Below are 43,958 nucleotides of genomic sequence, written 5' to 3'. Positions count from 1 at the left end.
CTGGGCCATCACCCCCACCACCACATAACGCAGGAGGGGCTGTCCCCAACCGGGACAGCCCCTCCACCAACAAGATCTTCAGGAGCCTTCTAGACGCCGCAGTGGGCGTTGGGGTCGACCTCCTCGCCATCAGCCCGACGATGGGGTCGGTTCGGGTCGTACAACAACTTGACGGGCTCCGGGATCAGCTCAGCCGACATGCCACCTACCGCCCTGTTTGTGAGCATCTGGCACGATTCGATGATGCACGCCGCACGCGGGCGCTGCTGCTCGCCGACATCATGCCGCAGCGAAGGGGAGGAACCGGCGTTGAGGACACGGCCCACACCTGACGACCCGGAAGCATGGAACGCCTATCTAGCCGAGGGCAACGCCAAGCAAGCCCGCAAGCGAGTTGCAGTTGATCTGATCATCCGCGACCAGGTGGGCCGCGTACTGGTGGTCAACCCCACCTACAAACCAGACTGGGACCTGCCGGGCGGCATGGTCGAAGCCAACGAACCCCCCGAGAAAGCCGCCCGGCGAGAGGTGCGCGAAGAACTAGGACTACAGCTCACGCCGGGCCGGCTACTGGTGATTGAGTGGGTTCCGCCTCACGGCCCTTGGGATGATCAGCTTGCCTTCATTCTCGATGGCGGAGAGCTATCCGTAGAGCAGTCGGCCGGACTCAGACCACACGACGATGAGCTAGCTGAACTAGCCATGCTGGCCCCCGGGGACGCCCGCCCACTCCTCCGTCCTCGTTTGCACGCCCGCTTCGACGCCGCGCTCGCGGCGTTGGCCGATGGCCGGGCTCGCTACCTGAGTGATGGACGCCCAATCTTCTGAATGGCCGAGGTCGCCCCGAGCCCCGCCGGCTCCTACCGGCACTCCCGGCACAACTGCCCCAGGGTCTGAACATGCCTGCCGCATAGCCCATCGCGCCCGAGGCACTCGTGCGCATGCGGCCGGACCGGGCCTGAGATGTCAGCGGGCACAGCTGACTGGAATGCCGGTGCGTGCGGGGTCTTCGACAGTCGAGCAGAGAGAATCGCTGCGACGCTCTTCGTGACCTTCTCTGGGAGCGGTGCGGAGAGGATCCTCAGTAGTTCCTCCGATGCCCACCCGCCTGCGAGCAGTCCCTCCGCGCCGGGTCGGCGACCCGGGCAGGGTCGTAGGCCGCGGAGGGCAGGCGGGTGAGCGCGGCCGCAATGCTCTGACAGGTGGTGTTTTCCAGGAAACCGGGGACCCGCACAGCGGCGGTGGTCCCGGCTACGAGGTCGGCGAGGTGACGTTCGGTGAACGCCGACGCCGAGGTGGCAACGAACAGCGGGTCCAGCAGGCTCTGATTGGGCATACTCGTCCTCCATGAGACCGTCATGACGGCCTGTCAGTCCGTTACAGCGTAAGTTACGCTGTCACTTATGGCGAAGCAATCCGTTACCAGTGATCAACTCAACGCGACCACCATCGCCCGCGCCGCCATCGAGATGATCGACGCGGGCGGTCCCGACGCCCTGAACTTTCGAGCCCTCGGCGAGAAGCTGGGCGTCTCCCACACCACCGTCCACCGGCGGTCCGGGGAGTCCGTCGACGGACTCCTCGACATCTGCATGAACCACCTCGCCGGGCAGCTTCCCGAACCCCAGCCTGACGCCGCCTGGTCCGAACTGGCCGAACATTCGTTCACGGCCCTGTACGAACTGCTGTCCGCCCATCCCGGCCTTGTCGCACTGCGCGGGTCCCGGCCTTGGATGGGCAGGCAGCTGCTTGCCCGTCTGACCGAACCCGTCCTGGCCGCCGGCGAGCGCGCCGGGATGACGCCCTCCAACTCCACCGCCGCCTACCGCAGGCTCTACCTGTACACCCTCGGCTGCGCGGCCTTCGTGGACCACGCCAACGCCACGGCCACCCGGCAACGCACCCGCGAAGGGCTGGCGGCGCTGTCGCCCGAGGAGTTCCCTTTCCTCACCGGACACACAGACGCCGTACTCGACGTGGTTACGGACCACGCCGTCTTCCACAGCGGACTACAGCAGTTGATCGCCATGGTCGCCCTCGACCTCATCCCGCTGCGCTGAGCCAGGACCGAGAGAGCGAAGCCGACACCTGAGCGATGAGAAGGGTTGGTTGGAAATCGGCCGTCCATCCCGAGTGGGCGGCCGGTGCCCGTCCCACCCCCATGTCGGTGCTCCTTGGGCCAGCAGAATGGGGGTCCTCGACCTCAGTCAGAAGAGTCGGCGGCAATCCGCCGCAACATGACCTCCACGGGGTTGGCCTTGAACTCCTCGAAGGCCGTCACCAGTTCCACAAGGCGGCCAACCTCGACACTCGACTTCTCCGCCTACGGCTTGGCCGCGCAGCGGTGGGGTCGAAGTTGGAAGGCGACTTCCGGTTCTCCGCCTCGTGCGCCAGCCCCAGTCAGAACCGCACGACTGGTCTACAGGTATCTCCCAACTCTGAATTCATCAAGCCGATTTGCTTCATTCACGATGGATGCAGCACGCCGCCGACCGGACGGAGGCGCCCGTGAGCCAGCGACGCACTACCCGACCCCCCAGATCCGGCTCCCGCCCCCGGGGTCGCCGGGGGCGGGAGTTTCAGGCCCGCCCTGGTTGTCCGCGTGACCATCCAGCGCGGGCCAGGGCGGGGGTTCCGGCCGGCGGAGGTCAGGTCTCCGCCGGCCGGTGATGAAGGGGACGGCCGCTCCCCGCCAGAAGGGGGGTGACTGGCGGGGAGCGGTGTGGCTCGACGAGGGCCCGGCACCAACACGCCCTCGGAGCCGACCGGCAGGGGAGGTCCGCCTGCCGGTACTCACCCGTCCGCGGCCGTCTTTCGCGGACGGGCGTTGAACCCCGTCGCCGCAGAGGATGAGCACTCACGCTGCGACGACGGGAGCCTGTCAGTCCGGCGGGTCCGGTTCCCACCCGCACCACACGCCGGCCGGGGTGACCACCGTCCACTCGCGCCCGCCACCCTGCTCGCGCTGCGACCGGGCGGCCGGCGCGGCCTTCAGCCCCATACGCACTCGGATCGCGGCCAGTTCCTCAGGAATACGTCGAAGGTCGCACTGAGCGGCGGAGATGCCCGCCAAGACGCCCGTTCCGGCGACCAGTTCGACGGTCACGAGAGCGGCCGGCGGTGCGGGTTGCACCCGGATCCGGGAGCGATCTCCCGGGGGTCGCACCGTCGCAGCCGATCGGGCCTGGTCGTCCACTCCTGTCCCCCGCCGATCGGCCTCAGGAAGGCCGCCCCGCAGAGGATCTCCATGAAGACCCCCTCTCGGGGCTTGCCGTCGGCGTCACGGTGCGCCAGGTCCTGCACCACCTCGTTGCGGACGAGGTCGGGCAGCGTGGATTTCGAGTCTTCGAACATGGGGGTGGCTCCGATCCGTAGCGCGATGACTACCCAGGGGAGCCAACTGTCCTCTAACCTCACAGTGCCTTCAACCTTGCAAATTGGAAAGAAAGGCAGCCGCGTGAACATCAGGCCGCTCACCCCGGACAGCTCGCCGCGAGCTTCCTTCGGCGCTCAACTCCGGTCTCAACGCGAAGAGTTGAGCATGAGGCAGGATCAAGTTGCGGATCGCACGGGATATTCGCCAGGACACATCTCGTCCGTTGAAACTGGCAGAAAACCGCCAACTCTGCTTTTCGCGAGGCAAGTTGATCGAATGTTCGATACAGGCACCAAGTTCACAAACCTGTTCCTGGATGTACGGGCAAGCTCGCTGTTGCAGGGATTCGGCCAGTACGTTGCAGAGGAGGCGAAGGCCCTGGAGCTCAGAATGTTTGAGGTCGGGATCATCCCGGGCTTGCTCCAGACCCCCGAGTACGCTGCGGCGCTGACAACGGCGGCGGTCAACCGAGGCAGTATCACCGAGGCCCAGGCGGGCGAACGTCTCCGGGTTCTAGCCGGCCGCCAAAGGCTGCTTGTTCGCCAGCCTGCCCCACAGTTGTACGCAATCCTTGACGAGAGTTGCATCCGCCGCGTGGTCGGAGGCCACCAGGTCATGGTGGATCAACTCGACCGCCTAGTCGAGGTAGCCGCGCTTCCGCACGTGACCTTGCAGATCGCTCCGTTTTCCATGGGCGAGGCGCGCAGTCTGAATCTTCCGGTCTATCTGCCCGTGCTGCCTGATCGATCCGTGGCGGCCTACTCGGAGGCCGCCCAACAGGGGTGGTTCGAGCGCGATCCCGCAGAGGTACAGCCCTTGCTCACGGCCTACCATCATCTACAGGTAGAGGCGCTACCGCAGGCCCCATCCGTGGCGCTGATCAGCAAGGTGCGAGAGGAAATCCAGTGACCGAACCCGCATGGTTCAAGTCCAGCTACAGCGACAACGGCGGCGCTTGCGTAGAGGTGGCCGCCAACGTCCCCGGTGTTGTCCCCGTCCGCGACTCGAAGGACCCCGAGGGCCCGGCCCTCGCCTTCTCCCCCGATGGCTTTGCGTCCTTCGTTGCCGCCGTCCGTACCGGCGAGTTCGGCGACGCCTGACGTCGGCGTGTTGCCCTGAGACCCCGCCACCCCTTTCCAGAGTCGCGGGGTCTCCTGGCTGGCCGCTCCCTGATGCCGTACGCCGAGAGCGACGAGCTTCATCCACGCGGATGATCCACACCACCCTGACCCAGGGCACGCTCTACGGGCGGCGGGCCAGCACGTGGGTGTCGAGGAAGCCCCGCTCGGACGCTGGGTCGTGGAGCAACCGAGCCACTGTGACGAGGCCGGCACCGGCCATACCACTGGGCAACCGAGGGCAACCGAAAACGCGACACGGGAACAGAGTTCCAGCCAGAACGCTCAACCTTTGCCGGATACGCCCTGGAAGACTGATGAAGATGCCGAAAGCGCGCCCGGCTTGCACCAGTTCGACCTGATCCGGCCAATGGCTTCGGGTCAGGTCCGCTTGCGGCTCGCGATCTCGTCAGAGAGCTGCTGCACGTGGGCGGGGTCCGCGTCCCGGGCAAGGGCGACGTAGTGGTCCATGACGGCCGGCCGGTAGCGCACGGGCAACGTCTGCCCTGGGGCGAGTCGGGTGAGCTCGGTGATCGTGAGGCTTTCGTCTGCGATACCGCGGAACGAGATGCCGTCGGCGGTCTCCACGTCGAACATCAGGATCACGCGTGGATTGCCGTTGACCTCCCGCCAGTCGACGAGAACGCCGAGCGCAAGCGCCCCCGTACGCAGTTCCGCATTGCGCTTCCGCGCATCACTGCTCAGGAACGGGTTCGGGGCGACGCCCGGGAAGTCGGGCCCGACACCGAGCGATTCCCGACTCAGGTCGGGCCTGAGCTGCGCCATCAGATCGTTGAGCTTCTTCTTCGAGCCGAACATCCTGACCCTCCCCCACCCCGGTGCCGGAATCTCGGCCTGGCGCTTCGCCTTCGCTGCGATTGTACGTCGCGGCCATTCCCGACCTCCGGCGCGTCGCCCCGTCCCGATGGGGTCACCGTCTGCGGTCGCGGACGGGCTCGGTCGGTGCACCCGCCTGTCGGACGAGCCACGTCCGCACGCCGACAGGAGGACCAAGCCGTGATCGATACTGACCCCGACAGTGCGTCCCGGGCACGACCGTACGGTGCCGCGATCCTGTGCGGAGCGGCGGTCACGCTGATTAACTTCTTCTGGACCGACGGCCACTGAACATCAACGCAGAGAGCTCGACGACCCCGCCGTAGGCCGCCCTGGTCTCATCCTGGTGTTTCAACACGGGCAGGAAACCAAGAGAGGATCTACCGTGACCGCCGAGCCTCAGTGGTTCAAGTCTTCGTACAGCAGCAACGGCGGCGAGTGCGTCGAGGTAACCGGGAACCTGGTCGCAGAGGGCGCCGTTCCCGTCCGTGACTCCAAGGACCCCGAGGGCCCTGCCCTGGTCTTCCCGGCCGACGCCTGGCGGTCCTTCGTCTCCGCCGTCCGTACCGGCGAGTTCGGCGACGTCTGACGTACGCGCGCTGCCCTGAAGGCTCCGCCACCCCCTTTTCCAGAGTGGCGGGGTCCCGCCGTGGACTGGACGGTTCCGGGCGTCAGGAGTGCCCGCGGTCGGCAATACTGGGGTGTCCGGGGGCGATTCGGACAGGGAGGCGCGGTGGGCGGGACGGCCGGATTCGCCGTGGTGGTGTTCGGCGGCCTGGGCGGCGTGGTCGCCTACCTCGCCGGGGTGGTCGGCCTGCGCGACCTGCGGCGGCTGCGCCGGGTCGGCGTCCCGGCCCTCGCCCTGGTGCGCGCCCGTGTCCCCGCCCCGGAGGACCGAGCGCTGCCGCCGCGCCCGCTGCTGCAGTTCGAGACCGAGGACGGCCGGGTGGTGGAGGTCTTCTCGCCCGTCCCGTCCACCCCGCGCCACCCGCTGCCGGACGGCGGCCACGTGCAGGTCCGCTACGACCCGGCCGACCCCCGGCAGGTCCTGGTGGAGGGACGCGAGCGCAGGCCCCTGGAGTACGGCTTCGTGGTGCTCGGGCTGCTGATGGTGCTGGCCGCGATCACGCTGGCGGTCACCGTCCTGTGAGGCTGCCCGGCGGTCGCGCTCCCCTGCGGCCCGCCGGACCCGCCCGGTCGTGGGGCGGGCCCGGCGCCGTTCCCGGCTCAGGTGATGACGGTGGTGGCTGTCGGCGGCGACCAGAAAATGATCAAGATGTGATCAGTTTAATCAGGGGCGATCGGGCCGGTCGCCGCACAGGGCTTCGACCAGCCGCCGGGCCCGGGTTTCCTCCGAGAGGAGCGTCTCCACCAACGGCCCGGTTCCCTGCCTGTCCGTGGCGCCGGAGAGGTAGGCCTCGACCGCCCGCGGGTCGGCCGCGAGCGGCACCCGCCCGGCGGTGAGCGCGGCGTGGGCGCGGGCGTAGTCCAGGCCGAGCCGGGCCAGCCGCACCCCGCCCGCGTGCCGCTCGGCCGGGTCCGCGCCGCCCTCCCCGGCCAACTGCGGATGCCGGCAGGCGACTTCGTGCACGGCGAGAACGGCCAGCAGTACGTGCTCGGTGCCGGGCGCACGGCGGCCGAGGCGCTGCGCCTGCCCGTCGACCTCCAGCCGGACCCAGGCCATCGGCGCGACCGCGATGTTCATCTTGGCGAAGCCGGGCACCAGCAGCCTCTTCCAGCGCGGCAACCGGTACGGCGCGCGGCCGAGCAGCGCGTCCCGGGTGGGGCGCAGCAGCGGGTCGAGGTCGTCCAGGTCGTCGGGGGCGCCCGGGGCGCCGGGACCGTCCGGCGCGTCGGGGCCGGCGGGCGCCGCCAGTCGCATCAGCACCGCTCCCGGCGCGACGCCCGCCGCGTGCAGCAGTTCGGCGGCCCGGGCGTGCGGATCGGCGAGCAGGGCGCGCAACAGGTGTTCGGCGCTGAACTTCCGCTCGCCGTCCTGCCGGGCCTGCTCCATGGCGCCGGTCAGGGCGCGGGCGGCGGCGCCGCTGAGCAGCAGGCCGCGCTCCCCGGTCGGGCCGAGCACGTCGCGGGCCGGCACGCTCGCACCGGCCCCGTCGTCCGAGCCCCAGCGTGCCGTGTCGATCCCGCCCTGGCGGTCACGCAGGACGGCGAGCAGGGCGGTCGCGGTCGCCCCGGCGGCCGACAGGGCCTCGCCGGCCGGGCCCTTCGCCCCGGCGACGGCGGCCAGCAGGTGTTCCGTCCCGAGGCGGCCGTCGCTCCCGCCGCGCGCGCCCCGGGCCGCGCCCAGGACGCCGAGCGTGCGCCAGTCCGGTTCCAGCGTCGTCTCCATCCGGCCCCTCCCACCACGATGCTTTGCCCGAACTATATGCCTGCTTTGCTCGTGCTTTACACGTGACCACGCGTCAAGGAAACGTCAGAACCAGCCGGTTCGAGGCGACGGCGGTTCAGGACAGGAGCTACGGCGCGGAGGCCGGGTCGGCGGCGCTCACCGGGACGTCCGGGTGCCGGAACCAGGACCCCTGCACCGCCCGCTGCACCAGCATCAGCACCGCGCCGAGCAGCAGCGCGCCCAGCCCGATCACCGTCACCCCGCCGACCGGGCCGATGCCCGGCAGGTCGATCGAGGTGGCACCGTAGTCCGGGTCGGCGTACACGTCGAAGGCGCCGTAGGCGAAGAAGTACAGCAGCATCAGGCCGCCGGCCAGCGGGAGCACGCCCTTGAAGACGAAGTCCCGGACGCTGCGGGTGAGGACCCGGCGGTAGTACCAGACGCAGGCGAAGCCGGTCAGGCCGTAGTAGAAGGCGATGCCGAGGCCGACCGAGGCGATCGAGTCGGCCAGCACGTTGCCGCTGATCGCGGTGAGCAGGACGTAGAAGGCGATCGACGCCAGGCCCATGGCGACCGTCGACCAGGTCGGGGTGCGGTGGCGCGGGTGCACCCGGGCGAAGCCGGTCGGGATGGCCCGGTGGGTGGCCATCGAGAAGGTGGTTCGGGCAGTGGGCAGGATCGTCGTCTGGGTGGAGGCGGCGGCCGAGGTCAGCACCATCAGGATCAGCAGCCGGCTGAGCACCGCGCCGATCCCGCTGGTGCCGAACACCGCGTCACCGAGGCCGGACAGCACGTCCCCCGAGTGGGCCGGGTTGCCGAGCCCGATGCCGTCCGCGCCGACCCCGGCGAAGGACTGCGCCGAGGTGGCGACCAGGACGTAGATGACGAGCAGCAGCACGGTGGAGATGACCGCCGCGCGGCCGGGGGTGCGGGCGGAGTCGGCGGTCTCCTCGTTGACGGACACGGCGGTGTCCCAGCCCCAGTAGATGAAGACCGCGGCCAGCATGCCGGCGGTGAACGCCGAGGTCGAGGGCACGTTGAACGGGTTGAACCAGGACGCGTCGACGGGGATGGCGGTCGGGGGCGCGGCGGAGCCGTACGCCTTGACGAGCGCGGTGAGCGAGAAGGCGACCAGCATCACCACCTCGACGGCCAGCAGCCGGCGTTGCAGGGTGGCGGACAGCTCGATGCCGATGTAGCAGATCCCGGTCATCAGGACGATCCACACCACTCCGGCGGTGGTCGTCCACACCCGGCTGTCCGCGAGCGAGTCCAGGCCGACCAGCCGGAAGCCGTACACCCCGGCGATCTGCGCCAGGTTGGCCATCACGATGACGTCGGCGACGACGATGCCCCAGCCGCCCATCCAGCCGGTGCGCGGGCCGAACGCCCGGGCGGCCCAGGTGAAGGTGGTGCCGCAGTCCGGGTCGGCGGCGTTGAGCTCCTTGTAGGCGTAGGCGATCAGCAGCATCGGGATGAACGCCAGGACGGTGACGATCGGCGCCTGGAGGCCGACGCCGACCACGACGATGCCGAGGGTCGCGGCGAGGCTGTAGGCGGGCGCGGTGGAGGCGAGGCCGATGCACACCGAGGACAGCAGGCCCAGGGCGCCGGTCTTCAGGCCCTTCTCGCCCGCCCCGGAACCCGTCGGACGGTCATGGGGACCGCCGGTCGGGGGGCTAGTCGGGGACGCCGGCACTGGCCCACCCCCTTGAGTGCGCAGCGGGGGCCGCGAGGACGGATCTGGTCGTCTCAGCGTAACGCCGCCCCCGGCGGGCGGCCCGGGGGCGATCAGGGGCGGCGGCGAGCGGGCGGCCCGGCGGCAGGGCTGCCGGACTGCCGGACTGGACGGACGACGCGCGGCGCGGGCCGTGGTGCGGTCGCGGCGGTGCCCGCCTGGCTCGACGGGCCCGCTGTCCGAACGGCGACCGCTCCGCCGCCACGGCGCCGCGCGCCTCCTACCTGTTTTCCACCGGTTGCCGAGGGTTCCGGAGTACCGGCCGGAGCCCTGGTCTCGGCGTGGTCCGCCCGCCGGACCGAAGGCCGGTGAGGGACCGTCTGTGGGGTTTCACCCGAGTTGTTCGAACCGCAGCCGCGCCACCCGGACCGTCCGGCGCGGCAGGGTGGTGGGCAGGGCCACCAGCAGGGCGGTGGCGGTGAACATCGCGAAGTGCGAGCCCTCCGGCCAGGGCCCGGCCCAGCCCAGTTCGCCGTGCCGGTGCTCGGCGAAGGCGTTGCAGCACAGCCAGGCGGCCAGTCCGATCAGCGGCGCCGCCCGGGGCCGGGAGAATGCGCCGAGGATCGCGCACAGGCCGAGGTAGGCGACGTAGGCGAGCCGGCCGGAGTGCAGTTCGCCGAGCCCGCCGAGGCCCATCGCCAGGACGCCGCCGGCGAGCAGGGCCACCGTGCCCGAGGTCGGGGCGGAGAACCGTTCGAGGACCGGGCGGTAGCGCCGTCCGCCCGGCCGGGCCGCGTACATACGCACGCGCTACCCCTTCGCGGCGACGGGTTCGGGCGCCGCGACCGGCAGGTGCCACCGGGTGCGCCGGTGCAGCGCCTCCAGCTCGTGCAGCAGCTCGGGCACCGGGACGGTCAGCACCGGGCAGCCCGCCCCGCGCGCGCAGTACGCCGTGACGGAGCGCCGCAGCCGGCGGCGCAGCAGGCCGCCGCTCTGGCCGAGGACCAGCAGGTCCTCCGGCCGGTCTGCGGCCTGGACGAGGGCGGGCCCGGTCTCGCCCCGGATCACCAGCGGGCGCAGCGGCACGCCCGGGTCGGCGCCGCCGAACGCCGCGTCGAGGGCGTCCCGCAGCCGCTGTTCGGCCGTCTCCCGCACCGCGGCGAGCAGCGGCGGGCACGGTGAGCGGCGGTAGCCGAGTTCGCCGCCGGGCGGCTCCCAGGCGAGTACCGGGACGAGTTCGGCGCCACGGCTGCGGGCTTCCGCCACGCCGCGGTGCAGGGCGGCGAGGCTGCCGAGCGATCCGCTGACCCCGACCACCACCCTGCCGGTGCCGCTGCCCTGGTGCCGCCCGTTGCCGTGCATGGTCCGTCCTCGCGTCGTCGTTCCGGTACCCGGTGTGTCGCCGGGCATGTCGCCCAGCGGGGCGCCCGGTGTGTCACCTGGCGTGTCGTCCTCCACCCAACCGCCGCCCCGGCCGCCCGCCGCCCGTCCTTGACGCCTTCCTGACGCCCCGGGCCGCCTTCCCAACGCACTCCATACGCGAACGGCCCGCTGCCCGCCGACCGCCGACCGCCGCCCGCCGCCCGGCCACCGGCCGGCTAAGCCGGGTGCGGGGCACAGGCGAGGTCGAGGGTGTAGGCGGTGCCGCCGGCGGGGGACGGCTCGACGGTGAGCTCGCCGTTCATCGCCTCGACGAAGCCCCGCGCCACGGTGAGGCCGGTGCCGTCGGCGGCCGGGCCGGGGGCCCGCACCCGGAGGTGGATCCGCCCGGCCACCGCGCCCGCGTCCACCAGGGCGGGCCCGGCGGCCCCCGCCAGGACGTCCGCGAGGGCGCGTTCCAGCAGGCCGGCGTCGGCGAGCACGGGCGGCAGGCCGTCCGGGAGCGCGAGGCGCACGTCGCGCCGCTCACCGCTCTGCTCGGCGGGCAGGGCGGCCAGCGCGGCGGCGAGCACCGGGGCCAGGGCGGTCGGCCGCAGCAGCACCGGTTGCTCGCCGGCCCGCATCCGGTCGAGGTCCAGCAGGTCGGCGACCAGGCCTTCCATCCGCCGTACCTCGGCGGCGATCCGCCGCCCCGGCGGCCCCGGCAGGTCGGCGGCCTCGCGGCGCAGCGCGGCGAGCGGGGCCCGCAGGTCCTGTCCGACGGCCTCCAGCAGCGCGGTGTGCAGGGCGTCGGTGTGGGCGAGGGTCTCGGCGGCGGCGGCCTGGGCGGCCAGCCGTTCGCGTTCCCGGGCCAGTCGCAGCTGGGTGACGTAGGGGCCGAGCAGTCGGGTGTCCTGCTCGGTGAGCGCCGGTCCGCGCAGGGCCAGGACGGCGTCCGGGCCGAGGTCGACGGCGAGCGAGGCCTCTTCGGGCCGCTGCGGGAGGGCGGTGCCGGAGGCGGCGGCGGGGCGCCAGAGCTGGCCGGTGCGGACCAGGACGGCGGCGCCCTCCAGGCCGAACACCTGGCGCAGGTCGGCGACCAGGTCGGGCACTGCGCGGGCGCCGGATTCGACCGCCGCCCCTGCCAGCCGGGCCAGCACCGCCGCTTCGGCGCGGGCCCGGTCGGCCTGCTGGGAGCGGCGGGTGAGGCCGTCGATGAGGTGGGCGATGATCCCGGCGACGGCGAGGAAGAGCAGCAGCGCGGCGAGGTCGGCGCCGCGGGTGACGGCGAGGCTGTGCCAGGGCGCGGTGAAGAAGTAGTCGGCGGCGAGCGCCCCGGCGGCGGTGCTGGCCGCGGCGGGCAGCAGGCCGCCGAGCCGGGCGGTGGCGGCGACGGCCAGCAGCAGGCAGAGCAGGGCGCCGGGGAGGGCGAGCGAGTCGCGCAGCGGGGAGAGCGCCCAGGCCAGGGCGGCCGTCGCGGCCGGGCCGGTCAGCCAGGCCAGGCGCCGGCGGCGCGGCGGGACGGCGGCCGGGCGGCGGCGCCGGGGTGCGGGCAGGACGGCCAGCAGGCCGGGCTGGGGCGGGGGGACGACCCGGACGTCGATCGGGCCGGCCAGCCGGATGACGCGGTTGATCACCGAGCCGGAGACCAGTTCGCGCAGGCGGCTGCGGCTGGTCGGGCCGAGCAGGATCTGGGTGGCGCTCTCCGCGTGGGCGAAGTCCACCAGGGTGCGGGCGGTGTCGTTGCCGTCGACCTCGATGTAGCCGCCGTGGAGTTCGTGCAGCAGGGCGCGCTGGCCGGCGAGGGCGGGCGGCTCGTGGACGGTGGCGCCGTCGTCGGGCCGGACGTGCACGCCGATCAGGTCGCCGTGCACCCGGGTGGCGGTGCGGGCGCCGCGGCGGATCAGGTGCTCGCCCTGCGGGGCCCCGTCGAGGGCGACGACGATGCGTTCCTTGGTCTCCCAGGGCGCCCGGATGCCGTGCCGGGCGCGGTAGTCGGCGAGTTCCTCCTCGACCCGGTCGGCCAGCCAGAGCAGGGCGAGTTCGCGCAGGGCGCCGAGGTTGCCGGCCCGGAAGTAGTGGTCGAGGGCGACGTCGATCCGGTCCGGCGGGTAGATCGCGCCCTGGGCCATCCGGGTGCGCAGGGCCTGCGGGCTGAGGTCGACGAGTTCGATCCGGTCGGCGGCGCGGACCACCTCGTCGGGGATCCGCTCGCGCTGGGCGACGCCGGTGATCTGCTCGACGACGTCGTTGAGGCTCTCCAGGTGCTGGATGTTGACGGTGGTGGCCACGTCGACGCCGGCGTCGAGGAGTTCCCGGACGTCCTGCCAGCGTTTGGGGTGGCGGCCGCCGGGGGCGTTGGTGTGGGCGAGTTCGTCGACGAGCGCGAGCTGCGGGCGGCGGGCGAGCAGGGCGTCGACGTCGAGTTCGGTGAGGGTGGTGCCGCGGTGGCCGACGGTGCGGCGGGGCAGTACGGGCAGGTCCCCGAGCTGGCGCTCGGTGCCCCGGCGGCCGTAGGTCTCGACCAGTCCGACGACGACGTCGAGGGCTTCGTCGTCGCGCAGCCGGCGGCCCTCGGCGAGCATGGCGCACGTCTTGCCGACCCCCGGCGCAGCCCCCAGGAACACCCGCAGTCGTCCGCTCACCGCCGTACCGCCACCTCCTCGGTGTCCATGCTCCGTCGGGGCGCCGGGGTGCGCGAGGGGACGGACGCTCCGGCGGGTGGCGGGGTGTACGAGGGGACCGTCACAAGATCAGCATGGTGCTATCGTCATTAGCACCATGTTGCTGAAGCTGGACACCGGCGACGCCCGCCCCCTGCACGAGCAGGTGGCGGGTGCGATCAGGCGGGCCGTCGCCGAGGGCGAGTGCGCCCCCGGGGACAGGCTGCCGCCGGCCCGGGAGCTCTCCCGGGCGCTGGGGGTGAACACCAACACCGTCCTGCGCGGGCTGCGCACGCTGCGCGACGAGGGCGTGCTGGAGTTCCGCCGGGGCCGTGGCGTCACGGTCACCGAAGGCGCCGAAACGCGCTCCGAACTCGCCGAACGGGTACGGCAGTTGGTCGCCGATGCGGCCCGGGCCGGCTACAGCAGGAACGATCTCGTGGACATGATCAGGGAGATGTCGTGACGGACGGGAAGCTCATAGCGAAGGAGCGCCGGGAGCCCGGGGCGGGGCGCGGCGCGCTCTGGGGCGCGGTGGCCTGGTCGGCGGGCGTCCTGGCCCTGCTGATCGCGCTGCCGTGGGCCGCGCGCCACCGGCTGCCGGACCCGCTCGCCACCCACTGGAGCGGGCGGGACCCTGACGGCTCCATGTCGCTGACGGCCGCCGCGCTGTTCCCGGCGGGGGTCTGGCTGGTGCTGGTGCTGGCCGCCGCGGCCGCGCGCCGGTTCCGGGTCGGGACGGCGGGCGGCGCCACCGGGGCGGCGCTGGCGGCCGTCGGGGTGCTCCTGACGGGGGCGCAGACCTCCATCGTGCACGCCAACCTGGACCGCGCGCGCTGGCAGGAGGCCGCGCCGATGGGCTTCGAGGTGGTCGTCCCGGTCGTGGCGGCGGGCCTGGCCGGCGTGCTGACCTGGCTGGCCGTCCGCCCGCGCGTCGACGCTCCCACCGGGGCGCGCCCGGCGGCCCGGATCCCGGCGCCGGCGACCGCGCCGGGCGAGCAGCTGGTCTGGCTCTCCCAGGCCGCCAACCCGTGGCTGCAACTGGGCGCCTGTGTCCTCGCCCTGGGCGCGCTGGTCGGCGTGCTGGCCCCGGCCAGCGGGCTGATGGGGTTCAGCTGGGCGACGGTCGTGCCGTTCGTCACCACCTCCCCCATCGTCCTGTGCTCGGCCTCGGTCAAGGTCCGGGTGACCGCGCGGGGCCTGTCCGTCGGCTTCGGCCCGTTCGGCTGGCCCAGCCGGCGCTGGTCCCCCGCCGACCTCGACTCGGCCCGCGCCGAACTGCGCACCCCCGCCCAGGCCGGCGGCTGGGGCTACCGCGTCAACGGCCTCGGCACCACCGTGATGGTGCGCCGCGGCGTCTGCCTGGTGGTCCGCACCCGGCGCGGGCGCGAGTTCGCCGTGAGCGTCGACGACGCCGAGCGCGGCGCGGCCCTGCTCAACTCCCTCATCGCCAGGTCCGCCAGCCCCACCGGCTGACCCCCGTCACGCCGCTGGGGTCCGTCTTCAAACCGCCCGTTCAGGTGGTGTGGACAGGGGCCGCACCGTGGGTACACCAGCTGACAGCTGCTCACAGTGCAGAGGGCAAGGAGGCGTCCGTGACCCACGAACGGCGGACGACGGAAGACCCGGAGCGCGACGCGGTCGACGCCCGGGGAGGCACCAACCAGGACGAACGGACCATCACCTTCCTCCGACTCGGCGTCGGACTGATCGGCATCCTGCTGCCGCTCGCACTACCCCTGGGGAACTGGCTGTTCGCCGAACTCAGGGGCCAGAGCACCTCGGGATTCTGGCCGGCCTCGATGAGCGGCTCGTACTACACCAGCACCCGGAACCTCTTCGTGGGCGGCCTGTGCGCGCTCGGGGTGTTCCTGATCTGCTACCGCTCCGACCGCCGTGACGACCGCTGGAGCACCGCCGCCGGCGTGTTCGCGCTCGGGGTCGCCCTGTGCCCGACCGCGCCGCAGGGCGCCACCGCGTTCCAGAGCGCGGTCGGCCTGCTGCACTACGCCTTCGCCGGACTGCTGCTCTTCGTGCTGGCGATGTTCTGCGTCTACTCCTTCCGCAACCCGCGCTCCGCCCAGCCGTCCTGGGTCAGCCGGGCCTACCTGGCGGCCGGGGTGCTGATCCTGGTGCTCCTGGCGCTCGCCGTCATCGCCGGGGTGGCCGGCATCGGCACGGACTGGGCCATCCACCCGCTGTACCTGTGCGAGTGGTTCTCGACCTGGGCCTTCGGTGCCGCCTGGACCGGCGCCGCGCTCGAACTCGCCGCCGCCGGTCGATCGTACGGGCACCATCCGCTCCTCCCGGGGCAGAGCGGCTCCCCCGCCACCGGCAGCCCGGCGGCCCAGCCCTAGGATGCGCTCTTAAGGGGGCCTTAACCCCAAGAGATGGTCATCTTGTCGTCCCGGAACACCGTTACCATGCGCACCAAGGCCCGCCACCAGGGCGGCCGGTGACGGAACCCCAGCAACGGGAGGACGAGTATGTCGAACGAGGTCCGGGCAGGGCGCGGTCCGCAGGAGGAGTACCCGTCGGTGGATCTGCGGATGGACGTACCGCACTCGGCGCGGGTCTACGACTACCTCATCGGCGGCAAGACCAACTTCGAGGCGGACCGCGTCGCCGCGCACGCCTCGGTGCAGGCCTGGCCGTCGCTGCCGATCTCCATGCGCACCACCCGCGACTTCATGCAGCGCGCCGTCCGCCACCTCACCGAGGAGCACGGCGTCCGGCAGTTCCTGGACATCGGCACCGGCATCCCCACCTCGCCCAACGTCCACGAGATCGCCCAGTCGATCACCCCGGACGCGCGGGTCGCCTACGTCGACAACGACCCGATCGTGCTCACCCACGCGCGGGCCCTGATGTCCAGCACGTCGCAGGGCCGCACCTGTTACGTGGACGCGGACTTCCGCGACCCGGAGTCGATCATCCAGAACCCCCGGCTGCGCGAGGTCCTCGACTTCTCCCAGCCGGTGGCGCTGTCACTGATCGCCATCGTCCACTTCGTGCTCGACGAGGACGACCCGCAGGGCATCGTGCGCCGCTTCATGGACGCCCTGGCACCGGGCAGCTTCCTCGCCCTGACCGTGTTCACCGGGGACACCGACCCGGTGGGCGTCGGCGGCGTCGGCCGGGAGTACAACGCTCGCGGCATCCCGCTGCAGATCCGCGACCAGAAGGAGACCGCGACCTTCTTCGACGGCTACGACCTCCTCGACCCCGGCGTCGCCCTGGTCCACCACTGGCGCCCGGACGCCGGGGCCGCGCCGATCCGCGACCAGGACATCGCGATGTACGCGGGCGTGGCGATCAAGCGCTGAGCCCGCCGACGTCAGCCGGGGACGGCGACCAGGCCCGCCTCGTAGGCCAGGATGACGAGGTGGACCCGGTCGCGGGCGTCGAGCTTGGCGAGCAGCCTGGTCATGTAGGTCTTCACGGTGGCGATGCTGAGGACCAGTTCGGCGGCGATCTCGGTGTTGGACAGGCCCCGGCCGACCAGGGTGAGGATCTCCCGCTCCCGGTCGGTGATCGCGCCCAGCCGCCGGGCGGCCGGTGCGGCGGCCGGTGACGGCGCGGGGGCCGGAGCCGGTGCCGCCACCGGGCCCGGGGCCGGCCGCTGGTCCGCGAAGGCCGAGATCAGCCGGCGGGTGACGCTCGGTGCGATCAGGGCGTCCCCGGCGGCCACCACCCGGACGGCGGCGAGGATGTCGTCCAGCGCCATGTCCTTGACCAGGAAGCCGGACGCCCCGGCGCGCAGCGCCGCGTACACGTGGTCGTCGTCGTCGAAGGTGGTGAGCACGACGACCCTGGTCGGCCCACCGCCGCCGGTGATCAGGCGGGTGGCCTCGATACCGTCCATACCGGGCATCCGCAGGTCCATCACGACGACGTCGGGCAGCAGTTCGCCGGCCAGCCGGACGGCCTCGGCGCCGGTGCCGGCCTCGCCGACCACCTCGACGTCGGCGGTCTCGGTGATGACCATCTCCAGCGCGGCCCGGACCAGCGGCTGGTCGTCGACCAGCAGGACGCGGGTCATGCGGTCACCTCCCCGGGGATCGGCAGTCGGACGGCGACCCGGAAGCCGCCCTCGGGGCGCGGCCCGGCCTCGAACTCGCCGTCCAGCAGGCCGACCCGCTCGCGCAGCCCGGCCAGGCCGAAGCCGGTGCCCCGACCGACTCCCGCGCCCCGACCCCGGTCGGTGATCTCCACGGCCACCTCGCCCGCCGTGCGGCGGTCGACCAGGACCTCGCAGGAGCGGGTGTCCGCGTGCCGCACCACGTTGGTGACGGACTCCTGGATGACGCGGAACGCCGAGAGGTCGATCTCCGGTGGCAGCGGGCCCTGTTCGCCCCGCCGCCGGACCTCGACCCGGACGCCGGCGGCGGTGGTCGCGGCGGCCAGCCGGTCGAGGTTCGCCAGACCTTGAGGGGTGGTCGCCGACGTCTCGCCGTCGGCCTGGCGCAGTGCGACGAGCATCCGGCGCAGCCCGGCCAGGGTGTCCCGGCCGGCGTTCTCGATCTCGGCCAGTGCCTGCTTGGCCCGTTCGGGGCGGGTGTCGACGACCCGGCGGGCGGCGCCGGCCTGGAGGGCGACGATGCCGATGGTGTGGGCGACGGTGTCGTGCATCTCGCGGGCGATCCGCAGCCGTTCGGCGGTGACGGCCTCGGTGGCCGCCCGGGCGCTCGACGCCCGGGCGTGCTCGCGGTTCTGCCGCATCGAGCGGCCGATCAGCCAGGCGACCAGGGCGAGCAGCGCGGCGCCGTCGGCGGAGCCGATGTGGGTACCGGTGAAGATGCCGACGGTGTTGCCGTGCACCAGGCCGATGTGCAGCACGAGCAGGCTCATCACCAGCGCGAACGCGGCCCGCGAGCTGCGGCGCGGCCGGGTGGCGGTGATCAGGCAGAGCGCGACGTCCACGGCCAGCAGGGAGGCCGGCGGCACCTGGGTGTCGGCGGCCCAGCCGTCGGTCTCCGTGAAGGCGGCGACGAACAGCAGGGCGACCGCGAGCACCGGAAGGCGGCGCACCAGCGCGGCGCCGGCGAAGGCCACCACCGTGTCGGCCAGGGTGAAGGCCAGGCCGCCGTGGGCGGCGGCCCCGCCGTGGTACCGGGCGTTGCCGCCGAGCAGGACCGCGGGGTAGGCGGCGGCCACGCACCAGGCGAGCCCGACCCAGACCTCGGGCGAAATGCGCCGGAACAGGGGCGGAGGCGGCGTCGCAAGCATACGAAGATCGTATCGACGGCCTGAATCGCCGTCATCGGACCGTGGTTGTACGACCGGGGGTGACGGCCGGGGCCCGCGGTGTCAGCGCCGGTCCGATGCGGCGGCCCGGCCCCGCCCGGCACCGTGGAGCCCATGATCGAAGTCACCGAGCTGACCAAGCGCTACGGCCGCACCACGGCTGTCGAACGCCTCACCTTCACCGTCCGGCCCGGCCATGTGACCGGCTTCCTGGGCCCCAACGGCGCGGGCAAGTCCACCACCCTGCGGCTGATCCTCGGCCTCGACGACCCGACCGGCGGCACCGCCACCGTCGACGGCCGCCCGTTCCGGGCGCGGCCACGCGGCCTGCGCGACGTCGGCGCCCTGCTCGACGCGGGCGACGTCCACGGCGGGCGCACCGGCGCGGCCCACCTGCGGGCGCTGGCCCGCGCCAACGCGATCCCGGCCGCGCGGGTCGAGGAGGTGCTGCACGAAGTCGGGCTCACCAAGGCCGCCGGGCGCCGGATCGGCGGCTACTCGCTGGGCATGAAGCAGCGGCTCGGCATCGCCGGCGCGCTGCTCGGCGACCCGCCCGTCCTCCTCTTCGACGAGCCGCTCAACGGCCTCGACCCCGAGGGCGTGCTGTGGGTGCGGGGCCTGTTCCGCCGCCTCGCGGCCGAAGGGCGGACGGTCTTCGTCTCCAGCCACATGATGGCCGAGATGGAGCACACCGCCGACCGGCTGGTGGTGATCGGCCAAGGCCGGCTGATCGCCGACGAGAGCCTGGCGGAGTTCTCCGCCCGGGCCGGCCGCACCGGCGTCACCGTCCGGGCGGCCGAACCCGACCGGCTGGCGGCCGTGTTGACCGCGGCGGGCGCCACCGTCCGCCCCGGCCCGGACGGCGCGCTCGCCGTGACCGGCCTGGACGCCACCCGGATCGGCGAACTCGCCCTGGAGCAGCGCCTGTTGCTGCACGCCCTGACCACCTGTGCCGGCTCCCTGGAGTCGGCGTTCATGGAACTGACCGCCGACAGCGTCGACTACCCGGCCGGAGAGCCCCGATGAGCACCGCGACCACCACCCCCCAGTCCCGTCCCCGGCCCCTCCCCCGGCCGCGCGCCCGCTTCGGCGACCTGCTCGCCGCCGAGTGGATCAAGTTCTGGTCCCTGCGTTCGACCGTCTGGGTGCTGGGCCTGAGCGCCCTGTTCGTCATCGCCGCCAACCTCAAGGCGGCCCGGTACACCTCCGACCACTACACCGTCGGCGACGGCGATCCGGCGACCATGCTGCAGGCCGCGCTCGGCACCTCCTTCACCATGATCGCCGCCGACGTCGTGATGATCGTCGCGGGCAGCCTCGGCGCGCTCGTCCTGGTCGGCGAGTACGCGAGCGGGCTGATCCGCACCACGCTGGTGGCCGTCCCGGACCGCCGGGCCGTGATCGCCGCCAAGGCCTGCGTACTGACCGCGGTCATGCTCGGCTACGGCGCCGTCACCGCGGGCGTCTCCTTCGGCGCCTGCCAGGCGGTCCTCGCCGACACCCACATCGGCGTCTCCGTCACCGACCCGGCCGCACCGCGCTTCGTCGCGGCCGCCGTCCTGTTCGCCCCGGTCTGCGCCCTCGCCGGATTCGCCCTCGGCGCGCTGATCCGGCACACCGCCGGAGCCGTGGTGGGCACCGTCCTGGTGCTGTTCTTCCTGCCGGCGTTCTTCAACGAGCGCTACCGCTGGTCCGCCGACCTCCTGCACGCCATGCCGCTCCAGGCCTGGCGCCGGCTGGCCCAGGTCGACCTGACCCACTCGCTGCCCTCGGCGCACCCGGCCACCGTCGCCGGCTCCTGGGCCACGTTCGCGCTCTGGGCGCTCGCCTCGGTGGTGGTCGCCGTGGCCGTCGTCCAGCGCCGCGACCACTGACCAGCCGTCCGGCGGCGGCGCCGGGAGCGGTGCTCACCCGTCGCGGCGGCCCGCCGCCAGGTCCGCCAGCGCCACCAGCAGCGCCGCCAGGACCAGGCCCGCCGCGACCGTCACGCCCAGTTGGAAGGCCAGCGCCCAATCCGGGCGCGGGCCCTGGGCGTGGGCGAAGAAGACCGAGCCGACGATGGCGATGCCGACCGCCGAGCCGACCCGCTGGGCGGTCTGCATGACGCCTCCGGCGCTGCCCGCCCGGGCGATCGGCACCTGCTGGAGGGTCAGGGTCTGGTTCGGGGCGATCACCAGCCCGCTGCCCACCCCGGCGACCAGCAGCGGCGCCACCGTCGCCCAGCCGATCGCCCACCCCGTCCACAGCTGCACCGCCAGGGCCGAGGCCAGCAGGCCGGCCAGCACCAGCACCAGGCCGAGCAGCACCAGCCGGCGGCCGAGCCGGTGCACCAGCCGTCCGCCGATCGCCGCCGACACGCCCGAGCCCAGTGCGAACGGCGTGATCGCCAGGCCCGCCGTCAGCGCCGAGTAGTGCAGGCCGGCTTGGAGGTAGAGCGTGAAGATGAAAAAGATCGCGGTGAACCCGGCGAAGTACACCAGCGACAGCGCCACCCCCGCCGCGTACGGGCGCACCGCGAACAGCGCCATGCTCACCAGCGGCTCCCGGCCCCGCGCGTAGTACCGCTCCCAGCCCACGAAGGCCCCCAGCAGCACCGCCGCCAGCGGCAGCAGCAGCCAGCGCGTCGAGCCGTGCCACTGCTGCGCCTGGACGAACGGCAGCAGCAGCGCGACCGTCCCGGCACCGAGCAGCAGCACCCCGACCGGGTCGAAGTCCCGGTGCCCGGCCCGCGTGGCCGCCGGCGGGGGCGGCGGGAGCAGCCGGTAGGCGATGGGCAGGGCCGCGACGCCGATCGGCAGGTTGACCAGGAACACCCAGCGCCAGCCGTTCTGCGGGCCGAACAGGTGGATCAGCAGGCCGCCCAGCAGCGGGCCGACGGCGGTGGACAGACCGATGGTGGCGCCGAGCGCGCCGAAGGCCCGACCGCGTTCGGCGCCCTGGAACAGGACCTGGATGAAGCCGGAGACCTGCGGCACCAGCACCCCGCCGGCCGCGCCCTGGAACAGCCGGGCCAGCACCAGCCACTCCTGGTTCTGCGCCGCCCCGGCCAGCGCGCTGGCCGCGGTGAACAGGGCGAGCCCGGTGAGGAAGACGGCCCGGCGGCTGCGGGCGTCACCGAGCCGCCCGGACGGGACCAGCACCAGGCCGAAGGCGAGCGCGTAGCCGCTGAGCACCCACTGCAGGCCGCTGTCGGACATGTGCAGCCCGGCCCGCACGGTCGGCAGGGCGACGTTGACGATGCTGACGTCCAGCAGCGTCATGAACCCGGCGACCAGGCAGACCGTCAGCGCCCGCCAGCGCCGCGCCTCGGCCCGCCGACCGGCGGCGGCGGCGCCGGGCTGCTGTTCCGGGGTGCTGCACGGGGGTTGGGCCGTCATGGGGGCACCTTCCGGGCGTCCGGCGGTCGTCTGGCTTCGCGTCCGGCGGCCGGCCGTCGACCGGTCTTCCCGGTCCGGCTGCCCGCCCGCCGCGCGCGGCCCCCTCCGAACGGCCATCGTGGACGGCGCGGCCCCGGCGCCGCCAGCCGGGCTGCGCCGCCCGCGCCGCCGCTCACCCGGACGGCCGAACCCGATCGCGGCCTCCCCTGGTGCCCCGGAGGCTGAGGACATGAACGCCGCCACCGAAACCCCGCCGACCGCCCCGCCGGTGCTGGACGTCCGGCAGCGCAACGTCGTCTTCGGCACCATCGTGCTCGGCATGCTGCTGGCCGCGCTCGACCAGACCATCGTCGGCACCGCGCTGCCCACCATCGTCGCGGACCTCGGCGGGGCCGCGCACATGTCGTGGGTGGTGACGGCCTACCTGCTGGCCGAGACGGTGGCCACCGTGCTGGCCGGCAAGTTCGGCGACCTGTACGGGCGCAAGCTGCTCTTCCAGGTCTCGGCGGTCGTCTTCATCACCGGCTCGTTCTTCTGCGGCCTGGCGACCAACATGACGCTGCTGATCGCCTGGCGGGCACTCCAGGGCATCGGCGCGGGCGGCCTGATGGTGACGGCCATGGCGCTGATCGCGGACGTCATCCCGCTGCGCGAGCGCGGCAAGTACCAGGGCGCGATCGGCGCGGTGTTCGGCGTGGCCACGGTCATCGGGCCGCTGCTGGGCGGGCTGTTCACCGACCACCTGTCCTGGCGCTGGGCGTTCTACGTCAACGTGCCGATCGCGATCCTGGTGGTGATCGCGGCCGCCCGGACCATCCCCTCGGTGCGCTCGGCGGTGCGCCCGGTGATCGACTACCTGGGGATCGCACTGGTCGCCGTCGGCGCCAGCGCCCTGATCCTGGCGACCAGTTGGGGCGGCAACGAGTACGCCTGGGGCTCCGGGGTGATCATCGCCCTGTTCGCCGGCGGTGCCGTCGCCCTCGGGCTGTTCTGCTGGGTGGAGAGCAGGGCCGTCGAACCGATGCTGCCGATGCGGCTGTTCCGGAACCCGGTGTTCGCGGTCTGCTCGGTGCTCAGCTTCATCGTCGGCTTCGCGATGCTCGGCGCGCTGACCTTCCTGCCGACCTTCCTGCAGTACGTCGACGGCGACTCGGCGACCGTCTCCGGCGTGCGGACGCTGCCGATGGTGATCGGGCTGCTGCTCGCCTCCATCGCCAGCGGCAACGCCGTCAGCAAGACCGGCCGGTACCGGGTGTTCCCGATCGTCGGCACCCTGGTGATGGCCGTCGGCCTCTACCTGCTCTCCCGGCTCGAACCCGGCACGGGCACCGCGCTCGCCTCCCTCTACATGTTCGTGCTCGGCGCCGGCATCGGGCTGAGCATGCAGGTGCTCACCATCGCCGTGCAGAACACCGTCGACTACGCCGACCTCGGCACCGCCACCTCCGGGGTGACCTTCTTCCGCACCATCGGCAGCTCCTTCGGCACCGCCGTGTTCGGCACCATCTACGCCAACAGCCTCAAGACCGAACTCGCCCGGGGCGTGGCCGACTCGGCCCGCCTCACCGGCGCGGACCCGGCGCTGCTCACCCGGGCCGCCGAGAGCCCGCAGGGCCTGCACCGGCTGCCCGCCGCGCAGGCGGCCCCGATCATCCAGGCCTACTCCGACGCCCTGCACACCGTGTTCCTGTGGACGGTGCCGGTCGCCCTGGTCGGGTTCGTGGTCGCGCTCTTCCTCAAGCAGGTGCAGCTGCGGGACACCGCCCGGGCCGGCTCCACCGACATGGGCGAGGGCTTCGCCCAGCCGACCACCAGCGACTCCGACCCACACCTGGAGTACGCCGTCGGCAAGCTCGTGCGCGGCGTCGACCTCGACACCGTCCGCTCGATCGTCGACGACGCCGACACCCGGGTCGACCTGGCCGGGGCCTGGGCGCTGATGGAGGTCGCCGGCCACACCAAGGCCGTCGGCCAGGCCTCCCTGGACCTCATCGCCGCCCGCAAGCGGATCCCGCCCGAGGTCCTGGAGCCGGTCTTCGACCGGATGGCCGCCGAGGGCTACCTCACCCGCGACGGCGACCGGCTCTCCCCCACCGAGGCCGGCACCCAGGAGGTTCGCGCCCTCGCCCAGGCCTGGTCGGACTGGCTCAACGCCCGGCTGGACGCCGACGCCGGCCGCCCGCACAGCCCCCAGCTGCACACCGCGGCGACCGCCGTCGCCTGGCGCCTGATGGTCGAGGACCTCGCCAACGGCCTTCCGGCCCACGCCCGTTCGAAGGACGCGGCGCGAACCTAGGCCACCGCCGGAGCTAGGGCGTGTTTCATAATTCCCGCCGGGCGCGCGACGCCGGGCATCCCGGCTGGACGCACCGGCGAAGCACCCAAGTACGGCCCAGTACGAGGGAGCTCCGCCGGCACGCCCAGCCGGGCGCCCAACGCCGCGCGCTGATCCGACGCGAATTATGAAACACGCCCTAGGGCTTCCTCGCCAGGATCAGTTCGCGCCGCACGCCGTCGGCCATCAGATCGCCGGGCTCGTCGGTCTCGGCGAAGCCGTTGCGGCGGTAGAGAGCGATGGCCGCGTCGTTGTCGGGGTTCACCGCCAGCTTGAGGGTGGTGAACCCCTGCTCGGCGGCCCAGCGGGCGATCGCGCCGATCAGCCGGTCCCCCACGCCCCGGCCGCGCGCCGCCGGGCCGACCCACAGGGAGATCAGCTCGGCGGCCGCCCCGACCTCGTCGGCCGGGACTCCGCTGGCCATCGCGACCGGGCGGCCGTCCAGCACCGCGACCAGATCGAGAGCCCCGGGGATCTCCAGGCGGGAGCGCCAGCGGGCCTCGTGGTCGCCGGCGCCCTGCCAGTCCGCCAGGGTGGAGCCGAAGGCGTACGGCGCCTCGGTCAGCGCGGCCAGGCGCAGCTCGCGCCAGAGCGCCCAGTCATCGGAGCCGAGACGGCGCAGTTCCGGTTCGTGCGGGTCGGACTCGTGCAGGTCGGGCGCGCACAGTTCGGGTTCGTGCAGTTCGGGTTCGTGCAGTTCGGGTTCGTGCAGTTCGGACATGGTGCGGACCTTGCCGCAGGCCGGGCGGCACGGCAAGCGGATTACCCGGTTCAGCCCACGAGCGGCGGGTTGAGGCGGGCGAAGGCCTCCTGCCGGCGGTAGGGGAAGTACGGGTACGGCGCGGTGCGGGTGCTGGCCGCATCGAGCCGGGCGACCTGCTCGTCGGTCAGCGACCAGCCGACCGCGCCGAGGTTCTGCCGCAGCTGCTCCTCGTTGCGGGCGCCGATGATGACGGAGGAGACGGTCGGGCGGCGCAGCAGCCAGTTGATGGCGATCTGCGGGACGGTGCGGCCGGTCTCGGCGGCGATCCCGTCGAGCGCGTCGACCACCCGGTACAGCAGTTCGTCCTCGACCGGCGGCCCGTAGTCGGCGGTGTCGTGCAGCCGGCTGTCGGCCGGGAGCGGCCGGCCGCGGCGGATCCGGCCGGTGAGACGGCCCCAGCCGAGCGGGCTCCACACCAGGGCGCCGACGCCCTCCTCCTGGGCGAGCGGCATCAGCTCCCACTCGTAGTCGCGGCCGACCAGCGAGTAGTAGACCTGGTGGGCGGCGTAGCGGGGGCGGCTGTGGCGCTCGGCGACGGCGAGGGACTTCATCAGCTGCCAGCCGGAGAAGTTGGAGACGCCGGTGTAGCGGATCTTGCCGGCCCGGACGAGGTCGTCGAGGGTGGCCAGCACCTCCTCGATCGGGGTGCCGGCGTCGTAGGCGTGCAGTTGGAAGAGGTCGAGGTAGTCGGTGCCGAGGCGGCGCAGCGCGTCGTCCACGACCCTGGTGAGGCGGGCCCGGGAGGTGCCGGCGTCCTGCGGGCCGTCGCCGGTCGGCAGTCCGGCCTTGGTGGAGACGAGCACCTGGTCGCGGCGGCCGCGGATGGCCTGGCCGAGGACCTCCTCGGAGGCGCCGTCGGAGTAGACGTCGGCGGTGTCGAAGAGGGTGACTCCGGCGTCGATGGCGATGTCGAGCAGGCGGCGGGCCTCCTGGACGTCGGTGGTGCCCCAGGCGCCGAACAGCGGCCCACGGCCGCCGAAGGTGCCGGTGCCGAGGCTGAGCGCCGGGACCTTGAGGCCGGACGAGCCGAGTCGGCGGTATTCCATGGCGACTGTCGTGCCGGTTGCCGTGCTGATTGTCGTGCCGGTTTCCATGGCAGTTCTCCCCTCGGAGCCCTTAACGGGACTCCCATTCCGTTAGGATGGTTCGACCTTAGCAGGGTCCATCGACCTAATGGAACAGGAATCCCGTTAATGACTGCCGAGCCCTCCGCCCCGGACGTTCCGGAGAACCCCACGCCCGGGACGCGGCGCCCCGGCGGCCGCACCGCCCGGGTCCGCACCGCCGTCCTGCGGGCCGCCGAGGACGCCCTGGTCGAGCACGGTTTCAGCGGGCTCGACCTCGGCGACGTCGCCCAGCGGGCCGAGGTCGGCCGGACCACCGTCTACCGGCGCTGGGGCACCACCAGCGCGCTGGTCGCCGACCTGCTCGCGGACATGGCCGAGCAGTCACTGCCGCGCACCCGCAGCGGCTCCCTCGCCGAGGACCTGCGGGCCAACGCCCGGCTGGTCCAGTGCACGCTGGCCGACCCCCGGCAGGGGGCGCTGTTCCGCGCGGTGATCGTGGCCGCCACCTGCGACCCGGGCGCCGCCGAGGCACTGCGACACTTCTACCTGCGCCGGGTCGAGGAGTGGGCGCCGTGCGTCACCGAAGCCGTCGAACGCGGCGAACTCCCGCCGGACACCGACGCGTTCGAGGTGGTCCGGGCCGTCTCCGCGCCGCTCTACTACCGGATGCTCACCACCGCCGAGCCGCTCGACGAGGCCGCCGCCGACCGCGCCGCGGCCGCCGCCGAGGCGGCCGCCCGGGCGGGGGCGCACCGGCGGGAGAGCAGCTGAGACCGGCCGGCGGGAGGGCGGACGATCCGGGGGTGACCCGCGGAACGCCCTAGAAGAAGCTGTCGTCGTCGCCCTCGTAGTAGTTGTTCACGACCACCTCGGGCGTGTCGTCGCTGAACGCCTCGTTGAGCAGCGCGCCGCCGACCAGGCCGGCCGCGCCCGCGCCGATCAGCGCGCCGGTGCCGAAGCGGCGCCCGCCCTGGCCCGGCTGGCCCTGAGCGGGCTGGCCCTGGACCGGCTGCGGATAGCCCTGCTGGACCGGCTGCGGGTAGCCCTGCTGCGGGGTGTAGAACGGCGGCACGGTGGTCTGCACCCGCTGGGCGCAGGCGGCGCAGGTCTCGATCTGGCGCGGCACTCCCCACTGCGGCGACCACAGCACCGCCGTCGAGCCGAAGCCGTGCGAGGGGTCGAAGAAACACGTCACGGGGGAACTCCCTGGTCCTGGCTGGGTCATCGGGGCAGCGGGCGCCACAGCGGGTACGGCGGGCGCCATGGCCGGCGCGGCGGGCACGGCCGGAGCCGGCGCGGGGGCAGCGGGCGCGGGGGCGGCGGGCGCCGGTTGCAGGACGTCCACCCCGAAGTCGGCGGCGATGCCCGCGAGCCCCGACGCGTACCCCTGCCCGACGGCCCGGAACTTCCAGTCCGCGCCGTGCCGGTAGAGCTCGCCGAACACCATCGCCGTCTCGCTGCCCGCCTCGGCCGCCACGTCGTAGCGGGCCACCTCGGCGCCGCCGTCCGGGTCGGTGAGCCGGATGTACGCGCCGCGGACCTGGCCGAAGCTCTGGCGCCGCCGCACCGCGTCGTAGACCGCGACCGCGAAGACGATCTTCTCTACCCCGGGCGCGACGTCCGCGAGCCGGACCTCGATCCGCTCCTGGTCTTCGCCGCCACCGGCGCCGCCCTGGTGGCGGACCGAACCGTCCGGGCTCTGCAGGTTGTTGAAGAAGACGAAGTGCTGGTCCGAGACGACCTTCCCGGAGGCGTCGCAGAGCAGGGCGCTGGCGTCCAGGTCGTACCCGGCGCCGGCCGTCCAACCGAGACCGACCCGTACGACCCGCAGCCCGGGGGCCTGCTTGCCCAGGGAGACGTTGCCGCCCTTCGTCAGGGCCACACTCATGACACTTCCTCCGCCACCGTTCGAATGACCGCTGTTTCCACTGTTCGACCACGACAACGCTGTAGAGCTCGCCCCGGTTCCCGACTTCCCGTCAGTACCGGACGGGACGTTCCAGCAGGCCACGGGCCCGCGGCGCGACCTGGCCGGCCGGGGCGCGCGGGCGGGGCGCCCTGGCGGGGTGTCGGCTCCCGACCTATTGTCAGGTAACATGACACGCCTTCGTCGCGCCGCCACCCTGGCCGCCGCCCTCACCGGCACCCTCGCCGCCCTGCTCACCCCGGCCGCCGCCCAGGCCGCCCCGGCAACCTGCCGGGTCGTCGGCACCACCCCGGTGGACACCGAACAGGCCCGGCTCCAGGACCAGCGGACGACCGCCTTCACCGAGCGCTCCGGCCTGCACGACCTGCTCCGGGGCTTCCCCGCCGCCCTGTGCGCCGCCCGCAACGCCCGGCAGGCGGAGCGGGTGGCGGGCGCCTGGGGCCGGGCGCTCTGGCAGGCCGGGGTGGACCGGGCCCAGGAGCGGCGGCCCAGCGGCGAACTCCCCGCCCGCGACGACCGCCCGCTGTACTGGACCAGGCTCGCCATGACCGTCCAACTGGCCCGCTGGCAGCCCCGGTTCGACGTCGACCCGGCCGACCTGCGGGCCCGCTTCGAGGACGCCTCCCGGGGCCTCGACGACGGCTTCACCGCCGCCCCCGGCGTCCGGCGGATCTTCGTCAGCGGCTTCGACCCGTACGGCCTCGACACCGAGCCGCGCCGCGCCAACCCCTCCGGCGCGGCCGTGCTGCAACTGCACGGGCGGCGGATCACCCTCGCCGACGGCAGCCCGGCCGAGGTCCGGGCCGTCCTGCTGCCGGTCCGCTACGGCGACTTCGACGACGGCGTCGTCGAGCGCGCCTTCGGCCCGCACCTCACCCCCGGCCCGCAGGCCGCCGACCTGATCACCAGCATCAGCCAGGGCTACCCGGGCCTGTTCACCCTGGAGGCCTGGGCCGGGCGGGCCCGCTCCGCCGACCCCGCCACCGACAACACCGGCACCCTCTCCGGCGGCACCCGGCAGCACCCGGTCACCGCGCCGGGCCTGGACGACGGCCCGGAGTTCATCCGCACCACCCTGCCCACCGACGCCATGACGGCCGTCCAGCAGCCCTACCCCGTCCGCCTCAACACCACCGTCACCGAGATCCCCCAGGACGGCCTCGACCCCGTCGACCGCGCGGACGGCCCCACCCCCGGCTCCCGCGCCGTCGCCGGTGGCGGCGGTGGGTACCTCTCCAACGAGGTCGCCTACCGCTCCAACCGCCTGCGCCTCGACCTCGCCCCCGACCTCCCCGGCGGCCACCTGCACACCCCCGTCCTCACCGGACTGCCCGCCGAGCAGGACCGCCTCACCGCCCCGGAGTTCGAGCGGAACGAGGCCGCCATCGCCGACCAGGTCCGCGAGATCCTGCGCCACGCCCGGTTCTGAGCCCGGCACCACTCCCGATTCCGAGCCCCGGCGCCAAGCCTGGTTCCGAGCCCCGGGCCCGCGCGGCCGGGACGGCTACACCGGCCGGGCGAAGCACGTCCCCGCCGCGCGCGCCCGGCACTCGGCGATCTGCGCGTACGCGGCCGCCCGATCCGCCCAGTGCGAGCCCTCGACCGACTTGCCGCGCTCCAGGTCCTTGTAGACCTGGAAGAAGTGGGTGATCTCCAGCAGCTCGAACTCGCGCAGGTCGCCGATGTCGCGCAGGTCGCCGTAGCGCGGGTCGTGGGCGGGGACGCACAGCACCTTCTGGTCCGGCCCGCGTTCGTCCCGCATCACCCACATGCCGACCGCCCGGCAGGTGATCACGCACCCCGGCACGGCCGGCTCGCCGCCGAGCACCAGCGCGTCCAACGGCTCCGCGTCGCCGCCGAGGGTGCCCTCGACGTAGCCGTAGTCCACGGGGTAGCGGGTGGCGGTGAACAGGGTGCGGTCGAGGCGGATCCGGCCCGCCGCGAAGTCCATCACGTACTTGTTCCGCGACCCCTGCGGGGTCTCGATCAACACCTCGAACTCCACCGCGGCCTCCTCCTCTGCGCCTGGGGAGATTGTCCGCCGTCCCGGCCGTCCGGGCACCCTCCGCAAACGCCCTCCACGGCCCGCCGGGGTCCGTTAGCATCCGGATCATGGGGAGTTGGCGTGTCACCGTCCAGAACCACCACCGGCGCAGCGGCGGGCGACCGCAGGGGCGCCCGGAGGGGCCGCTGGCCCACTGCGGCGACCTGGCGCTGTACGGCCGGGACGGCGAGATCAGCTGTGTCGACGCCGAGGGCCTGGTCCGCTGGCGCCGCCCCTGCGCGGGGCGCCCGAACGCGGCCCACCTCTCCGGCGGCCGGGCACTGGTCACCACCGACTCCTTCGAGTACACCGCCTGGGGCCACCTCGGCCCGGCCCTGCTGCTGGACCTCGACGACGGCGCCCTGGTCGCCGAACTGCGCGGCGAGCGCGGCACGGCCCTGGGCGGCGGCCGCTTCGTGCTCGGCCTGGAGGGCTACGGCGCCTTCGACACCTGGGCCTACGACCGGGACGCCACCCTGGTCGACTCGTGGCGCAGCTACGGCCACTACGTGGTCGGCGACGGCCTGCGCGTCGTCGAGACGGACCGCCGCCGGCCGACCGGGAGCCGGGTGGTGCGGCTGCTGCCCGGCGGGGGGATCGAGAGCGGCCCGCTGCTCGCCGACCCGCAGGCCCCCGCGCCGGTGGTGCTGGCCGACGGCACCGTCCTGGTGCTGGACGCCGGGGTGCTGCGCGCCGTCGGGCGCGACCTCGACGCCACCGTGCTCGCCGAGTTGCTCCCGCTGTCCGGCGGCGACCTGCACCGGTTCACCGGCACGCTGCGCCGCACGGCCGACGGCCTGGCCGTGACGCTCGTGGAGCGCCACCCGACCCGGATGGGCGGCTACACCACCCACCGCTGGACCCTCGGGCTGGAGTCGCCGAACTAGGGCGGCCGGCGGGCTTCCCGGCCCCCGGCACTCCTCGGCGGCCACTCTCCGCGACCGCTCCCACGGAGCAGTACCGGGCGCGCGGCCGCTCCGGCGGCGGTAGGACGGACACAGACGTGCCCGGGAGGAGAGACCGTGAAGATCGTCGTCGACCTCAACCGCTGCCAGGGCTACGCGCAATGCGCGTTCCTCGCTCCCCGAGTGTTCGAGCTGCACGGGGAGGAGGCCCTGCTCTACACCCCGCAGGCCGCCGAGGACCAGCGCGACCGCGTCCAGCGGGCCGCCGCGGCCTGCCCGGTGCAGGCCATCGTGGTCGAGGAGGAGGACCGGTCCGATGTCCGATGACCTCAAGAACGGCCGGATCGTCATCGTCGGCGCCTCGCTGGCCGGCCTGCGCGCCGCCGAGACGCTACGGGACGAGGGCTTCGCCGGGCAGCTGACCGTGGTCGGCGAGGAACGCCTTCCCCCGTACGACCGGCCGCCCCTGTCCAAACAGGTGCTGCTCGGGCGGGTGCGCGCCGAGGAGACCGCGCTCCCCCGGCGCCGCGAGGTGGACGCGCGGTGGAAGCTCGGCGTCCGCGCCACCGGCCTGGACGGGGACGGCAAGCAGGTCCTGCTCGCGAACGGCGAGCAGCTGCCCTACGACCGGCTGCTGATCGCCACCGGCACCCGGGCCAGGCCCTGGCCGAAGGCCGAGCAGGCCGCACTCGACGGGGTGTTCACCCTGCGCACCGCCGAGGACGCGGCCGGCCTGGCCGAGCGGCTGGACGCCGGCCCGAAGCGGGTGCTGGTGATCGGCGCCGGGTTCACCGGCTCCGAGATCGCCTCCGCCTGCCGGGAGCGCGGCCTGGCGGTGACCGTCGCCGAGCGCGGCCCCGCCCCGCTGGTCGGGGCCCTCGGCGGGGCCTTCGGCGCCCTCGCGGCCAAGGTCCAGCTCGCCCACGGGGTCGACCTGCGCTGCGGGGTGACCGTCTCCGCGCTGACCGGCCAGGCAGGCCGGCTCACCGGCGCCGAGCTCTCCGACGGCACCCGGATCGAGGCGGACGTCGCCGTGGTCGCCCTGGGCGCCGTCCGCAACACCGAATGGCTGGCCGAGTCGGGGCTCGCCGCCGGTCCGCGCGGGGTGGCCTGCGACGCGGGCTGCCGGGCCTTCGACATGTACGGGATCGTCACCGACGACGTCTTCGTCGCGGGCGACGTCGCCCGCTTCCCGCACCCCCTCTTCGAGTACCAGCTGCTCTCCCTCGAACACTGGGGCAACGCGGTCGCGCAGGCCGAGGTGGCGGCGCACAACATGGTCAGCCCGGGCCCGCAACGGCGGCCGCACCTGAGCGTGCCGTCCTTCTGGTCCAGCCAGTTCGGGCTCAACATCAAGTCCGTCGGCGTGCCCACCTTCTCCGACCACGTGGTCCTCGCCCAGGGCTCGGTCGAGGAACGCCGGCTCGTCGCGGTCTACGGGTACCGGGGCCGGATCACCGCCGCCGTCAGCGTGAACCGCGCCAAATGGCTGGAGCACTACCAGCGGCTGATCGAGACCGCCGCACCGTTCCCGCCCGACTGGGACGGCGTCGAGCCGCCCGCCACCCGCATCCCGGTCCCCTCCGACGTGCCCGACCCGAAGGTGCTCTCGCACGGCCCGACCGTCGCCCTCACCGGCCACCTGCCCGACCGGCGGCTGACCCTGCGGCGCTGGGGCGGCTGAGCCCACCCGCCACCGCTCGACGGGCGCACGCCCACCGGGCCCCGCCGCCCGTCGAGGACCACCACCGCCGCCACCCCCGAGGAGCCACCGCGCATGGCCGCCGCCGACACCCTGTTCCGCCGGATCACCGACTACGCCAACCGCGCCGACCCCTACCCCCTGTACGCCGAACTCCGCGACCACGGCGTGGCCCGCCAGGACGACGGCAGCTACCTGGTCGGCACCTACCACGAGGTCGCCGCGCTGCTGCACGACCCGAGGATCAGCTCGGACCGCCGCAACCGCACCGTCCCGGACGAGCTGCAGGGCAGCGTCCCGGTCGCCTTTATCGGCCGGGACGACCCCGAACACGAACGGCTGCGCACCATCGCCATGCGGCCCTTCGGCCCGCCCCACGCGCCCGACCGGGTCGACGCCATGCACGGCGAGATCGCGCGGATCACCGGGGAACTCGTCGACGGACTCCGGGGCCGCGACCGGATCGACCTGGTCGAGGACTTCGCCTACCCGCTGCCGGTCACCGTCATCTGCCGGCTGCTCGGCGTGCCGCGCGAGGACGAGCCGCGGTTCCACGCCTGGTCCGAGACACTGATCGCGGGCTTCGACCCCACTCCCGACAGCGATCCGACCGAGCGCCAGCGCGCGGCCACGCAGGCCCGGATGGAGATGGGGCTGTACCTCGGCGAGCTCGCCGAGAGCCGCCGGGGCAAGCCGTCCGACGACATGCTCTCCGCCTTCGTCAACGACCCCGGCCCATCGGGCGGCTTCACCGAGACGGAGCTGATGGCCACCTCGGTCCTGCTGCTCATCGCCGGGCACGAGACGACCGTCAACCTGATCACCAACGGCGCGCTCACCCTGCTGCGCCAGCCAGAAAGCCTGGAACTGCTGCGCGAAAAGCCGGAGTTGATGCCGCGCGCGGTGGAGGAGCTGCTGCGCTACGAGCCCCCGGTCCAGCTGTTGCCGCAGCGCACCGCGCTCACCGACATCGAGGTCGCCGGGGTCACCATCCCCAAGGGCGTGCCGCTGATCCTGGTACTCGCCGCCGCCAACCGGGACCCTCTCCGGTTCCACGAGCCCGACCGCTTCGACCCGACCCGCCCGGACAACCAGCACCTCGGCTTCGGCAGCGGCGTGCACAGCTGCTTCGGCGCACCGCTCGCCAGGGTCGAGGCGCAGCTCGCGCTCACCGCACTCATCCACCGCCTGGACGGCCCCCGGCTGCTCCAGGACCCGCCCGAGTACCGGCGCAGCCCCGTCCTACGCGGGCCCCGGCACCTGCCGCTCGCGCTCTCCGGGGTCAGGGACTGAGCGGCCCGGGCCCGGGAGGCGGCATCGGCCTCCCGGGCCCGGGCGCGTTCGGCGGCGCTACGGCGTGCTGCGCACCACCGGCAGCTCCAGGAAGGACGGGTCGGCTCCGCCGTGCCCGATCCGGTAGCTCGCCCGGCCGTCGGCCGGGAGCAGCTGGAAGGAGTCCGGGTTGGCGGCGGCAACCGTGAGCCGGATCCGCTCGCCGGCCCGGAAGAGCACCGCGACGGGTTGCAGGTCGATGGTGACCTGACGGGCCCGGCCCTGCGGGAAGGGCGCCGCGTCGGTGGCCGCGTAGCTGCGGGGCGTGCGCAGCCGGCGCCAGTCGGGATTGTCGCCCCGGTCGGCCACGGCCCGGTCGGCGAGGGCGAGTTGGCCCTCGGTCAGGTAGGTGACCCGGCCGTCGGGGGCGACGTCCTCCAGGTAGACGTGCAGGGCTCCCTGGGCGGTGCCGTCGAGGCCGGTGACGTCGAGCGTGACGCGGCCGTTGCCGGTCACCCGGGTGTCGCCGGTCAGCGGCGGAGTGGTGTAGCTGAGGAGTTTGGCGTCCACGGCGGCCCGGTCGGGGTAACTGACCGGGCCGCCGTTGAGGTTGGTGTTCCAGCGGTCCAGCGGTCCGGTGCCGGCGGTGGGGTCGAGGCGCAGCAGGTCGGCGCCGGGGCGGTCGTCCGGATCGGGCCGACGGCGGCTGAGCGCGGTGTCCTCGCCGAGGTAGAGCCGCTGCGGGCGGGTGCCGGGCAGCGGCCAGCGGGTGGTGGTGCGCCAGACGCCCTCGTTGAAGGTGTAGTAGTGCAGCTGCCGGGTGCCGTCGGGGCGGCCGTCGGCCCGCACGTAGCGGTCGAAGAAGTCGAACGTCCGCTGGGCGATCTGGGCGCGTTCCTGGTCGGTGAGGTGGCGGGCGGGCTGGAAGGGGTCGGCGAGGAAGCCCTGGCCGTGGCTCCACGGACCGATCCAGGCGTCCTGGGTGTTGGAGAGGCCGGTGAACTGGGAGAGCACGCCGTTGGCGGTGCCCGCGTCGAGCCAGCCGGCGTCGGTGAGCACGGGGACGCCGCCGGCCTCGACGGCGTCGGACTTCTCGCCGACGCTGCCGACCGTCCAGCTCGTCGGGCCGTCCTGGTAGTCGCGGTACACACCGGCCTCGGCCATGTCGACCAGGTTGGCGTTGCCCGCGTGCTCGGCGCGCGCGGCGGCGAGCAGGGCCGGTCCGTCCGGGCCGTCGACCGGCCGCGGCACGGCGCCGGTCAGGCCTGCGGCCGCGCAGACCTGCCGGGTCTGCTCGTCGGTGTCGCAGGTGGTGCCGCCGGCCTGGTCGAGGATGCGCAGCAGCAGCGCGTACGGGGCGATCCGGGGCTCGATGAGCAGGCCGCCGGGGCGCACCAGGTCCTCGTACGGGTCGAAGTCGTAGGAGATCGGGGCGGCGGCGGTGATGTGGTGGTTGCCGAGGGCGGTGGCGAGCATCGCGGTGTCGCCGCCGTAGGAGACGCCGGTGGTGCCGACCCGGCCGTTGGACCAGGGCTGGGCGGCGATCCAGTCGCTGAGCGGGCCGCTGTCGGCGACGATGTCGGCGCCGAGTTCGGAGCTCAGGGTGCCGAAGGAGGCACCGGTGCCGCGCAGGTCGGCGACCACGTAGGCGTAGCCGTGGGCGTTCCAGCCGTCGGCGTCGCTGCTGCGGCCGCCGTTGCCGGGTGCGCCGGGGTAGACCCGGGCCCGCCAGTAGCGCTGGGTGACCAGGACGGTGGGCAGGTTCGCGCCGTCCCTGGTGCCCTCGGGCAGCCAGACGTCGACGGCGAGGCGGACGCCGTCGGGCATCGTCACGTAGCGCGACTGGAGGTGCGGCTCGGCAGCCGGGGCGGCCGCGGCGGGCGCCACCGCGAGTCCGAGCACGGCCGCGGCCGTGACGAGCGCCGCCAGCGGGCGGCGCGGGATCCCTCCTGCCCGGCTCACCGGGAGGTCGGCTTCCAGGGGCCTTCCTCGGGCCTGGCCTCGGTGTCGGTGCCCGGCCAGGGCGGCATGGTGACGGCGGCGATCCGCAGCGGCCGGTCGGCGTCCTCGTCGGCCCGGAACTGGAACGCCGTGCCGAGCGGGATCGAGGCCGCCGTCCCGGGCACGAGCCGGACGGTCTCCTCCCGCCCGCCCTGGCGGCGCCACAGCTCCCCGGCGCCCTCGACGACCTGCCACAGCTCCTGCACGGTGGCGTGCGACACCGCGTGCGACACCTGCCCGGGGGCGAGCTCGAACACCGCGAGGCTCCCCTGCCCGTCCAGGACCAGCAGCGGGAACACCGCGGACCCGTCCGGTGCGCGCACCACCTGGACGTCGTCGACGTCCGCTGTCTGGAACGGTTGTTGCACTTGCTGACTGCTCATCCGACCCGGCCTCTCTCGCGTCACGGAGTACCTTGGTCTCGTCCCCCACCGCCGATGAGAACACGCCTCTGTACCCGGCCGCCACCCTGAGATGTCCCGTAGTTCGACGCGTCGGTCCCGCGCCGGCCGCGCGCCGCTCTCAGCCGCCGGCGGGCGTGCCGAACTCGCGGAGGGCGTCGGTGACGATCGCGTCCAGCCGGGCGTGGTGGGCACCGCGCCAGTAGGCCTGGCCGCAGTCGACGCACTGGGCGAAGACGTCGAAGGAGCGCTCGGTGCCGTCCCGCAACTGCTCGCGCACCGAGGTCTTGTCGGCCTCGCGCAGCGTGCCGTTGCAGGTGGTGCAGCGGCTCCACGGATCGAGCGGGGGCGCGAAGCGGGAGAGCACGTCGCGCAGCTGCTCGTTGGGGCGGTGGCTGTAGACGTAGGCGCCGGCCCACAGTTCGCGGCGGCGCAGCAGGCCCCGGTCGCGCGAGAGCAGGACGCGCTGCTCGGCGGCGGAGCGGGCGGCGAGCGCGGCGTCGCCGATGTCCGGGTTCTCGTAGGCGGCGTCGACGCCGAGCAGGCGCAGCCGGCGGGTGAGGGTGCCGAGGTGGACGTCCAGCAGGAAGCGCGGCGGGGCGGGCGAGGGCTGCGGCCGGTCCACGGCCCGGACGGTGACGTGTTCCTCGTCGACCGGCACGTGCGACCCGGGCACGGGCCGGCCGTCCACCAGCAGGGTGCCGACCTCGGTGAGCGGGACGCCCAGGGACTCGACGACATGGCCGAGCGTCGAGGTGCCGTCGGTGCGCAGCGCCGAGCGGCCGGCCCGCCGGGGCCCGGAGACGAAGAGGTGCAGCTCGGGGGCGAAGTCGAGCCAGATCTGGGGTCGGTCCACGCGGCCAGCATGCCAGCGGGCGGCGGCCCGGGCCACCGGTTTCCGGTCAGCCGTCGGAGCATTCTCGGGCGGGCTCGCGGCGGCGGCGGCCGGCGCGGGCCCCGACCGGGGCTGAGCAGCCGGTTCGGGGCGGCGCGCAGGGGCGGCGCGGAGGGTGCCGAGGGAGGTCGCCGGGGCGCTGCTGGTCGACACGGGTCTCCTGGCTGGGGGCGGCGCGCGGCCGGGCGTTCGCAACGGTTCGCGGCCCGGCCCGGCCCGGCCCAGGCAGGAGGCGGACCGGCGGTAAGGTCCAGCGATCACGGAACTCCTTGGTCCACTACCGGGCCCCACCGCACCGGCGGGCGAGCGCTGAACCCCCGTACGACGGCGGCGAATCGCTCCTCCCACGGGCCCGGAACCGGCCCCGGCCGTACCGCCGCCGCGCCCTCCGTACCCGCTCCGAATCCGCCTCGCCCACCGGCCTCCGGGCGTCACCGACCGTGCCGAAGGGCCAAGTTTTGCCGTATTGACCGGTCAGTAACGCCCTCCTATGCTCAACGGCATTCGCGATCCGGCACCGGGCCCGGCGCCGCCGTGCCCGCCCGATCCGCCGCCGTCATCGGCTCGAAGGGCTCTTCCCATCAGCACCTCCATCGCCCGCTCGGACGACACCGGCCACCCGGGCGACACCGGCCACCCGGGCGACGCACGGGACGGCACCGGCACCCGCCGCCGCCGTTTCCTCACCTACCTGCTGGCCGCCCCGACCCTCACCGTCGGCGCCCGGCTCGGCCTCGACGCCGCCGCGCCCGCCACCGCGCGGGCCGCCGTCCGCGCCGCCGCGGCCGCCCAGGACGCCGCCGCCCCCTCGCAGTTGATCGGCCTGCCCGGCATCCCGGACATCCTCGACCTCGGCGACGCGCTGATCGTCGCCGGCCTGCCGACCTCGCACCTGCTCGTCCTGGAACTCACCACCGCCGGGCGCGCCGTGCTCCACCTGCCCCGGCTGGAGGTCGGCCAGGGCCTCACCACGGCCATCGCGATGCTCGTCGCCGAGGAACTCGACGCCCTGATCGGCGACGTGGACGTGCCGCTCTCCGACGGCCGCCCCGAACTGCTCTTCAACCAGCTGACCGGCGCCTCCAACTCGGTGCGCTCGCTGTACGACCCGGTGCGCGCCGCCGCCGCCGCCGCCCGCGCCCGGTTGGTGACCGCCGCAGCGCGGCGCTGGAACGTTCCGGCAGACACCCTGCGCACCGCCGACTCCGCCGTCCACGCCCCCGACGGCCGCCGCGCCCGCTACGGCGACCTCGCCGCCGAGGCCGCCGCCGTCGCCGCCCCCGCCGTGTCCAGCTCCCCCAAGACCGCCGACCAGTTGCGCGTGGTCGGCCGGCCCACCAACCGGATCGACGCCCGCGACATCGTCACCGGCCGCGCCAAGTACGCCGGGGACCTCGCGATCCCGGGCGCCGTCCCCACCGTCGTCGCCCGCCCGACCACCATCAACGGCACGCTCAGGACCCTGGACGCCGCGGCCGCCCGCGCCATGCCCGGCGTGCTCGGCGTGGTCCGGATCCCCAGCGGCGTCGCCGTCCTCGCCGAGACCTTCGACCAGGCGCTCAAGGCCCGCGACGCGCTGCGCACCTCCTGGAACCCGGGCCCGGTCGCCAGCCTCTCCACCCCCGACATCCGCGCCCAACTGCGCGCCGCCCACGCGCCGTTCCTCATCCCCCCGCTGCTCACCCAGTACGTGGACGGCGAATTCGACTTCGCCTTCGTCAACCACGCGCCGATGGAGGTACTGACCGCCATCGCCGACGTGCGGCCCAACCGGGCCGAGCTGTGGTTCGCCGCGCAGACGCCGATCGTCGCCCAGCAGGCCATCGCCGCCGAACTCGGCCTCCCGCAGAACGCCGTCACCGTCCACGTGGTGCGCGGCGGCGGCTCGTTCGGCCGACGGCTGTTCTTCGACGCCGCCCTGGAGGCCGCCCAGATCTCCAAGGCCGCGGGCCGACCGGTCAAACTCATGTGGACGCGCAACGACGACATGCGCCACGGCCGGATGCGCCCGGCCAGCCACCACCGGATCCGGGCCACCTACGCGCTCGGCCAGGTGCTCAGCTACGAGCACCGCGCCGCCACCGTCAAGACCGACTTCCGGCACGGCCTCGGCGAGATACTCACCGCCGCCGGCTTCAACCTCTCGCTCGCCGGGCTCAGCCTCGCCCAGGCCTTCTTCCTGCTCAGCGAGAAGAACCCGTACAACGTCGGCATCCCCACCCAACTCCTCGCCGAAGTGCCGCTGGACATTCCCACCGGCAGCTGGCGGTCGGTCTACTCCGGCACCGTCCGGGTCGCCGACGAGATCATGATGGACGAACTCGCCCGCTGGATGGGCCAGGACGCCGTCGCGTTCCGCCGCGCCCGGCTGCGAAGCGCCGTCGGCCGGGCCGTCCTCGACACCGTCGCCAAGGCCGGCAGTTGGGGCCGCCCGATGCCCCCCGGCCACGCCCAGGGCATCGGCTACCACGACGAGAACAGCGGGTGCGCCGCCTACCTGGTCGAACTGGACGCCACCGACCCGGCCGACCCCCGGGTCACCAAGGCCGTGATCGCCGCCGACGTCGGCCGGGTCATCAACCCCCGGGGCCTGGAAGCCCAGCTGACCGGCGCCCTGGTCGACGGCATCTCGGTCATCCTGCAAGCCGGCAACCACATCGACAACGGGGCCGTACGCGAAGGCAGTTACGCCGACTTCCGGTACGCCCGGCAGCGGCACACCCCGCCGGCCGTCGAGATCCACCTCATGCCGCCGAGCGGAGCGCCCGGCGGCGCCGGCGAGCTGGGCGTCCCGGCGGCCTCCGCCGCGGTCGCCAACGCCTACGCGCGCGCGACCGGCACCAGCCCGCGCTCCTTCCCGATCACCTTCTGACTCCCCCAGCCGAGGAACCCCACCACCCCATGCCCACCCACACCTTCGTCCTCAACGGGCACCCCGTCAGCGTCGAGGCCCCGGACGACATGCCGCTGCTCTGGGTGCTGCGCGACAAGCTCGGCGTCACCGGCCCCAAGTACGGCTGCGGGGTGGGCGTCTGCCGCGCCTGCACCAGCCACCTGGACGGCGAGGAGTTCCAGCCCTGCACCCGCTCCGTCAAGGACTGCGAGGGCCACCGCGTCACCACCATCGAGGGCCTGGCCGACGGCGACACCCTGCACCCCGTCCAGGAGGCCTGGCTCGGCTGCGACGTCGCCCAGTGCGGCTTCTGCCAGCCGGGCCAGATCATGACCGCCGTCGCCCTGCTGCGCCGCACCCCGAACCCGACCGACGCGGACATCGACCAGATCCAGAACATCTGCCGCTGCGGCAGCTACCCGCGCATCCGCGAGGCCATCAAGCAGGCGGCGGCCCGGCAGTCGGGAGCCTGACCGCACCTGCCCCCGCCCGACCTGCGGGCGGGACAGGTGCGAGCTGCTGTCAGCACAGACCGACGGAACCGTTCTGCCAGGCGTAGTGGAAGTACCAGTTCCCGTCCGCGTAGGCCCCGTACACGTAGGCGGTGTTCCAGTACTCGGCGTTGTAGCTGTCCGAGTGCGCGGCGTGGATCCGGTACCAGACGTTGCCCTGGTTGTTGATGTCCTCGCCCCGCGTCCAGCAGTCGGGGGCGATCTTGTCCCCGGTGTGCCCGACGGCAGAGAGGTCGATGCTCCACGGCTTGTAGGACGGCGCGTACGACTGGGGCATGGAGTACAAGCCCACGCCGTGACCGCTGGAGACGTGGCTGGTGAGGTAGTACCACCCGTCGGCGGAGGCGCTGCCCTCCGCCAGACCGACGCTGCCGGCCGCGAGCGCCAGCACGGCCGCCGCGGTCGCACCCCGGCGCCCGATCTTGCCGAGGATTCCCTTGCCCATATCGACTCCCTTGTCCCGTCGAACCGTTGCGCCGTCCCGTCGACCTCGACGGCGGACCCAGCTGACCCGACGAACCGCGCTGTTCGGTACCACCTGACGGAAACTGACAACAACTGACACCGGCCGCCTCCCGCCCCGAACACCCCGTCCTCACGGTCACGCGTCGATATGATCCGTACGCGACAAGCAACACCGGTCGCCGTTGGATCTGACATCTGACAACAGGGGGACGCCATGGCGGAGCAGGAGTCGCAACCCGCGGAGAGAGACCCGGCGCCGAGCGTGGTGGAGGCCCTCGCCGCCGAGCTGCGCCGGTTGCGCTTGGAGGCGGGCAAGCCCTCGTTCCGCACGATGGCGAAGACCGTCGGCTCCATCTCCCACACCACGCTCTACGAGGCGGCCTCCGGCTCGCGCCTCCCGTCGTGGACCACCACCAGGGCCTACGTCCGGGCCTGCGGCGGCGACGAGGCCGAGTGGCACCGCCGGTGGACCGCCGCCGCCGACGAGGGGGCGGCCCCACCGGTCCCACCGGCCTCGCCGACCTCGCCGACCTCGCCGGTCGAGCCCTCGGGACCACCGGTCGCCGCGAGCACCACGGCCGACGCCACGACCGTCACCAGGGCCGACCGCACGGCCGCCTCCGCCGCCGAGCCCCCGGCCGGGCCGGGCCGGGGCCGCCGCCGGATCTGGACCCACGCGTTCTGCCTGCTCCTCGGCGTGGCCCTCGGCGTCGGCAGCACGCTCGCCGTGGTCGGCTTCCGCACGCCGGACGCCCCGGCCCCGGCCGCGCACGGCTGCCCGTCCGGGGACACCGAGTCCGCACCCGGCGAAGCGGCCGCCCGCCCCGCGCCGGGCCCGCGCCCGGCGGCGGCGCGGACGGCCGCCGACGACGGCACACCGTCCTGGGCCTCCCGGATCGCCTTCGACCAGCAGGCCGTCTCCAGTACCGAGATCGTCCTTCCGGTGCTCTCCCCCGTCACCCCGGGTGACGCCCTGGTGGTCACGATGATGCTGACCAGTACCTGTCCCGGGTCCGTCACGGTCACCGACAGCCGGGGCGACCGCTTCCGGATCGTCGGGGACGTCACCGACTCGCTCCGGCACCGGATCCTGCTCCTCGCGGCCTTCGGGGCGGCCGCGCTGACCTCGGAGGACTCGATCCGCGTCGCCCACCCGCGGGCGAGCAAGTACCACGTCGCCGTGGACGAGTTCCGCGGCGTCTCCGCCGTCCGGGCCGTCGGCCGCGCCTCCGGTGACGCCGGCGGGACGACCTTCTCCACCACGGCCAACGCCGCCGCCTGTGCGCCGGGCGACCTCCTGGTGGGCACGGTCGGCAGCAACAGCGGCAGCGCCCCCGAGTTCGGCACCAGTTGGACCAGCCTGCCCGCTCTGCGGCTCTCCTCCTACCGCCTCACCACCGCCCACCGGATCGCGACGGATCCGGACCACTGCGCCGCCACCGGGCAGACCACCTCCCAGTGGGGCGCCGTCCTCGCCGTCCTGCGCTGACCGTCCGCGCCGCTCCCCCACCCCTGGCCCGGCCGGTCCGGACCACCTAGAGCGTACGGGGGCGGCAGGTTGTCGGCAGGAGCAGGCCCACCGCCGCTGCCCACCGATCCTGGCCTGGCTGGGAAGGGAGAAATTCGAGTGCTGTGGTGGGCCGGCGTGACAGGATCAGCGCAGTCACGTTGACGGAGGAACCTGTGGCGAGACGACCCCGCCTACCAGCAGATGTGTGACCGCGCCATCGTCCGCCGTTCCTTCTACAGACCCGCGCCTGGCGGCGTACCGCGTTCACCGGGCTGCAGGACGTCGGAACCGTTCGGCGCCGTCAGGCCTGCTCAATGTGCGTTCGAGTACATGTACGTGTTGGTGGTCCAGTTGAACACGGCGATCTTGATGGTCTTGCCGGCGTCGGACCGACTGTTGTCCTGTGCGGTGTACCAGCCGTTGCCGATGCTGGTGGTTGCGGGTATCCCCAGCCAGTCCCAGCCGCTGCCGGTCCAGGTCAGAATCCACAGGTTCTGGCCGTAGTGGTTGGTGTTGAGGATGGAGTCGACGTACTCATGACCGTCGTTGCCCCAGAAGACATCCATTTCCGCGTTGGCGTCCTTGGACTCGAGCATGTCGCACCAGTGGTAGTTGGTGGACCAGCAGACGATCGGTGACGGTGGTTGTTGCGGCGTCGAGGCGGAGGCCGGCGCGGCGGCGACGACGGTGCCCGCCAGTACTGCCGTGGCCACAGCGAACACGGTGCGGCCCCTGAGCGTTCCGGTGAACGACATGTTGTCCTTCTTCCATTCGTCTTGTCGGAGCGGTGCGGTGCGGCCCGGCGAAGAGCCGGGCCGCACGGGACGATTACGAGTCGCCGCGCTTCGGCGGCGGCCCGCTGCCCAGGGTCTGGACATCGGCGAGTTTGGCGGCGCCGGACATGAGGACGACCCCGTCGGCATCACGAGCGATGAGGTCTCCGGCCTGACCCGGCACCACGGCGTAGGCGAAGTAGCGATGGGCAGGGTCGGCGGGCAGGGCGTGGATCGGCAGGATGCGCGGGGCCCGGTTGCCCACGTCGACTTCTTCCAGGCTGCCGACACGGGGGCTCACCAGGCCGTGGACGAGGATGAGTTTCGCGTGCCCGTCGATGGCGAAGTTCAACGGACTCTCAGCTGTCGAAGGAGATTGGCAGGCCAGTCCCACTAGGGCGCGTATTCGGTCGTGATCAACGGGTCCGGGTGAGGTCCTTGATCCAGATCATCGCGCCACGGAGGTGGAGGCCTGCGAGGTAGCTGTC

At 73.5% G+C, this 43,958-nt stretch carries 44 protein-coding genes and 2 pseudogenes; 23 read left to right on the top strand and 23 right to left on the bottom strand.

The features are described from left to right. The first annotated feature begins 219 nt into the window (after window positions 1-219). Entirely contained in the window at window positions 220-828 is a 609-nt protein-coding gene (locus ACIQVZ_RS37575; protein ID WP_402456447.1) for an NUDIX domain-containing protein, read from the top strand. A gap of 253 nt (window positions 829-1,081) precedes the next feature. Here the strand turns inward: ACIQVZ_RS37575 and ACIQVZ_RS37570 are convergent, their stop codons facing one another. Then, window positions 1,082-1,336, bottom strand: a complete 255-nt coding sequence (locus tag ACIQVZ_RS37570; RefSeq protein WP_402456445.1) for a hypothetical protein — start codon at window positions 1,334-1,336, stop codon at window positions 1,082-1,084. A 67-nt stretch (window positions 1,337-1,403) separates the two neighbouring features. Here ACIQVZ_RS37570 and ACIQVZ_RS37565 point away from each other — a divergent pair, with 67 nt between their 5' ends. Next, window positions 1,404-2,060: a TetR/AcrR family transcriptional regulator gene (locus ACIQVZ_RS37565; RefSeq protein ID WP_402456443.1), complete on the top strand. Its 657-nt coding sequence runs from the start codon at window positions 1,404-1,406 to the stop codon at window positions 2,058-2,060. An 821-nt stretch (window positions 2,061-2,881) separates the two neighbouring features. Here the strand turns inward: ACIQVZ_RS37565 and ACIQVZ_RS37560 are convergent. Continuing rightward, window positions 2,882-3,106, bottom strand: coding sequence for a hypothetical protein (locus tag ACIQVZ_RS37560; RefSeq protein ID WP_402456441.1), 225 nt, complete (start codon window positions 3,104-3,106; stop codon window positions 2,882-2,884). After that, a complete protein-coding gene (locus tag ACIQVZ_RS37555; RefSeq protein ID WP_402456450.1) occupies window positions 3,103-3,354 on the bottom strand; it encodes a hypothetical protein in 252 nt (83 codons plus the stop codon). The genes ACIQVZ_RS37560 and ACIQVZ_RS37555 overlap by 4 nt, the downstream gene beginning before the upstream one ends. On the opposite strand from ACIQVZ_RS37555, the pseudogene ACIQVZ_RS37550 reads away from it, so the two are divergent. The 3 genes and pseudogenes from ACIQVZ_RS37550 to ACIQVZ_RS37540 all read left to right on the top strand — a co-directional run. Further along, window positions 3,248-3,652 (top strand): annotated as a pseudogene (locus tag ACIQVZ_RS37550) (helix-turn-helix domain-containing protein); the annotation flags it as partial. The gene ACIQVZ_RS37555 and the pseudogene ACIQVZ_RS37550 overlap by 107 nt on opposite strands. Continuing rightward, a complete protein-coding gene (locus ACIQVZ_RS37545; protein ID WP_402456449.1) occupies window positions 3,653-4,285 on the top strand; it encodes a DUF5753 domain-containing protein in 633 nt (210 codons plus the stop codon). Continuing rightward, window positions 4,282-4,476, top strand: a complete 195-nt coding sequence (locus tag ACIQVZ_RS37540; protein ID WP_402456439.1) for a DUF397 domain-containing protein — start codon at window positions 4,282-4,284, stop codon at window positions 4,474-4,476. The genes ACIQVZ_RS37545 and ACIQVZ_RS37540 overlap by 4 nt, the downstream gene beginning before the upstream one ends. A gap of 142 nt (window positions 4,477-4,618) precedes the next feature. Here the strand turns inward: ACIQVZ_RS37540 and ACIQVZ_RS37535 are convergent. Next, a pseudogene (locus tag ACIQVZ_RS37535) lies at window positions 4,619-4,717 on the bottom strand (SAM-dependent methyltransferase); the annotation flags it as partial. A gap of 158 nt (window positions 4,718-4,875) precedes the next feature. Further along, a complete protein-coding gene (locus tag ACIQVZ_RS37530; RefSeq protein ID WP_402456437.1) occupies window positions 4,876-5,313 on the bottom strand; it encodes a hypothetical protein in 438 nt (145 codons plus the stop codon). Between the two features lie 403 nt (window positions 5,314-5,716). Here ACIQVZ_RS37530 and ACIQVZ_RS37525 point away from each other — a divergent pair, with 403 nt between their 5' ends. Both ACIQVZ_RS37525 and ACIQVZ_RS37520 read left to right on the top strand, forming a co-directional pair. Next, window positions 5,717-5,920, top strand: coding sequence for a DUF397 domain-containing protein (locus ACIQVZ_RS37525; RefSeq protein WP_402456435.1), 204 nt, complete (start codon window positions 5,717-5,719; stop codon window positions 5,918-5,920). Between the two features lie 144 nt (window positions 5,921-6,064). Further along, a complete protein-coding gene (locus tag ACIQVZ_RS37520; protein WP_402456433.1) occupies window positions 6,065-6,481 on the top strand; it encodes a DUF3592 domain-containing protein in 417 nt (138 codons plus the stop codon). Between the two features lie 141 nt (window positions 6,482-6,622). Here ACIQVZ_RS37520 and ACIQVZ_RS37515 read toward each other — a convergent pair whose 3' ends face one another. The 5 genes from ACIQVZ_RS37515 to ACIQVZ_RS37495 all read right to left on the bottom strand — a co-directional run bounded on the left by ACIQVZ_RS37515 (window position 6,623) and on the right by ACIQVZ_RS37495 (window position 13,363). Beyond that, window positions 6,623-7,681 carry a Clp protease N-terminal domain-containing protein gene (locus ACIQVZ_RS37515; protein ID WP_402456432.1) on the bottom strand — a complete coding sequence of 353 codons (1,059 nt, stop codon included), beginning with the start codon at window positions 7,679-7,681 and terminating at the stop codon, window positions 6,623-6,625. A gap of 127 nt (window positions 7,682-7,808) precedes the next feature. Then, window positions 7,809-9,380, bottom strand: a complete 1,572-nt coding sequence (locus ACIQVZ_RS37510) for an APC family permease (protein WP_402456431.1) — start codon at window positions 9,378-9,380, stop codon at window positions 7,809-7,811. Between the two features lie 369 nt (window positions 9,381-9,749). Next, window positions 9,750-10,166 carry a hypothetical protein gene (locus ACIQVZ_RS37505; RefSeq protein WP_350887145.1) on the bottom strand — a complete coding sequence of 139 codons (417 nt, stop codon included), beginning with the start codon at window positions 10,164-10,166 and terminating at the stop codon, window positions 9,750-9,752. A gap of 3 nt (window positions 10,167-10,169) precedes the next feature. Further along, entirely contained in the window at window positions 10,170-10,721 is a 552-nt protein-coding gene (locus tag ACIQVZ_RS37500; RefSeq protein ID WP_402456429.1) for a universal stress protein, read from the bottom strand. 236 nt (window positions 10,722-10,957) lie between these two features. Next, window positions 10,958-13,363, bottom strand: coding sequence for a DUF4118 domain-containing protein (locus ACIQVZ_RS37495; protein WP_402456427.1), 2,406 nt, complete (start codon window positions 13,361-13,363; stop codon window positions 10,958-10,960). Window positions 13,364-13,499: 136 nt separating this feature from the next. Here ACIQVZ_RS37495 and ACIQVZ_RS37490 point away from each other — a divergent pair, with 136 nt between their 5' ends. The 4 genes from ACIQVZ_RS37490 to ACIQVZ_RS37475 all read left to right on the top strand — a co-directional run bounded on the left by ACIQVZ_RS37490 (window position 13,500) and on the right by ACIQVZ_RS37475 (window position 16,707). Beyond that, window positions 13,500-13,847, top strand: coding sequence for a GntR family transcriptional regulator (locus tag ACIQVZ_RS37490; RefSeq protein ID WP_402456426.1), 348 nt, complete (start codon window positions 13,500-13,502; stop codon window positions 13,845-13,847). After that, window positions 13,844-14,857 (top strand): DUF1648 domain-containing protein, encoded by a 1,014-nt coding sequence (locus tag ACIQVZ_RS37485; RefSeq protein WP_402456424.1) that lies wholly within the window; start codon window positions 13,844-13,846, stop codon window positions 14,855-14,857. The genes ACIQVZ_RS37490 and ACIQVZ_RS37485 overlap by 4 nt, the downstream gene beginning before the upstream one ends. Before the next feature lie 119 nt (window positions 14,858-14,976). Then, window positions 14,977-15,738 carry a hypothetical protein gene (locus ACIQVZ_RS37480; protein ID WP_402456422.1) on the top strand — a complete coding sequence of 254 codons (762 nt, stop codon included), beginning with the start codon at window positions 14,977-14,979 and terminating at the stop codon, window positions 15,736-15,738. Between the two features lie 129 nt (window positions 15,739-15,867). Next, window positions 15,868-16,707: an SAM-dependent methyltransferase gene (locus ACIQVZ_RS37475; protein ID WP_402456420.1), complete on the top strand. Its 840-nt coding sequence runs from the start codon at window positions 15,868-15,870 to the stop codon at window positions 16,705-16,707. 11 nt (window positions 16,708-16,718) lie between these two features. On the opposite strand, the gene ACIQVZ_RS37470 is transcribed toward ACIQVZ_RS37475, so the two are convergent. Further along, entirely contained in the window at window positions 16,719-17,423 is a 705-nt protein-coding gene (locus ACIQVZ_RS37470; protein WP_402456419.1) for a response regulator, read from the bottom strand. After that, entirely contained in the window at window positions 17,420-18,610 is a 1,191-nt protein-coding gene (locus ACIQVZ_RS37465; protein ID WP_402456417.1) for a sensor histidine kinase, read from the bottom strand. Before ACIQVZ_RS37465 ends, ACIQVZ_RS37470 begins: the two co-directional genes overlap by 4 nt. A gap of 132 nt (window positions 18,611-18,742) precedes the next feature. Between ACIQVZ_RS37465 and ACIQVZ_RS37460 the strand changes: the two genes are divergently transcribed. Then, window positions 18,743-19,654 (top strand): ABC transporter ATP-binding protein, encoded by a 912-nt coding sequence (locus tag ACIQVZ_RS37460; protein ID WP_402456416.1) that lies wholly within the window; start codon window positions 18,743-18,745, stop codon window positions 19,652-19,654. Next, complete coding sequence (locus tag ACIQVZ_RS37455; RefSeq protein WP_350887115.1) at window positions 19,651-20,502, top strand: ABC transporter permease; 852 nt, start codon at window positions 19,651-19,653, stop codon at window positions 20,500-20,502. Before ACIQVZ_RS37460 ends, ACIQVZ_RS37455 begins: the two co-directional genes overlap by 4 nt. A 33-nt stretch (window positions 20,503-20,535) precedes the next feature. Here the strand turns inward: ACIQVZ_RS37455 and ACIQVZ_RS37450 are convergent, their stop codons facing one another. Next, the gene (locus ACIQVZ_RS37450; protein WP_350887112.1) at window positions 20,536-22,005 is read right to left on the bottom strand and encodes an MFS transporter; all 1,470 of its coding nucleotides are present in this window, start codon (window positions 22,003-22,005) and stop codon (window positions 20,536-20,538) included. A 229-nt stretch (window positions 22,006-22,234) separates the two neighbouring features. Here ACIQVZ_RS37450 and ACIQVZ_RS37445 point away from each other — a divergent pair, with 229 nt between their 5' ends. Continuing rightward, window positions 22,235-24,301 carry an MDR family MFS transporter gene (locus ACIQVZ_RS37445; protein ID WP_402456415.1) on the top strand — a complete coding sequence of 689 codons (2,067 nt, stop codon included), beginning with the start codon at window positions 22,235-22,237 and terminating at the stop codon, window positions 24,299-24,301. Between the two features lie 178 nt (window positions 24,302-24,479). Here the strand turns inward: ACIQVZ_RS37445 and ACIQVZ_RS37440 are convergent, their stop codons facing one another. Together ACIQVZ_RS37440 and ACIQVZ_RS37435 are read right to left on the bottom strand one after the other, a co-directional pair. Beyond that, window positions 24,480-25,061 carry a GNAT family N-acetyltransferase gene (locus tag ACIQVZ_RS37440; RefSeq protein WP_402456414.1) on the bottom strand — a complete coding sequence of 194 codons (582 nt, stop codon included), beginning with the start codon at window positions 25,059-25,061 and terminating at the stop codon, window positions 24,480-24,482. A 50-nt stretch (window positions 25,062-25,111) separates the two neighbouring features. Further along, window positions 25,112-26,149 carry an aldo/keto reductase gene (locus ACIQVZ_RS37435; protein WP_402456412.1) on the bottom strand — a complete coding sequence of 346 codons (1,038 nt, stop codon included), beginning with the start codon at window positions 26,147-26,149 and terminating at the stop codon, window positions 25,112-25,114. A gap of 147 nt (window positions 26,150-26,296) precedes the next feature. On the opposite strand from ACIQVZ_RS37435, the gene ACIQVZ_RS37430 reads away from it, so the two are divergent. Then, window positions 26,297-26,941, top strand: a complete 645-nt coding sequence (locus ACIQVZ_RS37430; protein ID WP_402456410.1) for a TetR/AcrR family transcriptional regulator — start codon at window positions 26,297-26,299, stop codon at window positions 26,939-26,941. A gap of 49 nt (window positions 26,942-26,990) precedes the next feature. On the opposite strand, the gene ACIQVZ_RS37425 is transcribed toward ACIQVZ_RS37430, so the two are convergent. Then, window positions 26,991-28,058, bottom strand: a complete 1,068-nt coding sequence (locus ACIQVZ_RS37425; RefSeq protein ID WP_350887490.1) for a TerD family protein — start codon at window positions 28,056-28,058, stop codon at window positions 26,991-26,993. Between the two features lie 208 nt (window positions 28,059-28,266). Here ACIQVZ_RS37425 and ACIQVZ_RS37420 point away from each other — a divergent pair, with 208 nt between their 5' ends. After that, window positions 28,267-29,526: a pyroglutamyl peptidase gene (locus tag ACIQVZ_RS37420; RefSeq protein WP_402456408.1), complete on the top strand. Its 1,260-nt coding sequence runs from the start codon at window positions 28,267-28,269 to the stop codon at window positions 29,524-29,526. Between the two features lie 75 nt (window positions 29,527-29,601). On the opposite strand, the gene ACIQVZ_RS37415 is transcribed toward ACIQVZ_RS37420, so the two are convergent. After that, window positions 29,602-30,102: an inorganic diphosphatase gene (locus ACIQVZ_RS37415; protein ID WP_402456406.1), complete on the bottom strand. Its 501-nt coding sequence runs from the start codon at window positions 30,100-30,102 to the stop codon at window positions 29,602-29,604. Between the two features lie 107 nt (window positions 30,103-30,209). Between ACIQVZ_RS37415 and ACIQVZ_RS37410 the strand changes: the two genes are divergently transcribed. The 4 genes from ACIQVZ_RS37410 to ACIQVZ_RS37395 all read left to right on the top strand — a co-directional run bounded on the left by ACIQVZ_RS37410 (window position 30,210) and on the right by ACIQVZ_RS37395 (window position 34,041). Continuing rightward, the gene (locus ACIQVZ_RS37410) at window positions 30,210-31,028 is read left to right on the top strand and encodes a hypothetical protein (RefSeq protein WP_350887482.1); all 819 of its coding nucleotides are present in this window, start codon (window positions 30,210-30,212) and stop codon (window positions 31,026-31,028) included. Between the two features lie 135 nt (window positions 31,029-31,163). Beyond that, window positions 31,164-31,373 (top strand): ferredoxin, encoded by a 210-nt coding sequence (locus ACIQVZ_RS37405; RefSeq protein ID WP_350887480.1) that lies wholly within the window; start codon window positions 31,164-31,166, stop codon window positions 31,371-31,373. After that, a complete protein-coding gene (locus tag ACIQVZ_RS37400; RefSeq protein WP_402456404.1) occupies window positions 31,363-32,730 on the top strand; it encodes an NAD(P)/FAD-dependent oxidoreductase in 1,368 nt (455 codons plus the stop codon). The genes ACIQVZ_RS37405 and ACIQVZ_RS37400 overlap by 11 nt, the downstream gene beginning before the upstream one ends. Before the next feature lie 93 nt (window positions 32,731-32,823). Further along, window positions 32,824-34,041, top strand: a complete 1,218-nt coding sequence (locus tag ACIQVZ_RS37395; protein WP_350887474.1) for a cytochrome P450 — start codon at window positions 32,824-32,826, stop codon at window positions 34,039-34,041. Window positions 34,042-34,098: 57 nt separating this feature from the next. On the opposite strand, the gene ACIQVZ_RS37390 is transcribed toward ACIQVZ_RS37395, so the two are convergent. The 3 genes from ACIQVZ_RS37390 to ACIQVZ_RS37380 form a co-directional block, all read right to left on the bottom strand. Continuing rightward, window positions 34,099-35,982, bottom strand: coding sequence for a CocE/NonD family hydrolase (locus tag ACIQVZ_RS37390; RefSeq protein WP_402456402.1), 1,884 nt, complete (start codon window positions 35,980-35,982; stop codon window positions 34,099-34,101). Next, window positions 35,979-36,404: a cupin domain-containing protein gene (locus ACIQVZ_RS37385; protein WP_402456400.1), complete on the bottom strand. Its 426-nt coding sequence runs from the start codon at window positions 36,402-36,404 to the stop codon at window positions 35,979-35,981. The genes ACIQVZ_RS37390 and ACIQVZ_RS37385 overlap by 4 nt, the downstream gene beginning before the upstream one ends. A 139-nt stretch (window positions 36,405-36,543) precedes the next feature. Then, window positions 36,544-37,278 carry a Mut7-C RNAse domain-containing protein gene (locus tag ACIQVZ_RS37380; protein WP_350887466.1) on the bottom strand — a complete coding sequence of 245 codons (735 nt, stop codon included), beginning with the start codon at window positions 37,276-37,278 and terminating at the stop codon, window positions 36,544-36,546. Window positions 37,279-37,807: 529 nt separating this feature from the next. On the opposite strand from ACIQVZ_RS37380, the gene ACIQVZ_RS37375 reads away from it, so the two are divergent. Continuing rightward, entirely contained in the window at window positions 37,808-40,189 is a 2,382-nt protein-coding gene (locus ACIQVZ_RS37375; protein WP_402456398.1) for a molybdopterin cofactor-binding domain-containing protein, read from the top strand. Window positions 40,190-40,218: 29 nt separating this feature from the next. After that, window positions 40,219-40,683, top strand: a complete 465-nt coding sequence (locus ACIQVZ_RS37370; protein WP_402456397.1) for a (2Fe-2S)-binding protein — start codon at window positions 40,219-40,221, stop codon at window positions 40,681-40,683. 49 nt (window positions 40,684-40,732) lie between these two features. Here the strand turns inward: ACIQVZ_RS37370 and ACIQVZ_RS37365 are convergent, their stop codons facing one another. Continuing rightward, window positions 40,733-41,167 (bottom strand): hypothetical protein, encoded by a 435-nt coding sequence (locus ACIQVZ_RS37365; protein WP_402456396.1) that lies wholly within the window; start codon window positions 41,165-41,167, stop codon window positions 40,733-40,735. A gap of 234 nt (window positions 41,168-41,401) precedes the next feature. Here ACIQVZ_RS37365 and ACIQVZ_RS37360 point away from each other — a divergent pair, with 234 nt between their 5' ends. After that, a complete protein-coding gene (locus ACIQVZ_RS37360; RefSeq protein WP_402456394.1) occupies window positions 41,402-42,676 on the top strand; it encodes a helix-turn-helix domain-containing protein in 1,275 nt (424 codons plus the stop codon). 332 nt (window positions 42,677-43,008) lie between these two features. On the opposite strand, the gene ACIQVZ_RS37355 is transcribed toward ACIQVZ_RS37360, so the two are convergent. After that, window positions 43,009-43,410 carry a hypothetical protein gene (locus ACIQVZ_RS37355; RefSeq protein ID WP_402456392.1) on the bottom strand — a complete coding sequence of 134 codons (402 nt, stop codon included), beginning with the start codon at window positions 43,408-43,410 and terminating at the stop codon, window positions 43,009-43,011. 115 nt (window positions 43,411-43,525) lie between these two features. Then, complete coding sequence (locus ACIQVZ_RS37350; protein ID WP_402456390.1) at window positions 43,526-43,822, bottom strand: hypothetical protein; 297 nt, start codon at window positions 43,820-43,822, stop codon at window positions 43,526-43,528. Window positions 43,823-43,958: the final 136 nt, after the last annotated feature.

It is taken from the genome of Kitasatospora sp. NPDC098663, assembly GCF_044760075.1.
In the GTDB taxonomy this organism is placed as follows: Bacteria; Actinomycetota; Actinomycetes; order Streptomycetales; family Streptomycetaceae; genus Kitasatospora.
This window is presented reverse-complemented; position numbering and strand designations above follow the sequence as displayed.

Coding starts and splice junctions, on each gene's coding strand:
- ACIQVZ_RS37570 (WP_402456445.1), bottom strand. CDS start 1,336: ATGCCCAATCAGAGCCTGCTGGACCCGCTGTTCGTTGCCACCTCGGCG.
- ACIQVZ_RS37565 (WP_402456443.1), top strand. CDS start 1,404: ATGGCGAAGCAATCCGTTACCAGTGATCAACTCAACGCGACCACCATC.
- ACIQVZ_RS37555 (WP_402456450.1), bottom strand. CDS start 3,354: ATGTTCGAAGACTCGAAATCCACGCTGCCCGACCTCGTCCGCAACGAG.
- ACIQVZ_RS37545 (WP_402456449.1), top strand. CDS start 3,653: ATGTTCGATACAGGCACCAAGTTCACAAACCTGTTCCTGGATGTACGG.
- ACIQVZ_RS37530 (WP_402456437.1), bottom strand. CDS start 5,313: ATGTTCGGCTCGAAGAAGAAGCTCAACGATCTGATGGCGCAGCTCAGG.
- ACIQVZ_RS37515 (WP_402456432.1), bottom strand. CDS start 7,681: ATGGAGACGACGCTGGAACCGGACTGGCGCACGCTCGGCGTCCTGGGC.
- ACIQVZ_RS37500 (WP_402456429.1), bottom strand. CDS start 10,721: ATGCACGGCAACGGGCGGCACCAGGGCAGCGGCACCGGCAGGGTGGTG.
- ACIQVZ_RS37490 (WP_402456426.1), top strand. CDS start 13,500: ATGTTGCTGAAGCTGGACACCGGCGACGCCCGCCCCCTGCACGAGCAG.
- ACIQVZ_RS37475 (WP_402456420.1), top strand. CDS start 15,868: ATGTCGAACGAGGTCCGGGCAGGGCGCGGTCCGCAGGAGGAGTACCCG.
- ACIQVZ_RS37470 (WP_402456419.1), bottom strand. CDS start 17,423: ATGACCCGCGTCCTGCTGGTCGACGACCAGCCGCTGGTCCGGGCCGCG.
- ACIQVZ_RS37465 (WP_402456417.1), bottom strand. CDS start 18,610: ATGCTTGCGACGCCGCCTCCGCCCCTGTTCCGGCGCATTTCGCCCGAG.
- ACIQVZ_RS37460 (WP_402456416.1), top strand. CDS start 18,743: ATGATCGAAGTCACCGAGCTGACCAAGCGCTACGGCCGCACCACGGCT.
- ACIQVZ_RS37455 (WP_350887115.1), top strand. CDS start 19,651: ATGAGCACCGCGACCACCACCCCCCAGTCCCGTCCCCGGCCCCTCCCC.
- ACIQVZ_RS37450 (WP_350887112.1), bottom strand. CDS start 22,005: ATGACGGCCCAACCCCCGTGCAGCACCCCGGAACAGCAGCCCGGCGCC.
- ACIQVZ_RS37445 (WP_402456415.1), top strand. CDS start 22,235: ATGAACGCCGCCACCGAAACCCCGCCGACCGCCCCGCCGGTGCTGGAC.
- ACIQVZ_RS37440 (WP_402456414.1), bottom strand. CDS start 25,061: ATGTCCGAACTGCACGAACCCGAACTGCACGAACCCGAACTGCACGAA.
- ACIQVZ_RS37435 (WP_402456412.1), bottom strand. CDS start 26,149: ATGGAATACCGCCGACTCGGCTCGTCCGGCCTCAAGGTCCCGGCGCTC.
- ACIQVZ_RS37430 (WP_402456410.1), top strand. CDS start 26,297: ATGACTGCCGAGCCCTCCGCCCCGGACGTTCCGGAGAACCCCACGCCC.
- ACIQVZ_RS37425 (WP_350887490.1), bottom strand. CDS start 28,058: ATGAGTGTGGCCCTGACGAAGGGCGGCAACGTCTCCCTGGGCAAGCAG.
- ACIQVZ_RS37420 (WP_402456408.1), top strand. CDS start 28,267: ATGACACGCCTTCGTCGCGCCGCCACCCTGGCCGCCGCCCTCACCGGC.
- ACIQVZ_RS37410 (WP_350887482.1), top strand. CDS start 30,210: ATGGGGAGTTGGCGTGTCACCGTCCAGAACCACCACCGGCGCAGCGGC.
- ACIQVZ_RS37400 (WP_402456404.1), top strand. CDS start 31,363: ATGTCCGATGACCTCAAGAACGGCCGGATCGTCATCGTCGGCGCCTCG.
- ACIQVZ_RS37395 (WP_350887474.1), top strand. CDS start 32,824: ATGGCCGCCGCCGACACCCTGTTCCGCCGGATCACCGACTACGCCAAC.
- ACIQVZ_RS37385 (WP_402456400.1), bottom strand. CDS start 36,404: ATGAGCAGTCAGCAAGTGCAACAACCGTTCCAGACAGCGGACGTCGAC.
- ACIQVZ_RS37375 (WP_402456398.1), top strand. CDS start 37,808: ATGCTCAACGGCATTCGCGATCCGGCACCGGGCCCGGCGCCGCCGTGC.
- ACIQVZ_RS37370 (WP_402456397.1), top strand. CDS start 40,219: ATGCCCACCCACACCTTCGTCCTCAACGGGCACCCCGTCAGCGTCGAG.
- ACIQVZ_RS37365 (WP_402456396.1), bottom strand. CDS start 41,167: ATGGGCAAGGGAATCCTCGGCAAGATCGGGCGCCGGGGTGCGACCGCG.
- ACIQVZ_RS37360 (WP_402456394.1), top strand. CDS start 41,402: ATGGCGGAGCAGGAGTCGCAACCCGCGGAGAGAGACCCGGCGCCGAGC.